The following is a 42251-nucleotide window of genomic DNA, read 5'->3' on the forward strand; positions in this document are numbered from 1 at the left end:
CCACCGACGCGAACCTGGAACTGTCCAGGCGCCGCGGCGAGGCGGTGAAGGCCGTACTGGTAGAGGACGGCATCGACGGCTCGGTCCTTCAGGTTGTCCCGAAGGGTGAAGAGGGCGCGCAGGATGGCGCGCCGGACTCCACCCGCCGCAAGGTGGAGATCGTCCTCAAGTGAACACCGAGAACGCCCGACCCCTCCGCCGCCTTGCGCTGGCCGTCGTCGGCCTGCTGGTTCTGATCCCGGCGCTGTCCGGCTGTGATCTCAACAGCCTCCTCGGCAAAAAGCCCGGCGACTGCGCCAGCTACCAGGAGAAGAAGAAGTCCGACAAGGCGATGCCGCTCCTGCTCATCCTGCTCGACCTGTCGAAGAACTCGGCGGCCACAGGCCAGCAGGTCGCGACGGCGCTGCGGCCATATGTCGACACCGCGCTCGCCAAGGGCTCGTACGTCAAGATGATCTCGAGTGGCGGGGCCAGCGCCGGGACCATGACATTCTCCTGTTTCTCCGCGGACAAGCCGTACCTGGTCAAGCGGGCGAACTCGAATCGGCAGACCAAGGACCGGGACGCGGGCAGCACCGCGCTGCAGAAGCAGATCAGCGAGGCCGTGCAGGAGACCCCGGTCAGCACGACCGGCAGCGTCACAAGCCTTCTCGGTGCCGTGAACGACGACATCCAGTCCCTGCGCAACACCCCGGACGTGAAGATCAGCGACATCACCGTCCTGGTCTGGAGCGACCTCATGGGCACGGGTGAGCAGGGCGACTGCATGAACCTCGACAACAAGCAGGCGACCGTGGKCGTGGCGGAGGGCATCGTCGAACGGTGCTTCGCCACGTCACAGATCACCGCCGTCAAGGACACCAAGATCAGATTCATCGGCGGTAACCAGGGCGACCTGACGCCACCCCAGCAGGATCTCGCKCGCTATCTCAGGGGCGAGCTATGTCGGCGGTTGAGCAATGACTGCAGCTAGCCGCCCGGCGGCCACCGTGAGCCGCGTGGTTTCACCCGCTTGGGTGATGCCACGCGGCCTTGCCGTCGGCGGGACCAAACCGGCCGCCACGGGCTACGCACGCACCAGGGCCACCCAGCCAGCAGCAGGCGCGCTGCCACGCCGCCTGTACGCCGCCGGAGGCCTCATCCCTGAGGGTCATGGACCGGAGGCACCGGTATGAGCATTTACGATCATCAGACCAGGCCCGTGAATGAATCGGCCACCAATCCGGACGGGTCGTTCATCGCGTCCACGCAGACGATGGCGCGCGGGAAAAAGGCCCGCGGCAGCGCCTTCAGCGAGGCCCGAGACCAGCACTACGCGCCGGCACTCATGCGGTCCACCGTCGTCATCTTCATCTGTGGCCTCTCGATGGTGCTGGTCGTCGGCTTCCTGTGGCTCACGATGCCGTCCTCGTCGTCCATCCGGGTCTCCGTCAGTGGTTCGATCTTCGTAACGGCGATCGGCTTCTTCCTGTCCGGCAACACCTTCCGGCTTCGTGACGTCCGTCGGCGCATCGGCAACCGCGCCCGGGCGGGCCTCATCGCGCCGATCGACGCGCTCTCCGAGCTCCCGCCGCGCGACACCATCCAGCGCCGCTTCATGATCGGCGCGGTCGCGGCGTTCGTGGGCCTGTCCGCGCTGGTCTTCATCGCGGTCTTCGCGAACGGCGATGAGGGTTCCGGCAGCGAGACGGCCATCGCCCCGATCATCGGGGCCATCTTCGCGATGCTGTGCTTCCTCGCCGGCAGCTACTCCCGACCGATCGACTGACGGCGGCGACGCCCGGCTGATGCGCATGCCCGCTCGACGACCGACTCAGGTAGTTCCCGTCCAGGCCGAGGTCCCCCGCCGGCCCCGCACACCGGCCAGGACAGACGCCCCGGCCCTGAACCACATCGACACAGGCACGAAGAGATACGGAAAGCGAGACCCAGGTGCTGCGCAGGGGTAACCAGCCGGGGAAACTGGCTAAGCAGCTGATCCGCCGGGTCGGGGACGCCGACATCGCGCTGGCCGGCGCCGAGACCCGTCCCAAGGTCCTCAAGACCCTTGAGGACGCGGAGGTTCAGGAGATCCGGGCCGCGACCCGGGCCGACGCGCGCTCCCTCGAAGAGGAGATCGCCGAGCTGCGCACCGAGATCGACGCTCGGGCGGAGCGGCGCGAACGGCAGTCCGAGCTCATGCGCCACAAGATCGAACAGGGCCGCCTGTGGCGTAGCGTCGGTATCCAGGAACGCATTCCCCAGCTGCACCTGAGCAGCGGCGCCCGCGCCGTCGTGCTGACCGTGCTCGCCATCCTCGACTTCTACGTGTTCGCGCTCGCCATGGCGACGGTCACCAACGTCGCGAACTACTCGGTCGAGTGGTTCGTCGGCGGCGTCCTCGGTCTCGCCATCTTCGCCATCGGGTTCGTGCTCGCGCACGCCATCAAGGCCCGGATCCTCTCCAAAGCGCAGCGCCAGTTCCTGGCCGCGGCGGACAAGGGCACTTTGATCATCGACCCCGAGATCCGGCCGCAGCTGGTCGACTCGCGGTCCTCCGCGATGGCGCTCACCCTGACCGGGATGATCTTCATCGTCATGCTGATCGTCAGCATCGGGGTGCGGATGAGCGGCGGCAGCGACGACCAGTACGGGTCGCTCATGGCGGTGTTCCAGGGCCTGATCCCGCTCATCAGCGTCGGCGTCGAGCTCTACCTGCACGACCCGACCGAGCGCGACGACCCGATGCCGAACTGGCGGGACCGGCGCCTCGAGCGTCACCTCGCCAAGGCGGAGCGGCGGCTGCGCGTGGTGGCCGCGCAGGTCGAGGCGCGGGTCGCCCAGGTCGAGAAGCTCTACCGCGTCGAGGAGGCGATCCTCGACGTCGAGCAGAAGGACATGGGCCTGCGGCACACCACCGACCTGGTCCTCAACGGCGGCCACATCCCGACGGTCTCCAGCAACGGCCGGGTGGCCGAGGTCGACCGCGACCAGCTCGAGAAGACCATCAAGATGGCCCGCAGCAGCCGCTCCTGACGTCTCGACCGCCACACCGCCACGACCGGCACAGCGGCTGGCACTGACCTTGCACGGCCAGCACGACGGCACCGGAGCACTCGGCCTGGGTGCCGGGACGCGGACGACGGTTCGCGCCCCGGCACCCAGGCTTTTTGACGCCCGGCGGGCGAGGCCCACCGCGCAGGTCGGGACATCGCGTCCCGTGACACCTCCCCCGGGCTCGGCCACGATCGTCCTGTGAGAGGTGGACGGATCGTGCTGGCGCTCGCTGGGGCCGGGACCGCGACCACGGTCACGGTCGTCGCGCTCGGCGTCTGGCTGCGGCTCGCCGCCTGGGACGCGCCAGGCGCCGACGAGGTGATGGCCTGGTGGCTGGCCAGCGCGGTCGCCGCGCTCGGATACGGGCTGCTCGGCGGGTGGCTCGCCGCCCGGCGGCCACGGCTGCCGGTCGGCTGGCTGCTGCTCACGTTCGGGCTGGCGCACGCGCTCGCGCTCGCCGGGCCTGGCTGGCTGGTGTACGAGCTGGCGGTCACGCCGGCCAGCACGTCGACGCCGGCCAGGGCCGCGATGTGGGTGGGCAACGCCACCTGGATGGTCGCCGTGATCGGCACGGTCAGCGTGCTGCCGCTGCTGCTTCCCGGCGGGAGCCTGCCGTCGCGGCGATGGCGGCCCGTGCTCGCCGCGGGGCTGGCGGCCCTGTGGTCCCTCTGGCGCCGCGGCCGCGGGCGCCCCGCCAGCGCCGACCACCCCAGCGATGCCGACCGCCCAGCCTCCACCGCCAGCACCTCCGCCAGCGGTGCCGCGGCCGAGCGGCAGCGGCGGCAGGTTCGCTGGGTGCTGCTCGGGCTCGCCGCGTCGGTGGTGCTCTTCGTCGCCGGATTCTGGCTGGGCCCGGTCCTCACGGCGCTCGCGATGCTGCCGCTGCCGGTCGCCTGCCTGGTCGCCGTCCTGCGCTACCAGATGTGGGACGTCGACCTGGTGGTGAGCCGCGCGCTCGCCTACGGCACGCTCACCGCCGCCATCGGCGCCTGCTACGCGGCCTGCGTCGGTGTCGGCGGCATCCTGCTCGGCCGGACCACCGGGGCGCCGCTGGTGGCGACGGCGCTGGTCGCGGTGTTCACCGAGCCGCTCGCACGCCGGCTGCGCGCCCAGGCGAACAGGCTGGTGTTCGGCGGCGAGCACGACCCGCACACGGTGCTGAGCCTCGTCGGTGCCCGGCTTCGAGCCGCCGAGGACGCCGACGCGGTGAGCCGTGGGGTGCTCCCCGAGCTCGCCGCCGCCGTGGCGAGGGCGTTGCGGCTGCCGTACATAGCCCGCGCGCTGCGCGCCGTCGCCGCCGGCGAGGTCGTCTTCAGCGCCGCGATCGCGAGCCGGGTGCTCGCCTGGTTCGCCAACGGCGGGCGGGCACCGCTCGCTCCGTTCCCCGAGCTCACCGACCGGGAGCGGGAGATCCTGGACCTGGTCGCCCGCGGCCTGACGAACCCCGCCATCGCACGCCGGCTACACCTTTCCGACAAGACGATCCGCAACCACGTCTCGAACGTCTTCACCAAGCTCCAGGTCGCCGATCGCGCGGAGGCGGTCGCCAGGGCGCGCGACGCCGGCCTCGGCACCGGACCGCTGTGGTCGGGGCGGGGCACTGGACGCGCTTGCCCCGTGTCGGGCGCTGAGCGCCCTCCCGGCGTGGTGCCGGGCCCTGGCATAGGAACGGTGGTGGGGCTTGGACCGGGCTGACGACGTGGCTGGGCTGGCACTGCGTCGATGCGCTGTCGCCAGCTGTGGTTAAGTCGCGCCTACTGGTCGCTCAGGCGGCGTCGCGGGGCGCCGCGTGGCTGGGCATCCGAGGCCGTGGATGTCTGTCGGCGTGGCCCGCGAGACGCGAGACTGGGAACCGACGGAGCCCGGCGCGGCTGGTTCCGGCCAGGCCCGCGGGTGGCAAGTGTGGCACCAAAGCGGCACCGGGTGCAGCATGTCGAATACGGGCATGTGGCGCAAGTCACCCACCGCCCAAGGGCGCCCGGAGGCGTCGGCGCGGCGACGGCTGTCAAAGGGGTGCACATGGTGGCGACGAGAGTGGCCGCGGCGACCGGTAGCAACCTGGCGGTGCTGGCCGAGCTCGCCCGCGAGCGGGTGGGCGACAGCACGTTGCTCGTGTTCGAGGACCAGCGCTGGACGGGCTCGGTGCTGGCGAGCCGGTCCAACCGGTTCGCCAGCGGGCTGATCACCGCGGGTCTGCGGCCCGGCGACCGGGTGGTCGTGTGCATGGCGAACTGCCCCGAGGTGGGGATCTCCTACAACGCGGTCTGGCGCGCGAGCGGCGTCGTAGCCCCGGTGCTGTTCCTGATCGGCGAACCGGAGCTGCGCCATGTKCTCGAGGACAGCGGCGCCCGGCTCGTCATCACGACACCGGAGTTCCTGGCGAAGGTGCTCGGCGCCGYCACGGGCGTCCCCACGGTGACGGCGGTCGTGCTCGCCAATGGCACCGCCGGCACCGCCGCGGAGACGAGTGGCCAAGGGGGCGGGGAGCCCGGCCGGGTGCCGCCGGTGCTCGACCTCGCCGAGCTCGAGAAGGGCGACGAGGCACCGCTGGTGGACACCTCGTCCGCCGAGATGGCCGCGCTGCTGTACACCGGCGGCACGACCGGTCGCTCCAAGGGCGTCGTGCTCAGCCACGACGCGCTGTCGGCCGCCGCCTGGGCCGCCCATCTTTCCCGGCAGCGGGACTCCGCTGACGACGGCCTGCCACCGGTGGGCCTGTCGCCGCTCCCGCTCTCGCACGTCTACGGGCTCACCATCAGCGTCATGGGACTGCACGCGGCCGGGCCGTCCACGGCGGTGCTGATGCGCTGGTTCGACCCGGTCGGCTGGCTGACGCTCGTCGCCCGGCACGGCGTCCAGTCGAGCGCGCTGGTGCCGTCGATGGTCCGGATGCTGCTCGAGACGCCGGTCGAGGAGTACGACACCAGCAGCCTGCGCAGGGTCGTCAGCGGCAGCGCCCCGCTGCCTCGCGAGATCTCGCTGGAATGGGCGCGAAGGCTGCCGCACGCCACGCTGTCCGAGGGCTACGGCTGCACGGAGGTGGCGGCGATCGCCACGTCGACGCCGGGCGGCGCCGTGCGGCTGGGCAGCGTCGGGCGGCCGGCGGCCGGCGTCGAGGTGCGCATCGAGCTGGCCGACGGGGCGGAGGCGGCGACGGGCGAGACCGGCGAGATCTGCCTGCGCGGGCCGTCGCTGATGACCGGCTACTGGAACGCGCCGGAGGAGACCGCGCGCGCCMTGCGCGGCGGCTGGCTGCACACCGGCGACGTCGGCCGGCTCGACGAGGACGGCTACCTCTACGTCGTCGACCGGATCAAGGATGTGATCATCCGCAACGGCTTCAACATCTACCCGCGCGACATCGAGGACGCGCTGCTCACGCACCCGGACGTGGTCGCCTGCGGCGTCGTCGGCCGGCCGGACCCGGCGCACGGCGAGGAGGCCGTGGCGTTCGTCCAGCTCGCCCCCGGCGCGACGGTGACGCCGGCGGACCTGGTGGCGTTCGCGCGCGAGCGGATCTCCGCGGTGAAGTACCCGCGCGAGATCAGGATCGTCGACTCGCTGCCGCTCACCGGCGTCCTCAAGACCGACCGCAAGGCGCTGCGCGAGCTGCTCGACAACTGACGTCGAAGCGCGCCGGGCCAATTCGGCCCGGCCCACACCAGGCACTTCCGTCAGGGTCCACGCGGACCCGACCAGGCACTTCCGTCAGGGTTCACGCTGGCCCTGACCAGGCAGTTCCGTCAGGTTTCGCGCGGGGCAAAATCGCCGGCCCTCCGCTGTCGACTAACCGACTGGCCGCTTTCGGCGAGCAATCCAGTAAGCCTACGATCCAATGTGAATTGTCGGATCGGCGCGGCGGCTGGTGATCTTATGGATGATTTTCGGGGTCAGACGGCTCTGGTCACGGGCGCCTCTTCGGGGATCGGGCTCGCGCTCGCGGCCGGGTTCGCCCACCGCGGGGCGGACATCGTGATCGCCGCGCTGCCGAACGAGAAGCTGGCCACGGCGGCGGCCTGGCTGCGCGCGCGCCACCCGGTCACCGTCCACGAGATCGGGATCGATCTCGCGTTCGAGGAGGGGCCGGACAAGCTGGCCGCGCGGGTCGCCGAGCTCGATCTCACGATCGACGTACTGGTCAACAACGCCGGCTTCGGTGTCCACGGCAACTACCACACGCTCGACATGGAGCAGAACCACCGCGAGGTCATGCTGCTGTGCTCCGCCGTCGAGCGGATGACCCACCTGTTCCTGCCCGGCATGCTCGAGCGCGGGCGCGGCACGCTGATCAACCTGAGCTCGGTGCAGGGGTTCCAGGCCGTGCCGCACATGGCCGTCTACGGGGCGGCGAAGGCGTTCGTGCTGTCGTTCACCACCGCGCTGTGGGCGGAGTACCGCGCCAGCGGCGTACGGATCCTGGCGCTGTGCCCGGCGCAGACCGAGACGGACTTCTTCGACGACCTCGGCTACCAGGTGGCCACCGGCGGGCGGATGCGCACACCGGAGGAGGTCGTCGCCACCGCCTTCCGCGGCCTGCGGCGCGGCAGGCCCCATGTGATCGACGGCTGGCAGTACCGGCTGTCGGCCAACGCCCCGCGCTTCCTGCCCCGGGGCCTCGTCGCCCGGATCACCGAGCGCGTCCTGCACCCGTCGAAGATGACCCGCCCCGCGCGCCCGCCCCGCCCGCTCCTCGTCGACGACGCCGAAGCGGGCGCCAACACCAGCGCCGCCTGACGGCCGGGCCTCAGCCCGTCCGCTGGCCGCCGCCGTGGCCGGCGGCGGTGGCCGTGGCGGCGGTGGCAGTGGCAGTGGTGGCGGCGGCGGGTCGGCGTGACCGGGGGGTCAGGTCCCTGGCGAGCTCGGCGAGCAGCTCGTAGGAACGGACGCGGTCGGCGTGACCGTGGACGTTCGTCGTGACCATCAGCTCGTCGGCGCCGGTCGCGTCGAGCAGTCGCTGGAGCCCGGCGCGGACGGTCTCCGGCGAGCCGACGACATGCGACGAGGTCGCCTGCCGGGCCGCGGCCCGCTCCGGGTCCGTCCACGGGTAGGCGGCGGCCTCCTCCGGCGTCGGGTAGGCCGCCGGGCGGCCGCTGCGCAGACGCATCATCGTCAGGCGGATCGGCCCGGCGAGCCAGTCGGCCCGTTCGTCGGTGTCGGCGACCAGCACGGCGGCGGCGACCATCGCGTACGGCCGCTCCCGCCCCGGCGAGGGGCGGAACGACGAGCGGTAGAGGTCGAGCGCCGGGATCGTGTTCTGCGAGCTGAAATGGTGCGCGAACGAGAACGGCAGCGACAGGATCCCGGCGACCTGGGCGCTGTAGCCGCTCGAGCCGAGCAGCCAGATCGGCGGCACCTCGGCGCGCGGGAAGGCACTCACTCCGTGCAGCCGGTGGCCCGCGGGGAACTCGGCGCCCGCGAGGAAGGTCGTCAGCTCGGCGAGCTGGTCGGGGAACTCGTCCTCGGTGAGCGCGCGCCCCCCGAGGCGGCGCAGCGCCCGCGCCGTCGCCGGGTCGGTGCCGGGGGCGCGGCCGAGGCCGAGGTCGATGCGGCCGGGGAACATCGCGCCGAGCGTGCCGAACTGCTCGGCGACGACCAGCGGCGAGTGGTTCGGCAGCATGACCCCGCCGGAGCCCACCCGGATGGTCGACGTCGCCGCGGCGACCTGGCCGATGAGCAGCGCGGTCGCCGAGCTGGYGATCCCCGGCATGCCGTGGTGCTCGGCCAGCCAGTAGCGGCCGAAGCCCAGATCCTCGGTACGCCGGGCCAGGTCGAGCGAGTTGTGAATGGCCTGGCCGGCCGTCACCCCACTACCTACGGGGACAAGGTCGAGCACGGACAGTGGCACCGGGAACGGCCCGGAAGACTGCGACGTCACGTCCCTGTGCAACCGCCGACCCGTCCCGGCCTCTTCCCGTGCCGGTCAGGTTCCCGCCCGGTCAGGTCGACAGGGCGCGGYCAGGTCGACAGGGCGCGGCCGAGAAAGGCCAGCTGGGCGGGGAGCTGGYGGCGCCAGAAGCCGAAGTCGTGGCAGCCGGTGGGGAAGCCGCGCTCGTCGGCGGCCAGCTCGTCGGCGAGCTTGTGGTCGACGCGGCTGAACGGGTCCGCGTTGCCGCAGTCGATCCGGTAGGCGACGCCACGCGCGGGGCCGGCGCCGAGCACGCGATGATCGTCGAAGTCGGCCGCCGAGTCGAACGCGCCCGAAGCGGCGTCACCATAGGAGCGCCACACCGCCGGGCTGCTCGCGGCGACGGCCACCACCCGGGTCGGATGGCGCCGGGCGAGCAACAACGCGCCGTACCCACCCATCGACCAGCCGTACGCGGCGAACCGGTCCGTGCTCAGCCCCTGGGCGGCGAGCCTGGGCAGCACCTCGCCGAGCAGCATCGCCTCCGGGTCGTCGCCGTCCGCCCGCCGGTGCCAGTAGGTCTCGTCGCCGTCGACCGCGGCGAGCGCGAACGGCGCCACGCCGGTGGCGGCCGCGGCCGCGAGAAAGGCCTGCGCCGAGAGCGGCCCGACGAGAGAGCGCGCCGCGTCGCCCCGCCCGTGCAGCACCAGGCACACCGGCAGCGTCAGGCCGGTGTCCTCGCCCGCCGCGTCACCGCCGCCCGGCGTCGCGCCGCCGCCAGCCACGCCGCCGCCACCTGTGGCGCGCGGCTCGTACCCGGGCGGGTAGGCGACGACCAGGTCGACCTCGCGGCGACGGGCGGCGCTCCTGAACGACGTGACGCTGACCGGGCCCGGCTCGACCGCCGGCACGGCACCCGGCTCGCCACAGCCCTCGACCGCCCGGACCAGCCGTTCCCGCCCAGGCAGCCAGCCCGCGTACACCGCGCCGCCGGCGGCCGCGGCCACCCCGGCCACGCCGGCGACCGCCCCGATCCCCGCGAGCACCACCCGCCGCCGGCTCGGCCGCCCGGCGGCCAACCCGCGCCGCCGCTGCTCCAGACTCGGCCGCGCCCGCGGCTCGTCCGCCACACTCGACCCCGCCCCAGGGCCTTCCTCAGGACCCGGTCGCTCTTCCGGTTCGTCCTCAGGACCCGGTCGCTCCTCCGGTTCGTCCTCAGGACCCGGTCGCTCCTCCGGTTCGTCCTCAGGACCCGGTCGCTCCTCCAGATCCGGCCGCGTCCCGGCCTCGTCCTCCAGACCTGGCCGCGTCCCACGCGCGTCCGCCGGATCCGTCCGTGCCTCCGGCTCGTCCTCCAGACCCGGCCGCGCCCCAGACCCGGCCGCCTCGCCCTCCACTTCCCTGGAAGCCATGTCCCAAATGTTCTCAGGCGCGCGCCCCGAAATCGCGGTTCTGGGCCGATCATCCGTTCTGGATCGCCTCGCCGGGTCTGGCGGGCTACCGTKCCGACGTGGAGATCGGCGATGTTCAGCTGGTCTGGCTGGCGATCGGGGTCGCGGTCGGGGTCGCGGCGGCGTTCGGCGTCCTGCTCCTGCTGCGGACGGTCCGCACCCCCGCGGGGCTCGGGACCACCGCCGAGCGGGCCACGTTCGCCACCCTGCACACGGCGTCGCTCGCCGCGCCGCACCTGCGGGAGGGGCTCGGCCCGGCCGGCGCGGCACGCGCCGTCCGCCACCTGCGCGCGCTGCTTGGCGCGTCGGCCGTCGCGATCACGGACTCGACCAGGACGCTGGCCTGGGACGGCCCGGGCGAGTCGCGCCACCGCGCGGACGCCGTCCGTCATGCCGCGCAGGCTCTCACCGCCGGCCGCGTCGCCGTCCTCACCGCGGATCACATCCAGGCCGCCGCGGCTGCCGCGGACGCCGCGGACGCCTACGAGAGCGGGCCGGCCTGCGAGAGCGGGGCGGTTGGTCAGGGCGGGGCGGTTGGCGAGAGCGAGGCGGCCGGCGCGGCCCGTGGGAGCGGGCGCTGCGACGATCCCGAGTGCCCGATCGGAGCGGCCGTCGTCGCGCCGATCACGAGCGGCGACGAGGTGGTCGGGGCGCTGCTCGCCTACGCGCCGGCGGTCGGCGCCGGGCTCGCGCGGGCGGTCGAGGAGCTCGCCCGCTGGGTCTCCACCCAGGTCGAGCTCGCCGAGCTGGAGGCGTCACGCACCCGGGCGGTGGAGGCGGAGCTGCGCGCGCTGCGGGCGCAGATCAGCCCGCACTTCATCTACAACTCGCTGGCCGCGATCGCGTCGTTCGTGCGCACCGACCCGGAGCGGGCGCGCGAGCTGGTGCTCGAGTTCGCCGACTTCACCCGCTACGCGTTCCGGCGCAGCGGCGAGTTCACGACGCTCGCCGACGAGCTGCGCAACGTCGAGCGCTACCTGGCGCTGGAGAAGGCCCGGTTCGGCGACCGGCTGGCCGTGCAGATCCTGGTCGCGCCCGAGGTGCTGCCGGTCGTCATCCCGTTCCTGGCGGTGCAGCCGCTGGTGGAGAACGCCGTCCGGCACGGTATCGAGGGGCGCCCCGGGGTCGGGCACGTCTCCCTCGGCGCGACGGACGACGGCGCGGCGGCGCACATCTGGGTCGAGGACGACGGCGCGGGCAGCGACCCGGAGGTCGTGCGCCGCATACTCGCCGGCGCGCACGTGGGCGAGTCGGTGGGCCTCGGCAACGTCGACGCCCGGCTGCGCTCGGTCTTCGGCGACGAGTGCGGCCTGGTCGTCGAGACGGCCCTCGGCGCCGGCACCAAGGTCAGCTTCCGCGTCCCCAAGTTCGCGCCCGGAGTCCAGCTCCCCTAGCCCGGCCCCCGGCGTGCGCCCACCAGCACGCAACCGGTAGATCACTGGTTCCGTGTCGTCGCGGTTGTGGATTCATCCAGATCACGACTGTGATGACACGCCTGCGGCGATCATGAATGATCGTGGACGTGGGCGGGCCTCTGCCGGCGCGGCGTTGACCGCGAGGAAGATCCGGCTGGCGAAGATCGGGCTATGGCTAGCGGGCGCCCCGGCGGCTACCATCCGTGATCATGGGTGCGGGTGCTGCCTCGGCCCGGCCGGCGTCGCCGGACCCGGCCGCCGACTTACTGGCCGCCGGGCCGCCGGCCGCGTCGGCGGCGGCTCCGGCGTCGGGTCCGCTCGCGGTGCTGGTGGTGGACGACGAGGCGCCGGCCCGTGACGAGCTCGCCTGGCTGCTGACCGCCGACCCACGGGTCCGGCTGGTGCGCACGGTCGACGACGGCGCCGAGGCGTTGCGGGCCCTGGACGCCGAGGCGTTCGACGCGGTGTTCTGCGATGTCCGGATGCCCGGGCTCGACGGCCTGGACCTCGCCCGGGTACTCGGCCGGTTCGCCGCGCCGCCGCAGGTCGTCTTCGTCACCGCCCACGAGGGGCACGCCGTCGACGCGTTCGACCTGCGCGCGACCGACTACCTGCTCAAGCCCGTGCGCCCCGACCGGCTCGCCGAGGCCGTGCGCCGGGTCGTCGAGACGATTCGCGCCGCCCGCCAGGCGCCTGGCGGGGCCGCCACCACGACCGCCCGGCGCGGCTCGGCCGGTGTCGCCGGCTCCGCCGGTGTCAACGGCCCCGCCGGTGTCAACGGCCCCGCCGGCCTCGGCGGGCCGGTCGGCGGGCCCGTCACCGGCCCGGTCAGCGGGCCGGCGCACGCCGTCGCCGCCGGCGGGCGAGCCGACGACGGGACGGCCACCGCCGAGGACGAGACCTTCCCGGTCGAGCTGGGCGGCGTCACCCGGTTCGTCCACCGGTCCGAGGTGCGCTACGCCGTCGCCCAGGGCGACTACGTCCGGCTGCACACCGCGGGCGGTGGGCACCTCGTCCGTGTCTCGCTGTCCACGCTGGAGGAACGCTGGGCAGCGGCGGGCTTCGTCCGGATCCACCGCAGCACCCTGGTCGCGCTCGCCCACGTGGACGAGCTGCGGATGGACGACGGCCACTGCACCATCCGGCTCGGCGACCGGGTGCTGCCCGTGAGCCGCCGGCACACCCGCGCGCTGCGCGACCGGCTGATCCGAGCGGCGAGCCTCACCCGTGCCCCCGGACGCTCCACCTGACCCGCCGCCGCCGAAGGCGGCGACGCCACCGCGCCGGGTACGGGTGACGGGGCCGCGGACCGCGTCCGCGCCGGGATCCCCATCTGATCCGGGGTCCCTCCTCGATCGGCGAAGCCGATCGAGGAGGTCTGGGGGCCCGGCGGAGAGATCCGGGGCGGCCGTGCGGCCGGTCCGGGGCTCGGCCAGCCGCGACCTTGACGAGCAGACGGTGCTCGGCGACGTCTACCTGCGTGGCCTGCTGCGCGACCAGCGCCGGCTCGCGATCGGTGTGCTCGTGGCGCTCGGGGTGGCGTTGGGCCTGCTGCCGGCGMTGTTCGCGTTCGTGCCCGACCTCGCCGCGACGCGCGTCCCGAGGCTCGGCGTGGGCCTGCCATGGCTGGTGCTCGGCGTCGCCGTGTACCCGGCGCTCGTCGTYGTCGCCAGGGCCTACGTACGCGGCGCCGAACGCACGGAGAGCGACTTCACCGACCTGCTCGCCGGACGGCCGGTAGGCCACGACCGCAGGCGCCGGCCGGCGCGCGCGGGCCGGGAGGAACCTGTCAGCGGGGAGGCACGCGAGGGCGAGGAGGAGGGCGGGGACGAGGAAGCGCGCCCGGACGAGGAAGGGCCTGGGGACGAGGCCGGCGGGCGGCCGTGACGGCGCCCGCCTGGCCGGCGGCGCTCGCCGTCGCGATGGTCTGCGCCGCGACCCTCGCCGTCGGCGCGCTCGGCCTGCGGCTGTCCCGGACGACGAGCGACTTCTACGTGGCCAGCCGGGTGGTCAGCCCACGCTGGAACGCGTCGGCGATCGGCGGCGAGTACCTGTCGGCCGCGAGCTTCCTCGGCGTGGCCGGGCTGGTGCTCGCGGCCGGCGCCGACATGCTCTGGTACCCGATCGGCTACACCGCCGGCTACGTGGTGCTGCTGGTGCTGGTCGCGGCGCCGCTGCGCCGTTCCGGCGCTTTCACGCTGCCCGACTTCGCGGAGATCCGGATGGGCTCGGCGCGGCTGCGCCGGGTCGCCTCGGTGCTGGTTGTCGGGATCGGCTGGCTCTACCTGCTCCCGCAGTTCCAGGGYGCCGGCCTCGCGCTGCGCGCGGCCACCGGTGCCCCGGTCTGGCTCGGCGCGGTGATCGTCGCCRGGGTCGTCGTGCTCAACGTGCTGGCCGGCGGGATGCGCTCGATCACCATCGTGCAGGCCTTCCAGTACTGGCTGAAGCTCACCGCGATCGCGGTCCCGGTGTTCTTCCTGCTGGCGATGTGGTGGAGCGACGGCGCCCCGGCGGCGCCCGCCGACGGCCACCCGGTGACGGTCCGGCCGGTCACGGTCCGCCTCGTCGACACGGTCCGGATCCGCGTCGACATCCCCACCGCGTTCACGATGTACGGCGTTCTGGACGGAGAGCCGGTCGCCGGCCCCGTCCGGCTCGACCCCGTCCAGCTCAGGCCGGCGGGGACCGCGGGGACGGCGGGGACGGCTGTGCTCTCGGCCGGCAGCACGGTGACCCTGCCGGCCGGGACGCCGGTGCCGCGCGCCGAGGCCATTCTCGGCCGCGGCGGCACCGGCGCGGTGCCGGCCGGCACCACCCACCGCGACCATGCCCTCTACCGGACGTACTCGCTGCTGGTGGCGCTGCTGCTCGGCACGATGGGCCTGCCGCACGTGATCGTCCGCTTCTACACGAACCCCGACGGGGGCGGTGCCCGCCGCACCGCCGCGGCCGTCATCGGGCTGCTCGGCGCCTTCTACCTGTTCCCGCCGGTGTACGCCGCGCTCGGCCGGGTCTACGCCCCGGACCTGCTGCTGACGGGGCGCACCGACACGGTGGTGCTCGCGCTGCCGGCGCGGGTGCTGCCGGGGGCCGCGGGCGAGGCGCTGGCCGCGCTGGTGATGGGCGGCGCGTTCGCGGCGTTCCTCTCGACCTCCAGCGGGCTGACGGTCTCGGTGGCCGGGGTGCTGAGCCAGGACCTGCTGCGCCACCGGACCCGCACCGGCGTCGCCGGATTCCGGGCCGGCGCGGTGCTCGCCGTCGCCGTGCCGGCGGCCGGCACGCTGCTGGCGACCCGGGTCGGCCTCGCCGACACGGTCGGCCTCGCGTTCGCCGTCGCCGCCTCCACGTTCTGCCCGCTGCTGGTGCTGGGCATCTGGTGGCGCCGGCTGAGTGTGATCGGGGCGCTGTGCGGCCTCGGGGTCGGCGGGCTGACGGCGACCTCCGCGGCGATGGTGACGATGCTCGGCTGGGCGCCCGCGGGGCTCGCGGGCGCACTGCTGGCCCAGCCGGCCGCGTGGACGGTGCCGCTGTCGTTCGCCGTGATGCTGCTGGTCTCGCTGCGCACGCCCGCCACCGTGCCTCCGGGCGTCGGGCGGGTGCTGACCCGCCTGCACGTCCCCGAGGCGGTCCGCGCCGCCCGCGCCGCGCCCGCCGCCGTCACGCCGGCCTTCGGCCTGCCGAGCCCGGCCGCCCGGCACGACCAGTCGGGCGCCGCCCGTCCCCCGTGACGGGCGGCCGTCCCTGGAGGGTCACTCGTCGGGGCACCGCTCGTCGGAGCGGCGTCCGTCGGAGCCTCGCTCGCCACGGCACCGCTCGCCACGCCACCGCTCGCCGCGCCGAACCGACCGCTCGCCGCCCAGCCTGGCTGGCCGACCGCTCGTCGCGCCACGCCGGCCCGCCGGGCGCCGGGTTCGCGCCGCCGACAGCAAGGTCCGCGTGGCGGGCTCCCATCGGCCCACGCCCGCCCCTACGGTGACGGCCGTCACACCGTTTGCCCGACGTACCCCCGACGTCCGGGCCGACAGGGCCAGGGGCCGCGAGCCGCGAGGCGGAGCGCGGCCCCTGGCTTCCAGCGGAGTGGAGGCAGCCGCGTGAGCACCGTCCAGTCATCCCCCGGCGAGGCCGCCCCTGGCGCGTCCGCCAGTGGGCCGGAGAGTTATCTCGATCTTCAACGCAGTCCCGAGTTCGGCGAGCTGCGCCGCGGCTTCCGGCGGTTCGTGTTCCCGATGACCGCGCTCTTCCTCGCCTGGTACTTCCTCTACGTACTGCTGGCCGCCTTCGCGTCCGGCTTCATGTCGCACAAGGTGGGCGGGAACATCAACGTCGGCCTGCTGTTCGGGCTCGGCCAGTTCCTGTCGACGTTCGTGATCACGGCGGTCTACGTCCGTTGGGCGGACCGCCGGCTTGACCCGGCGGCGGCCGCGCTGCGCGCCCGCTTCGAAGGGACGCAGGGCGAGGGCACGCAGGCCGGGAGTGAGGCGCGATGAACGCGACAAGCACGGTAAGCACGGTGAACCTCGCGGCCGACACCGTCGGCCGGCCGGCCGTCAACATCTCGATCTTCGCTCTGTTCGTCGTCGTCACCCTCGCGATCGTCATCCGCTTCTCGCGGGCCAACCGCACCGCCACCGACTTCTACGCGGGCGGACGCGCGTTCTCCGGCCGGCAGAACGGCATCGCGATCTCCGGYGACTACCTCTCGGCGGCGTCCTTCCTGGGTATCGCCGGCGCCATCGCCCTGCAGGGCTACGACGGGTTCCTCTACTCCATCGGGTTCCTCGTCGCCTGGCTGGTGGCGCTGCTGCTGGTCGCCGAGCTGCTGCGCAACACCGGCCGCTACACGATGGCGGACGTGCTGAGCTTCCGGCTGCGCCAGGGCCCGGTGCGCACCGCCGCCGCCATCTCGACGCTCACCGTCAGCCTGTTCTACCTGCTCGCCCAGATGACCGGCGCCGGCGGACTGGTGAACCTGCTGCTCGGCGTGAAGGGCACGGCCTGGCAGAACCTGACGATCGCCATCGTCGGCGTCCTGATGATCGTCTACGTGCTCGTCGGCGGCATGAAGGGCACCACCTGGGTTCAGATCATCAAGGCCGTCCTGCTGGTGCTCGGCGCCGCGCTGATGACCTTCTGGGTGCTCGGCAAGGCCGGCTTCAACCTGTCATCAGTACTCGGCGACGCGGCCGCGGCCAGTCCCAAGAAGGACGCCGTGCTCAATCCCGGCGTCAAGTACGGCCTCACCACCACCACGAAGATCGACTTCATCTCGCTCGCGATGGCGCTGGTGCTCGGCACGGCCGGGCTGCCGCACGTCCTGATGCGGTTCTACACCGTGCCGAACGCGCTCCAGGCCCGCCGCAGCGTCGCCTGGGCGATCGGGATCATCGGGGTCTTCTACCTGTTCACCCTGGTGCTCGGCTACGGCGCGATGTACCTGGTCGGCGCGGACAAGATCAACGCGGCGCCGGGGAAGGCGAACTCGGCGGCGCCGCTGCTCGCCTTCGAGCTCGGCGGGACGCTGCTGCTCGGCATCATCGCCGCGGTGGCGTTCGCGACGATCCTCGCCGTCGTCGCCGGGCTCACCATCACGGCGAGCGCGTCGTTCGCGCACGACGTCTACAACAGCGTCCTGAAGAAGGGCACGGCCGCGCCCGCGCAGGAGGTACGGGTCGCCAGGATCACCGCGGTCGTCATCGGCCTGGTGGCGATCGTCGGCGGCATTCTCGCGAAGGACCAGAACGTCGCCTTCCTGGTCGCGCTGGCGTTCGCGGTCGCCGCGTCGGCGAACCTGCCGACGATCCTCTACTCGCTGTTCTGGAAGCGCTTCAACACCCGCGGCGCGCTGTGGAGCATCTACGGCGGCCTGATCTCCGCCATCGTCCTGATCGTCTTCTCCCCGGTGGTCTCCGRGAAGGCCGGCAGCGCCTCCATGATCAAGGACTCGTCGATCGACTTCCATTGGTTCCCGCTGGACAACCCGGGGATCGTCTCGATCCCGCTCGCGTTCTTCCTCGGCTGGCTCGGCACGATCACCAGCCGGGAGCGCGTCGACGAGGCGAAGTACGCCGAGATGCAGGTCCGCTCCCTGACCGGCGCGGGCGCCGAACGCCCGACCGTCCCACCTCCCCGCACCGAGGAGGAGTCCCTCCCCGAACCGGTCTAGACCTCCCGCAAACCCGCCCAGCAGACGTGAATTGGGTGACGTACAGCGGCGGTGACCGTGCCGGTCGCGAAGGCCCGCCTCGCCGAGGCCCGCCACCGCAGTCGACGTGCGACGTGCATTGGCGACGTACAGCGGCGGGTGACCGTGCTGGGCGCGAAGGCGCACCTCGCGGAGGCCCGGCCCACAAGCGAAGCGAAGTGGGCCGGGCCGCAGCGAGGTCGCCGTAGCGCCCGTGAGCGCAGGAGGACGCGGCGCGGAGGTGTCGTCCGAGCCGCCAGGCGAGGACGGCGCCGGAGCGCCGCGCCCGCACGGAGCGAACCAATGTCACTGTCGCGATCCGGATGATGCGCCGGAAGGTCCAGCCGTGCGAACGTGACGGGCACCACGGATCTCCGCGTGGCGCCGGTCGCGGCGAGCGGGCCGGACAGACCCGGGCTGGTGGCCGGCGAGGCGGCTCGGACTCAAGGAGGAGCGCGGGATGGGCGACTACCAGCGGGTCTACGAGCAGAGCATCGCCCGGCCCGAGGAGTTCTGGGCCGAGGCCGCGCGCGCGATCGACTGGGCCCGCCGGCCGGAGCAGGTCCTCGACGCCAGCCGCCCGCCGTTCTACCGCTGGTTCCCCGACGCCGAGCTGAACACCTGCTTCAACGCCGTCGACCGGCACGTGGCGAACGGCCGGGGCGACGCGGTGGCCGTCGTCTACGACTCGCCCATGACCGGCACTCTGCGCCGCTACACCTACCGCGAGCTGCTCGACGAGGTCGCGCGCGCCGCCGGCGCCTTCGCCGCTCTTGGCGTCGGCCGCGGCGACCGGGTCATCGTCTACCTGCCGATGATCCCCGAGGCGGTCATCACGATGCTGGCCTGTGCCCGGCTCGGCGCGGTCCACTCGGTCGTCTTCGGCGGCTTCGCGCCCGCCGAGCTCGCCGCCCGGATCGACGACGCCCGCCCGAAACTCGTCGTCAGCGCCTCCTGCGGCATCGAACCGACCCGGCTGGTCCCCTACAAGCCGATGCTCGACGAGGCGCTGCGCCTGGCCGCCCACCCGCCGGCGCGGTGCGTGATCGTCCAGCGGGAGCAGCGGCGGTGCGAGCTGGTCGCCGGCCGCGACCACGACTGGGCGGACGTCGTCCCCGGCGCCACCCCGGCGGACCCGGTCACCGTCGCCGCCACCGACCCGCTCTACATCCTCTACACGTCCGGGACGACCGGCCGCCCGAAGGGCATCGTCCGCGACAACGGCGGGCACGCCGTCGCGATGGCCTGGTCGATGGCGAACATCTACGACGTCGGCCCCGGCGAGACCATGTTCACCGCCTCCGACATCGGCTGGGCCGTCGGCCACTCATACACCGTCTACGGCCCGCTGCTCGTCGGCGCGACGTCGATCCTCTACGAGGGGAAGCCGGTCGGCACGCCGGACGCCGGCGCGTTCTGGCGGGTGGTCACCGAGCACGGGGCGAAGGTCGTCTTCACCGCCCCGACCGCGATCCGGGCGATCAAGAAGGAGGACTCGGCCGGCACGCACCTCGCCAAGTACGACGTGGGCGCGTCGCTGCGGGCGCTCTACCTGGCCGGCGAGCGGCTCGACCCGGCCACCTACGAGTGGGCGACGAGCATGCTCGGCGTGCCGGTCGTCGACAACTGGTGGCAGACCGAGACCGGCTGGCCGATCGCCGCCAACCCGCTCGGCCTCGAACGGCTCCCGGCGAAGGCCGGCTCACCGTCGGTCCCGATGCCGGGCTACGACGTCCGCGTCCTCGACCCGGCCCACGCCCCCGCCGACCCGGGGGCGGAGAGCCCCGCGGCCGGCGTGGAGCTACCGGCCCGCACCGAGGGCGCGATCGCCATCCGCCTGCCGCTGCCGCCGGGCACCCTGCCGACGCTGTGGGGCGACGACGACCGCTACGTGTCGTCGTACCTGTCGACGTTCGACGGCTACTACCTGACCGGCGACGGCGGCTACGTCGACGAGGACGGCTACCTGTACGTCCTCGGCCGCACGGACGACGTCATCAACGTCGCCGGGCACCGGCTCTCGGCCGGGCAGCTGGAGGCGGTGCTCGCGGCGCACCCGGCGGTCGCCGAGTGCGCGGTCGTCGGGGTCGCCGACTCGTTCAAGGGCCAGGTCCCGCGCGGGCTGGTGGTCGTGAAGACCGGCGCGAGCATCGACCCGGCGGTCCTCGCCGGCGATCTCGTCGCCCGGGTGCGCGCCGAGATCGGCCCGGTCGCGTCCTTCAAGCGGGTCGATGTCGTAGCCGCGCTGCCGAAGACCCGCTCCGGCAAGATCCTGCGCCGCACCATGCGCGAGATCGCCGACGGCCGCTCCCCCGCCGTCCCGTCGACCATCGAGGACCCAACGATCCTCGACGCACTGCGCCCCATCCTGGCCCCCGCCCCAACCGCCTGACCCCAACCACGGTTCCGTGTCGGATAGGCCTGCCTATAGCCGTGCCCATCCAACACACATCGATGGCGGTGCCGCGGAGCGTGTCGGGTCAGCCTGTCTATAGGCGTGCTTGTCCAACACGCTTCGCGGGTGGAGGGTGTCTCGCCTGTGGGGGCTCCGGGGCGGGGCCTGGGCCGTCTACCTCGGTCGGTCGCGTTCGCCCGCCAGCGGCCGGCTCAACCGTGGCGACGCGGCTACCAGGTGTGACCTCGGCGGGGCGTGCGCCCGGGTCAGTCGCCGACGGCGGCCAGGTAGTCGTCGGCCAGCTCGTCGAGGTCGTCCGTCGGGTAGTCGAGCTCGACGCGGATCCGGCGGCGGCCGACGAGCAGAAGGTCGAGCATGAACTCGGGGACGTCGGCGTTCTCGCAGCGGTGGTAGCCCATGGTGAACCAGGTGTGCGCGTCGACGAGCAGCCCGCCCACCTCCAGCGACTCGGCGACCGCGGCGTAAAGGTCCGGGTCCTTGCTGCGGCTGGCCTTCAGCTCCCGCAGCAGCGCCGAGGCGTCATCCCGCCGGCCCACGCGCAGGAACGCGTCGTGCAGCCACACCCGAGGGTCCATCGCRTCGCTACCGCCGTCGGCGATGGCCTCCTGGTAGCACCTGATCGCCGCGTCCCAGTCCTCGGCGAGCCCGTGCTGGCTGCCAGCCTCGACGAGCAGCAAGGCTCGGTTGATCTCCTCAGTGTGCCGCTCCGGCTGGCCGGCCAGTTCCTCGAACCGCGCGGCCGCGGCCCCGTGCCGCCCATCCCGCGCCGCTCTGGTCGTGATCTCGTCAACATCGTCGTGACTGAGCATGCCCCATTCTCGCGACCGCCCCGCCACCGTCAGCCGCCACCCAGGCCCGCGCGTCTTCCCGGCGGGGCAGGACACCGGCTCGTCGATGGCGGGCCGTCACTCGGCGCCGGGATCCCAGGCCGAGATGATGTTCTCGGGGCCCCAGGCGAGTGTGAGGTCTGGAGCCGCGTCGGGGGTGACACCGGACAGTGAGACAGCGGCCAAGGCCGTCGTGCCTGGGGCGAAGCCGGGGATCTGGACGGCTGCGCGGTGGAGGGAGGCCAGGTCGTGGCGGTCGAAGGGGGTGCCTACTAGCCACTTGATGGAACCGGCGACGAAGATCTCACGGGCGACTGGTGCGCGGTCGGCGCCGACGAGGTCGACCTCGGGGTCGAACTGACGGTTCCACCAGCCTCCGACGGCCTCGACCTCGGGCCAGGGAGTCTCGCCAGTCGCGCAGGCAAGAGCGAAGGCCTCGCGGATCAGCGGCTCCACAGTCCTGCCCCGCCAGGAGGGCCAACGGCGCGCGACCAGCTGCGCCGCGGCGGCCGGGCGGCCTCGGCCGGCAAGTTCCTGAGCCGGCCGGAGCGCGGCCAGATACAGCCGTAGGTTGCTGTCGGCGACCCGGTAGAGCGCCGGACGGCCAGACTTGGTGGAAAGCGGCTCGTCGACCGCCAGAACCTGCTTGTCCTCGACCAGCCTGTGTAGCAGGGGCGAAAGCGTGCCGGACGGTACCGCCCCGATACGGCCGCCAGCCGCGGCCGCGATGTTCGCATGCGTGCGGTCGCCGCTGCCAACCGCTTCCAGTACCCGTCTTGCCTGGTCGGGTGCCGGAAACTCGGCGAGCAGCGCCAGTTCTGGCACGCTCACCAAGGGGGACGCCGGGTCGGCTACCTCGGCCTTGAGGAAGGCCTCTGGCGATGTTCCCGGCGGCCAAGTGCGCAGGATGCCTGGAAGGCCGCCGGTGATGAGATKGGCGTCGATGGCGTCCGCCGCGCCCAGTCCGAGCGCCTGGCCGGTCTCCGCCGGGTTCAGCGGGCCGAGTCGGAGATTGTCGGCGCGACCGTAGAACGGCCGGTCGTATGCCGTCAGCCGTTCCATCATGTGCAGATCGCTGCCTAGGAGCAGCAACAGAACCGGGCGGCTCGACAACAGCCGGTCCCAGGCGGTCTGCAGCGCACCGTCGAACACGTCGTCCTGTTCGGCGAGCCAGGGCAGTTCGTCTAGGACCACAATCGTGGGCTGGTTCGGCAGCGCGGCGGTCAGCGCACGCCACGCCTCGGACCAGCCGCCGGCGATCTGGTCCGGGATCAGCTCCCGGGCGCTTTCCGAGGGCAGCGATGACTCGCGAAGCCCAGTAAGGAGCGCACCGATCGCCTCGACCGGGGACGCCCCCTTGGTCGCGGCGAAGTAGAGATAGGGGACACCCGTCGCGTCGCAGAACTCCTGCACCAGCCGCGACTTGCCCACCTGCCGCCGGCCTCGGATCRCCAGGGCGTAGCCCGTGCCCGACGCTTCGACCCGGGCGAGACGCTTGCCCAGCAGCGCCAGTTCGACCGTCCGCCCGACGAAGCCCGAAGTTGCCGGCATCTATGTAGCCTCCATCTATGTAGATGCCATCTACATAGATGGACGCTACTCGCCTGGCGCCTTCAGCGGGTGATGCGTCGCCACGATCCAGCCGTGGCGCGGTGCTGGTCGGCGGTGGTCAGTGGGACAGGCGAGCAGGAGCCAGACGACGGCGTTGCCGAGGGCGCCGCTGTAGCTGCCGACGTCCTCCAGGAGGGAGCCCGAGCGGAGCACTCAGCCAAGTCCCTCACGAGTCACAAGGCGTGACTCAGAAGGCGCGGCCTTCCCCGCGGTAGGTCGGGACGGCTCGGACGGAGCCGTCGGCGCCGACGAGGTGCAGCGCGTTGACGTGCTCGCACAGCTCGCCAGCCTTGGCGTGGCGGAACCAGACCCGATCGCCGATCCGCAGGGTGTCGGCGGCCGGGCCGCGCAGCGGGGTCTGCACCTCGCCCGCCCCCTCCGTCCCGATCATCCGCAGGCCGGCCGGGTGGACCGGGCTGGGCACGCGGTTCAGGCCTGGTGGGCCGGAGGCGATCCAGCCGCCACCGGCGACCGTGACGATGCCGGGCGCCGGGCGCCGCACCACCGGCAGCGCGAAGAACGCCGCCGGGGTGGGCGTGAACGCCTGGTAGATGTCGAACAGCGTCGGCCCGTACAGGCCGGAGCCGGCGGCGATCTCGGTGACGGCCGCCTCGGTCGTCGTCAGGTGCACGCTTCCGGTGCCGCCGCCGTTGACGAACTCCAGCCCGGGCGCGATCTCGCGCACCGCCGCCACGGCCGCCGCGCGCCGCTCGGCGAGCTCGGTCATCGACCGTGCCTGCATCCGCCGGACCGCCTCGGCCCGCGCCGACGCCGCCACCCGCCGCGCGGACTCCAGGCGGGGAGCCGAACCGGAGCCGGAGCCGGAACCGTCGGCTGGCTCGGCCGGCGGCTGGGCCGGTGGCGGCGCGTCGCCCATGCCGGCGATCTGCGCCTCGTACGCCATCAGGCCGACGAGCGTGAACCCGCGCCGGGCGACGATGGTCTTCGCGAGTTCGCCCGCCTGCTCGGCGGTGTGCACCGGCGAGCGGCGTACGCCGAGGTGCACCCGGCCGGCCGCCAGCCGCAGCGAGGCGTCCAGGTCCACGCAGACCCGCAGCGGCGGACGGTCCGCGCCGAGGACCGCGTCGATCAGGTCGAGCTGTTCCACGGAGTCGATCATCAACGTCACCCGGCTCGTCGCGAGTGGGTGATCGGCGAGTGTGCGCAGCGCGGCCCGGTCGGCCGTCGGGTAGCCGACGACGACGTCGTCGAACTCCTCCGCGAGCCAGATCGCCTCGGGGAGGGTGTACGCGAGGATGCCGGCGAATCCATCGGTCGCCAGCACGGCCCGCAGCACCGCCCGTGACCGTACCGACTTGCTGGCCACCCGGATCGGCTTGCCGGCCGCCCGCCGGACCAGGTCGGCCGCGTTCGACCACAGCGCCGGCAGGTCGACGACGGCGAACGGCGGGTCGAGCGCGGCGGTCGCCGTCGCGAGCCGGTCCCAGTCGGGCTGAGGCGGCTGTGCGGGCTGAGGCGGCTGTGCCGGATGTGCCGGCCCCGGCTGGCCGGCTCGCGAAGAGGCGGCCGGTCGCGTAAAGATCCCCATCAGGTTCTCCAGCGCTACCACATCCCCATCGTGTCACTGTCGGACCCGTTCGCCATATCTGTACGACGGGAGCCGGATCACCCCACATTCGGCCAAGGGCGGCCAGTTGGTCGCGCACACCCACCCCCGCGTCGCGCCGCACGCGGGGTACAGGGAAGCTGGGTGCGGACATTCGGAGGTGGTCCGTGGGCTCTTCCGCCGGCTGGCGGCGTATGCGGTCCGACGCGTCGGCGTCGTGGTCGAACTGGGCTGGTAACCAGGTGGCGACACCGAGCGCGGTGGCGCACCCGACCGATGCCGACGAGGTCGCCGCGCTGGTGCGCAAGGCGCTCGACGACGGCACCAGGGTGCGCCCGATCGGCAGCGGGCATTCGTTCACTCCGATCGGGAGGCCGGACGAGCGAACGACCCAGCTGATCATGGACCGCTGCGCCGATCTGCTCGCGTTGGACGCGGGCAGCGGGCTGGTGACGGTCGGCGCCGGTATGACGTTGCGCCGCCTCAACCGGCTGCTCGCCGAGGCGGGGCTGGCGCTGACCAACCTGGGCGACATCGACCAGCAGACGATCTCCGGCGCGCTCGCGACCGGCACACACGGCACAGGCGCCAGGTTCGGAGGCCTGGCCACCCAGGTGCGCGCGTTCGAGCTGGTGCGTGGGGATGGCACGATCGTGCTCTGCTCGGCGCACGAGCATGCCGACCTGTTCACCGCCGCGCGGGTGGGCCTCGGGGCGGTCGGCGTCGTGACGTCGGTGACGCTGCAGGCGGTGCCGCTGTTCGCGCTGCGCGCAGAGGAGGGCTCGGCCCGCCTGGACGACCTGCTCGACGGCTTCGACGAGTTCGTCGGCGGCGCCGACCACGCCGAGTTCTACTGGTTCCCGCACACCGACCGGACGCTGACCAAGCGCAACACCCGCGTGCCGCTGGCCGACGGGCTCGATCCGCTGCCCCGGCTGCGAGGCTGGTTCGACGACGAGTTCCTGTCCAACCGGGTGTTCGGCATGGTCGTCGCCACCGGCCGACGCCTGCCGCGCACGATCCAGCCCGCGGCGAAGGTCAGCTCCCGCGCGCTCAGCTCCCGCACCTTTACCGACGTGTCGTACAAGGTTTTCACCTCGGAGCGGCGAGTGCGGTTCAAAGAGATGGAATACGCCGTTCCGAGAGAGGAACTGGTCGGTGTCGTCCGTGGGCTGACGAGTGCGTTGGGGGCATCTGGCCTGAACATCTCGTTCCCGGTGGAGGTCAGGGTCGCGGCGGCGGACGAGATCTGGCTGTCGACGGCGAACGGGCGTGAGACCGGATATGTCGCGGTCCATRTCGACCACCGCACGCCGCACGAGGAGTACTTCGCGCTCGTCGAGAAGATCATGATGGATGTGGGTGGCCGGCCGCACTGGGGGAAGCTGCACACCCAGGACGCCGAGACGCTACGTCCCCRCTATCCGAAGTTCGACGAGTTCCTCGCCGTCCGAGCCGCGGCGGACCCGAACGGCGTCCTCACCAACGACTACCTGGACAAGGTTCTCGGCCCGGTTCAGCCCTAGGACCCGGTTCAGCCCTAGGGCGGGGCTCAGCCCCAGGACGGGGCGTCATGCGCTCCAGTCGTCGGCCGACCAGTCGTCGGTCCGCCAGGCCACGTCATCGGCGAGCTCCGGCTCCGAGGCCGGGGTGTAGCTCCGGCCCCGCGTCCAGCCGGTCGGGAAATGCCTGCCACCGCGGGCCTGTGCCGCGCCGCCCGGCGCCCGGTCGGTGGTCATTCGAAGATTTTCCCGGCCCACTCGCATTGCGCACTCACCGGCCTCGGACAATCGGGATCAGCGGTCTGCGGCAGACTATCGTGACTATCGTCACGCGGCCGGGTCCTGTCCGGCGGTCGACACCGCCGTCCGGCCGTCGCRTGGGCCGGCACGTCCAGGTCAGCGGCCGGTCAGCGGTAGGGAGCCTCCGCCGCCAGCGAGACGAAGACGACCACCAGGATCAGGCCGACCAGCAGCAGCGCCGAGGCGATCTCGAACATGCGCCATCCCCTCGACGCCCGGTAAAGCCGCATGAATCGCCCACCATCCCCGGTCACACCGGACCACGGCTCAAGAACGTAACGCCGCCAGACGAAAGCGTTGGAGCGCTGTCAGGCATGCGATACAAACGCACCAGCCACGGTGCTCGGGCAGCAGCCGAGACCTGGCAGATCGGTGGGGTGGCTCCTCTAGAACTCGTGGCGAATGTCGGCCCATTCGCCGTGGGTGATGGCGATGAGCTCGTCCGGATTGGTCGGGAAGACGGCGTTGGGGGTGCCGGCGGCGGCCCACAGTTCGGCGTGGGCGAGCAGGTCACGGTCGACGAGAATGCGCATCTCGGTGGCGTGCGCGACCGGTGGCACCCCGCCGATCGCGTAGCCGGTGGCCTCGCGGACGGTCCTCGCGCCGGCGCGCCCGACCGGCTCGCCTAACAGCTGGGCGACCTTCTCCGTGTCGACCTGGTTGTCACCCGACGCCAGCACCATGATCGGCCTTTCGCCGGCCAGGAAGACCAGGCTCTTCACGATCTGCGCGACGGACACGTCGAGCGCCTCCGCGGCCTCGGCGGCGGTGTGCGAACTGTTCGGCAGCTCCTTGGCCTCACCGGTGGCGCCCAGCTCCCGCAGGCGCCCCTGAAAACGCTCCACCGTCGGATGCATGACTGTCCCTGCTTCTTGATCCGAATATTCGTCCGTGCTACAGCGCTGGTGTACCAGGACCTGGGCCCACGCGGGCCGGCACCGACGCAAAGACTCTGTGCGCTGACCATCCGTCAGCCTTCCGTTGGCCAGCGATGGTCGCGCGGGGTGACAGCGTCGACCAGTGGGCCATGGGAAGACGTTCGCCGACGGCCCGCGCGGCCCCGGCTGACCTGGTCACACGCGTACGCACACCGGGTACCGGAATGATGACAGCCGGACGATCAACTACTCCTAGTAGTCCGCCAGTCGCCGCCGGCCGCTGATCAACCGGCCTCGGCCGCCACCGCCGAGAGGACGGGCGCCGGCTGGACGCCGCGCACGGGCACCACCGGCGGCGCGGTCAGGGCGGAGCTCGCGGCGGTCGTCAGCGCGCACAGCACGGCCGCGAGATGGGGCGCRCTCGCGGAGCCGCGCCGCAGCGACACCGCGAGCCGGCGCACCGGGGCGTCGACCAGCGGCCGCAGCACGACCTGGTCCGTCGAGGCGAGGCCGGCGAGCCGCGGGATCAGCCCGATCCCGCAGCCCGCCCCGATCAGGCCGAGGACCGCGAAGAACTCGTCCGTGCGATGCCGGATCCGCGGCACGAACCCGGCCGCCGCGCACGCGGCCCGCATGATCTCCAGGCAGGCTGTCCCGGGCCGGCTCGCGATGAAGTCGTCGTCGGCCAGCTGGGTCAGGCACACCTCGTCGAGCCCGGCGAGCGGATGATCCCAGGGCAGCGCGACGTCGAACGGGTCGTCGACCATCCTGACCATCTCGAAGCGGTCGTCGTCCGGCCTGGTCGACACGAAGTCGAAGGCCAGGTCCAGCTCGCCGCTGATCAGCATGTCGTAGCAGTCCGGCGGTCCCACGTCGACGATGGTGATCTGCAGGCCGGGATGAGTTACCCGCAGCTCCTGGAGCGCGGGCGCGACGATGCCGATGATCGCCGTCGAGAACGCCGCGATGGTCACCTCGCCGAGCCGGCCCTCGTCGAACGCGGCGAGGTCCGCCTCGGCCCGCTCCAGCTGGGCGAAGATCTCGTCGGCGTGCCGCAGGAGCACCTTGGCGGCCGGGGTGAGCCGCACCCGCCGGCCGACGGGATCCAGCAGCGTGACACCGGCCTCGCGCGAGAGTGCGGCGAGCTGCTGGCTGATGGCGGACGGGGTCAGGTGCAGCGCCGCGGCGGTCGCCGCCACCGTTCCCCGGTTGTCGAGCTCGCGGAGCAGCCGGAGCCGGCGGACATCGATCACGTAGAACAGCTTAACGGTCTCGGCCACAAAAATTAGATGGACCGCGATAACCGACCGGCCGCACTCTCTTCACATGGTCATCGCAGCCCTCATCGCCCTGGCGGTCCTGCTGCTCGTGGCCGGGGTCTCGCGCTTCGGCGCCGACTCCCGCGACGGCAGAGACTGGACGCCCACCGACGACATCGACCGAAGTCATCCCTGGGTCGCCGGATTCCACTCCGGCGACCACCGAGCCCCCGACCTCGCCACCCTCAGGCTGCCCACCGAGCTGGGCGGCTGCCGCCCGATGGAAGACCCCTGGTCACGGTCCTGAGGGAGGAAAGGGCTCCCACTCTCTTCCACGTCGGCCTCTCCCGCGGGTCCCCGGTTTGCTCCCGGATCAGCCCAAGCCCGGTTCCTCCCGGCCAGGCGGACCTGATCCGGGAGGCCCACCGGGAGATCCGGGATACCCGTCCATTGGCCGCCCCGCCCGGCCGTCGAGTTCCTGACAGCGCCGGCATTTTCTTTCTGTGCCAACCCGGCCGCGGGGTCCCCGCCACCTGGCTGCCAGCCCCGGATGGGCCGGACATGCCGATGTGCGCTACGCCGCTACTTAGCCAATTGGTGGGGAAGGGGCTGTTCGGGCACGGCCACGTCCTCGCCCAGGTACGCCTGGCGGACCCGGTCGTCGGCGAGCAGGTCGCCCGACGGCCCCTCCAGCACCACCTGACCGGTTTCCAGCACGTAGCCACGGTTGGCGATCTTCAGCGCCTGAGCCGCGTTCTGTTCGACCAGCAGCACCGCGACACCGTCGGCGTTGATCTGCGCGATCACGTCGAAGATGGTCTGCACCACCAGCGGCGCGAGACCCATCGACGGCTCGTCGAGCAGCAGCAGCCGTGGCCGGCTCATCAGCGCCCGGCCGATGGCGAGCATCTGCTGCTCGCCGCCGGACAGCGTGCCGCCGGCCTGCGAAATCCGCTCCTTCAGCCGCGGGAACAGCGCGAAGACACGCTCCAGGTCGGGCGCGACGTGCTTGCGGTCGTGGAACGCGCCCATGAGCAGGTTCTCGCGCACGGACATCGACGGGAAGATCCGGCGGCCCTCCGGCGAGTGCGCGACTCCGCGCCGGACCAGCTGGTGGGCGGGGATCTTCGAGAGCGGTTCCCCGTCGAGCAGCACCTGCCCGGCCCGGGGCCGCAGCAGGCCGGAGATCGTGCGCAGCGTCGTCGTCTTGCCGGCACCGTTCGCCCCGAGCAGGGTGACGATCTCCCCGGCGTCGACCGTCAGCCGGATGCCGCGCAGCGCCGTGACGGCGCCGTACGCGACCTCGACCTCGGCGAGCTCCAACAACATCAGTGCCGGTCCCTTCCGGTGCCGCCGTTGCGCGTCAGACGTTCCGTCGGCGCGTCGTCCGGCGCGTCGTCCCCGCCCGCGGAGTCGGCGGCGGAATCGTCGTCCTGACTACCGAGGTACGCCTCGACGACGGCCGGGTCACGCTGGACCTCCGCTGGCGTGCCGTGCGCGATGACCCGCCCGAAGTTCAGCACGGTGACGTTCGCCGCGACCGACATGACCAGGCGCATGTCGTGCTCGATCAGCAGCACCGAGACGCCGGTACCGGCGATCGTACGGATCAGCTCCGCGAGCTCCAGCTTCTCCGACGGGTTGGTGCCGGCCGCGGGCTCGTCGAGCAGCAGCAGCTTCGGGCTGGTGCCGAGCGCCCGGGCGATCTCCAGGCGGCGCTGCTCGCCGTACGGCAGCGACGCGGAGAGCTCGTGAACCCGGTGGCGCAGCCCGACCAGCTCGAGCAGCTCGAGCGACTTCGCGACCCCGGAACGCTCCTCGCGCCGCATTCGGGGCGTTCCGAAGATCGCGCCGATCGAGCCGTAGCGCTGGCGCATCTCGACGCCGATCTGGACGTTCTCCAGCGCGGAAAGCGCGGGGAACAGCCGGATGTTCTGGAACGTGCGCGCGACGCCGAGCTTGGTGATCGAGTGCGGCGTCTTCCCGAGGATCGAGTACGGGCTGCCCGGTTCCGGCGAGAACGCCACCGAACCCTGCTGCGGCTTGTAGGCACCGGTCAGGCAGTTGAACAGCGACGTCTTGCCGGCGCCGTTCGGGCCGATGACCGCGAGGATCTCGCCACGGCGATGCCGCAGCGTCACCCCGTCAAGGCTGGTCACGCCGCCGAAGCGCAGCGTCAGGTCGCGCGCGTCGACGACCAGGTCCGCGCCGGCCTCCCCGGTCGGATCCACGACGCCGCCGGGGCCACCGGGAACGAGGACGGTGGCCTCGGCGCCCGTCGCGCGGTGCTTGCTCATCGGGCACCCTCCGCCGCGGTCGGCGAGCTGCCCAGCGAGTCGGCATGACCGACGCCGTGCTCGGCGAGGCTGATCTCACGCTTGCGGCGCCGCGAGGGGATGACGCCCTGCGGACGGAAGATCATCATGACGACCACCACCGCGCCGAAGTAGATGAACCGGTCCGTCGCCGGCACCTTGTCACGCAGGTAGAAGGCGAGCCCCTGCAGAATGACCGAGCCGACGACGACGCCCAGCCGGTTCCCCATCCCGCCGAAGATCACGATCGTGACCACCAGGAACGACGCCTGCAGGCTGAAGATCTGCGGGTTGAAGAACTGCTTGCTCGCGAACAGCACCCCGGCGAACCCGGACACCGACGCGCCGATCGCGAACGCGAGCAGCTTGAGGCGCAGGGTCGGCACGCCCGTCGCCTCGGCGGCGATCTCGTCCTCCCGGATCGCCGCCCACGCCCGGCCGATCCGCGACCGTTCCAGCCGGCCGAAAGCGATCATCACCAGCACGATGATCGCCAGCAGCAGGTAGTAGTACGGTCTCGGATCGAGTTTCCAGGAGTAGTTGATCCCGAGAAGGTGGATCGACAGGTGCGGGACGCCGAACGCGCCGCGCGGCCCGTTGGTCCAGTGCGCGTTGTTCGCGATCAGCTGGATGATCTCGCCGAAGCCCAGCGTGACGATCGCCAGGTAGTCACCGCGCAGCCGCAGCGTCGGGGCGCCGAGCAGGACGCCGGCGACCGCCGCGAGGACGAACGCGATGGGGAAGATGAAGAACGGGTTGAGCGAGTGCGGGAAGTGCGCGGGGATCGCGGTCTTGGAACCGAAGTACGCGGTCGCGTAGGCGCCGATCGCGAAGAAGGCGATGTAGCCCAGGTCGAGCATGCCGGCGTAGCCGATGACGACGTTGAGGCCGAGCGCGAGCAGCGCGTAGATCCCGACGCCGTCGACCATCCACGTGACCGCCGCGGTCGAGAAGAACATCGGCAGGATGATCGCCACGATCAGCAGCGCGAGGTTCAGGCCGAGCGCGCCGAAGCGCTGCTCGGACACGGACGTCACCGGCCCGCGGATCGCGTCCGCGGCGGTCAGCCACAGGGGGCGGCCGAGCGGCCCGAACGAGATCGCCAGCCACAGCGCGACGGCGATGATCAGGAAGGTGACGATCCGCGGCGCGAGGATCGCGTGCCGGACGGCGCCCAGCGGCTGCGCCGCCTTCCCGTTGGGGCCGGTCATGAGCGCGAGGGTGAGYCCGATCAGGACGCACATGCCCAGCCGGCGCAGCCCCGCCCAGCTGACCAGCGCCGCGACGGCCGCGCCGCCCGGCGACGCCGGGCCACCCGGCTGTGACGCCGTCGGGGTCGGCGCCGCCGGCGGGGTGGCGGGAGTCGTCGAGGTCGTGCTCATGCCGCCCTCCCCAGCCGCTCGCCCAGCAGGCCGGTCGGCCTGACCATGAGGATCAGCACCAGGACCAGGAAGGCGATGACGTCCTTGTAAGAGGCCTGGAAGAGGTAGCCGCCGTAGCTCTCGACCAGGCCGAGCACGATGCCGCCGAGCATGGCCCCGCGCACGTTGCCGATGCCGCCGAGCACGGCGGCGGTGAACGCCTTGACGCCGGGGATGAAGCCCATGTTGTTCGAGGCGCTGAAGGTCATCGCGTACAGGAACCCGCCGGCGCCGGCGAGCAGCCCGCCGATGATGAACGTCAGCAGGATCACCCGCTCGACGTTGACGCCCATGAGGGTCGCGGTGTCGGCGTCCTGCGCGACGGCGCGGATGCTCTGGCCGAGCCGGGTACGGGCGACGAGCGTGTCGAGCAGGACCAGCATCACCGCCGCCACCAGGATGATTACGAGAGTCTTGGTGTTGACCACGGCGCCGAAGACGTGGAAGACGGTGCCGTTGGTGAACGGAAGCTCCATGGTCACGTTCTGGCGCTCCCACAGTTTGCCGGCCATGTTCACGGCGAACAGCGAGGCGCCGATGGCGCTGATCAGGTATGCCAGCCGCGGCGCGTTCCGCTTCCGCAGCGGCCGGTAGGCGACCCGCTCGAGGGTGAACGCCGCGGCGGCGCCGCACAGCGCGCCGACAGCCAGGCCCACGAGAACGATCCCCACCGACGCCATGCCCGACGGGGTATCGCTGAAGCCGTTGACCAGCCCTCTGGCCGCGAACAGGCCGCCGAACGCGCCCAGCATGAACACTTCACTGTGCGCGAAGTTGATCAACTGCAGAACGCCGTACACCAGCGTGTAGCCAAGCGCGATCACGGCGTACAGCGAGCCGGACATCAGCCCGTCGATGGTCAGCTGCCAGAACTGGTGGACGAAGCCCATGCATCCGCCTTGTCAATATCATTTGCCGCCACGGCGCGGCGGACCAGGGCCGCACAGCCCGAGGCAAGGTCGTTCCAACCCGCGCGCCTGACCAGACCGGAATACCTGACCAGCACATGGCCGCGCACCAGGCAGGCAACATCATTACTCAGGATTTGGGGCCCGCGGCCGGGGCCGGCCCCGGCCACACGGTCACTCGTTCCGCAAGGGACCGGCGGGCCCATCATGACCGGTCACGGTGCCCGACCGCCACGGCGGCCCCGGTCAGCGGCGGGTCCCCCAACCAGGAGGGCCACGCTGCTCACCGGCCTGCCGCGAACACCGGAACGGGCGGCGGACGCATGCGCCCGCCGCCCGACCGCCGCGAACCCGCCGAGTGAGAGCCCCGCCGCGGGCTCGAGGCACGCGGCGGGGGCTCTCATCGGTCGATCGGATGGGTCAGCTGGTCGGGACCAGCTTCGACACCGGGCCGACCAGGGCGATCTCACCGTTCTTCACGGTGTAGATGAAGACAGCCTGGTCGTTGACCTCGCCCTTGTCGGTGAACTTGATCTGCTTGGTCAGACCCTTGTAGTCCGTGGTCTTGAAGGCGTTGGCCACGGCGGCGCGGTCGGCGCCGGGGCCGAGCTTCTTGAGGGTCTCGATGATCGCGTTGGCCGCGTCGTACGCCTCGGCCGAGTAGGTGCCCGGGTCCTGCTTGTTCAGGGCCTTGTAGGCGCTGACGAAGCCAGCCGCGTTCGGGTCCGCCTGCGCCCAGAGGCACGGGCAGCTGATCAGGGCGCCCTCGGCGGCGGCGGAACCGGCCTGCTCGACGAACTGCGGGTCGAGCGAACCGTCACCGGAGAGGATCTTGCCGGCGTAGCCCTTGTCCTTCAGCGCCTTGGTCAACAGCGCGAACTCGGCGTAGTAGCCGGAGTAGTAGATCACGTCCGGCTTCTCGGCTACGAGCTTGGTGGCCTCGGACGTGTAGTCCTTGGTCGGGTTCACGCTCTCGTGGACCAGCGCGGTGCCGTTCGCCTTCAGTTCCGCTTCGATGACCTTGGAGAGGCCGGTGCCGTACTCGCTGGCGTCATCGACCGAGTACACCTTGGCCGGCTTGAGGGCCTTGGAGATGTAGTCGGCGGCGGCCTTGCCCTGGACGTCGTCGGTCGGGATGACCCGGAAGAACGTCGTGAAGCCGTTCGAGGGATTGGTCAGATCCGGGTTGGTCGCCGACGGGCTCACCGACAGCAGGTTCGCCGCGGCGAAGGCCTGCTCGCTGGCCTTGGTCGCGCCGGAGAACATCGGGCCGACGATCGCGATGACGTCATCGTTGCCGACGAGCTTCGCCGCCGCGGCCGGAGCCTGGTCGGGGCTGCCGACGTCGTCGGAGCTGACGGTCTTCAGGGTGAACGGAAGGTCACCCTTCTTGTTCGCCTCGTCAATGGCGAGCTTGAAGCCGTCCTCGCCGTTGATGCCCAGCTGCTGGTTGTCGCCGGACAGCGGGCCCTGGAAGCCGATGGTGTAGCTCGGCTTGCCGTCGCCCGAGCCACCGTTCGAGTCTCCGTCATCGCTGCCACAGGCGGCGGCGGTGAGCGATACCGCCGTCGCGAGCGCCAGCGCGCCCAGGAGCCTGCGTCTTACCATCAACTTCCTCCTACGTGTGCCGGACGACCCCGCCGGCGTGACGCCCCCGAACCGCGAGCCCCGACCATCCGCCAAACGATTCCGGCGGGCCGTCGACGACCGCGGAGGATGCGGGCACCGGTCATGGTGATCGGAACCGCTTCAATCTCCCTGTCTCGGCGCGCACCACCAGGGCACCGAAGGTACTTCCGGCGCCCCCGGGTACGACCCCGCCGAGTTGGCGGAAACCTAGCCCTCCGGCGACCGAACGGGTAGGTCCGTTGAGGTGTTGTTACATGGAGGACACAAACCAGGCGCTTTGGCAACGCGTCCGTTCATCAAGCGCGCCCGGCAGTCCCGCCCCGCAACACCCACCACACCAGCCCTTCTCACTCGTTTGAGCCACCCCAGGCCCATCCCGCGGACCGCCACGTGGCCCGGCCGCCTCCGCGCGGCAAGGGCCCGGCTACCGCCCTGGACCTCAACTACCGCCCAGAACAGCGGGCCGCCCAGCGCGGCCGATCCTGGCCGGACCCCCGCCCAACCGTCGGTCGAGGGCACCCACAGCCTCGTTGGCAGTACTGACGGTCAGCCACGAGGAACGGGGCGGCGGCGCACCCCCGTCCGTGACGGCGTACTCACGCCTCCGTCAGCCGCAGCCGCAGCCACCGCCGCAGCAGCCCCCACCGCCGCCGGCGGGAACGCTCGCCCCCAGCGGAGCGGCGGCGCCCCGGGAGACCGCCACGGCGGAGAAGACCCTGGAGGTCTCCGAGTGGCCGGCGGGACAGGACACGGATGAGGCTGGCGTGTCCTCATGGATGCCGCGGCGCACCTCGAAGGACGCGTCGCAGACCCGGCAGCGGTAGTCGTATCTCGGCATAACCAGAGGATAGGAAGACCGCGCCCCACCACGTCGAGAACTCAGCGCCCGGTCTGGCCCTCGGTGGCGTCGTCGTCGGTCGCGCGCGCCCCTGGACGGTCCATCGGGTGGGCTCGGGGGCGGTTCGCGACGATGGCCGCGACCGGGGGGATCACCATCGCGACCAGGGCCATGGCGATGGCCGCCGGTACCGAGACGGGGCGCACGACCGTGCCGGCCAGGATGAACAGGGTGAGAGCGACGCTCATCATCGCCAGGTAGCCGCGCCGCGCGGCCCGGCTCACTCCGGGAAAGTTCTCCGGTGAGCCAGGACGATCGCCCGGCGGACGGTGCCGGCCGGCGGCGTCTCTCCTGGCCCCCGTGCCGCCGGGCCCGCCATGCCCGGCTGGCCCACCTGGCGCGGCGGCCGGGCCCGGCGGGGAGCCCCGCCGCGGCGCCCCGGCCCTCCCCCCGGGGACGGTGCCGCCACCGCCGGCGAGGTAGCTGTCGTAGTCGGTGCGGTACGTGGGGTCGATGAGGATGTGGTAGGCGATGGTGAGCCGCTCGAAGTCCGCCGCCGAACCGCCGGCGTCCGGGTGCACCACCCGGGCGGCTCGACGGTAGGCGGATCTGATCTCGTCGGGAGTCGCGGACGGGGACACGCCGAGCAGGTCATACAGCGAGGTCCGCCTGGCCATGCGCCCTCCCTCTCGCGCGCATCGCGTCGCCGCCCGCCGGGGCGCCGAGCCTCCTCGACCGGCCTCCCTGGTCCCGCCCTTCCAAGTTCCTCCAGGCCCAACGCGCGGGCCGGCTTTTCGCCGAATTGGGGCCCCACGGTCTCCCCGGGCACCACGAAAGCGCTTCCCCTCGTCATGATGGTCCTGGTTGGGCCGTTGTGCCGGATAGTGTCGCAACTGATGCGATGCTGTGCGTGGCGAACCGCCCACTGTCGGACATCAGGTGCGGGGTAGACGGCGGTGATCCGGACGGGCGCTGAGGTGGGTGGGGAGATGGCGGACCAGCTGGATGAGCTGCCGCGGCCGGGCGACGGGGCTCGCCCGGACTCAGCGGCCGTCGCGACGGCGACCGACGAGACCGCCGCGGACGGCGCCACCACGGCGGACAACCACGTCTCGGACGGCACCCTCACAACCGACCGCCCCCTCGAGGCCGATGACGGCCCCCTGCCGGAGGACGCCGAGGCCGGCGCCGGCCTGGCCGAGGCCGCGACTGAGGACGCGGGCAACGGCGAGCCCGTGGACACCGGCCAGGCGGCGGCCGAGGCGGGCGCCGCGAATCAGGCACTCGCGACGGCCGTCGGGGGCGAATCCGGCGAACCGGACGCGGATGCCGACGCGGATGCCGATGCCGAGGCCGAGGCCGAGGCCGAGACGCTGCCTCCGACCGCGGAGACCGCCGCGGTCACGGCGGAGGATCGCGACACCGCGGAGGATCACGACACGGAGGAAGATCCCGAGACGATCAGGGAGACCGCCGGGATCCTCACCGAGTTCGCTCACGTCGTCGGCGACCCACGCGCGGCCGCGCGCCTCACGGTCACCGGGCCTGTCGACGTCCTGCCGAGCATCTACCGGGTGACCGCCGCGGCCACGATCTCCGTCGCCGCGGCCGCGCACGGCGCCGCCGAGCTGTGGGCCGCCAGGTCGGGCGAGGACGTCCTGCCGGTGAGCGTCGACACGCGGCACGCCGCGGCCGCGTTCCGCAGCGAGCGGTTGCTGCGGATCGCCGGCCGGCCAGCGCCGAGCCCGTGGGACGCGCTCTCCGGGTACTACCGCGCCGGCGATGGCCGCTGGGTCCAGATGCACTGCAACCTGCCGCATCACCGGGCCGGAGTGCTGGACCTGCTGCGCACGCGCGCCGACCCGGTCGCGGTCGCCCGGGCGGTGGCCCGGTACAACGCGGCCGACCTGGAGGCCGAACTTCAGTCGATGGGCATGTGCGCCTCGATGGCCCGCGAGGAGCGGGAGTGGTGGGCACACCCCGCCGGGCAGGCCGTGGCCGGGTTGCCGCTGGCGGAGACCTCGCGGCTCGGCGACGGCGGCGACGCGCGCGGCGGGCCGTCCGCCGTGGGCCGGACGCGGGGGACGCGGGCACCGGCGATGCCCGCGCAGGCGCTGTCCGCGCAGGCGCAGGCCCGTCCGTCGCCGTCCCGCCCGGCGGCCGGCCTGCGCGTCCTGGACATGACAAGGGTGATCGCCGGGCCGGTGTGCGGGCGGGTGCTGGCCTCGTTCGGGGCGGACGTGCTGCGGGTCGGCGCCGCCCACCTGGGGGATGCGCGCGCCCTGGTGATCGACACCGGCTTCGGCAAGCGGAGCACGTTCCTGAACCTGCGCGTCGCCTCGGACGCGCGCCGGCTGCGGGAGCTGGTCGCGCAGGCGGACGTCGTGGTGCAGGCCTACCGGCCCAAGGCACTCGACCGTCTCGGGTTCGGGCCGGAGGCGTTGGCCAGGATCCGGCCGGGCATAGTCTGCGCGACGATCAGCGCCTACGGCCGGGTCGGCCCGTGGAGCGGGCTGCGTGGCTTCGACAGCCTGGTACAGACGGCGTCGGGAATCGCCCTGGCCGGGGCTCGCGCGAGCGACTCGGACCGGCCGGTGCCGCTGCCCGCGCAGGCGCTGGATCACGCCACGGGCTATCTGGCCGCCCACGGCGTGCTGGCCGCGCTCGCGCGCCGCGAACGCGAGGGCGGCAGCTGGCACGTGCGGCTCTCGCTCGCGCAGACCGGCCGCTGGCTCGTGTCCCTGGGCGAACGTGACACGTTCGACCTGCCCGAGCCCAAGGACAACGAGATCGGCCCGTACCGGCGCACGATGCGCAGCGAGTTCGGCGAACTCTCCTACATCGCGCCCGCTGGCTCCGTCGGTGGCGCGACTCATGGCTACGACCGTCCGCCGAGCTCTCTCGGCGCTCATCAGGCCGGCTGGGCGCCCATCCGCTGAATGCCGATACGTGTGGCGCGTCAGGTGGGGCCCGCCAGGCGACATATTGGCAATCGACGTGAACCGTATCAGCCGACCGTTTTCTTTGCTCGATTGCCCGACGCGGGTCAGCGACCGCGCCTGGACGGCGTCACACGTCCCATTKGGCCTGTCGGCATACCGACATCTCGGTAAGCGCTGTATTTGGTCTGTGAACAGCGCCCCCCGGTGCGGCCTCTCCTTGCGTCCTGCGCTGGCCGGCGCGGGTTCAACGCTTGGGTTCGTCGGGGTTGTCCCGGCGGCGGCGCGCGCGTGTGCGTGTGCCGACATCGACCTGGCGCTCGCGCTGCCCGGCCRCCGCGGCGGCCCTGTCGGCATAAAGACGCTGYCTGATCAGCTTGAGGGTCTGCTCTCGCTCCGCCTGATCCAGCCCCGCAGCGAGAGTTTGGAACAAACCACCAGAACCCGGTCGCCGGCCGTATTCACTCGTCGCACCCATGCCCACTGACCTACCCGGCCATTCGATGGCTATTCACCGAGCCGCAGCCGGTGTCATGGCCGTGACCGTGAGTTTTGATCGGACGCGGTCCGGGTGGCCGCGCCCGATACGGCACCCACGGCGGCCTCGGACCTGGGGGCTTCCGGCCTGGAAGCCTCAGACCTGGAAGCCTCGGACCTTGCGGCTTCGGACCTTGCGGCTTCGGACCTTGCGGCTTCGGACCTTGCGGCTTCGGACCTTGCGGCCCCGGCGCGCGCGGGGGCGCCGGGTCGGGAGGCACCAGGCCGGGAGACGTCCGCTCGGACCGCTCCCGGGCCCATGGCCGCCGGCGGAGACGCGGGTGAGGGCAGCGGGCCGCGCGCCGCCGCGCGCCGGCCACGCCGGGCTTCGAGGTACCGGCGAGCCCCGCTCCAGGGCCGGCGACCGTCAGCACCGGAGCTGGCCGATGACGTGGGCGTCCGGCGCCGCACGCCGGATCGAACCCGGGGCCACAGGTCGGCGACATGCCAGTCGGCGGGGAGCGCCCAGTCCTCGCCGTACCGTCCAAGGACCATCCTGGCCGCCACGCACAGCGTCCAGGCGCCGATGATCGCACCCACCGCGAGTATGTCCAGCGCCCCGGCCAGCCCGGACAGCACCAGGATGACCGCTCCGAGGACCAGGCACATGACCACCAGCCCGCCGACGTCCCCACGCCCCGCCACGGCACGGCCTCGCACACCCGCGTGTCGCTTCATGGCACCGCTCATGCCCAACGGCGCGCCCGCTATGTCGACACCGGGACCTTCGGCCCTTGTTGCCGCCCGCCAGGAGCTGGACTAGCTCACGCTCCCACCGATTGGCCAGGACCGGCTCGTTGGTCAGGGAACGGCGGGCGCGCCCGCCGGCGCCTCCGGCCGGCGCTCCGGCAGCGAGGCGGCCGACCGCGCGACCGCCCGCGGGGCCGCCGGACCTCCTGGAATCCCAGGAATCCCAGGAATCCCAGGAACCGCCGACGAGTCTGCGCGCGAGGATCGAGCGCGCCGAGCGAGGACAGGATCGATGGTCGCGACTCTCCGAGACGGCTGGTCAGTAACGCCTGGCCTCGACGTGCGCTCCGTCGTGCAACGCCCGCCAGAGTTCGCCAAGCGACCCGAACAGCGCATCCGCTGGTGCGGCTCGGATCTCCTCGACGATGTGGTCCGGGGCGTTCTGGCCGCGCAGGTGGTCCAGTACCTCGTCGCGGCGCGCGGGGAAGACCGCCCGACCGAGCAGGCGGGCCAGCTCCGAGCGCTCCTCCACGTCGGTCAGGGACATGCCGGGCGGTGCGCTCCCCCGGCCGATCCCGTCCCGGCGGTCAATGGCCTCCGGCACGTCGTCCGTGGGCGGCTCGGGTGACTTCCACTCGACCGCGCGCGGGTCCCGGCGCGCCCGGACATATCCGCGCACCTCTCCGGCCATCGCCTCGTCGAGCTGCGGGCCGTGCTTGGCGCTGCCTCGGTCCATCGGCTGCTCCCGTCACCTACGGCTGGTGCCGACTGCCTCGGCCCGGCCGGCGGCCAGGCCACGGATCGGACCTACCCGGACGGCTATCGGCAAAGCACGGAAGAGCCATCGAGGACGCTACCGGGCGGTAGATCCGGCATGCCCGCCGAAGTTCCCACCGAAGTTCGCGTGGTCAGGACGGTCAGGCATCGCAGGTCGTTGTCCGCACGCCTCAAGGGCGGCACCCGGTGTCAAATTGAGAGCATCCACTCCACTTGGGGCCCTGAAAGGGGAATGTTCGTACATTTTCGGCCGACATGCCACCTTCTCCAGGGTCGAGGACCCCTTCTCCGGCGATTCCGCCACAGCACGACCTGATGCGGACGATTATGATCTCAACCCATCATGACCGCGCGCCGCCGACCGCCGCCTCCGGCTCCGACCGCTTCCGTAAGCACCTGTCCAACCACATCGCCGACCCGGAGCGAGTCCCGCCCGCCATATGCCCCGACTAGGGACCAGCGGGCCTAAGGACCGCACCACAGACCAGCCACCTCGCGGACCCGAACCGGTACCAACCACCCGTCATATGCATCAACCCAAGACCGCGCTGTCGGGCGCGAAGCGCCCGACGACGGGATGCTCCCGCGTCCCGTCCCAGGTGCCCGAAGTGAACGGACGCAGACCCTGAACACGCAGATGCTTCCCGACCATTCGGCAGGGAATGGTGGACGGACCACCGTGTCGGTACCGTCCGGATCCGCCGACGACGGCGCGGCGGACCTGTCGGCCAACCCAGGGCACCTCGCCCGCCGCCTCCAGCAGGTGATCCACCAGCTGTGGACGGCCTCGGTCTCCACCGAGATCACCCCACCGCAGTTCGTCGTGCTCAACAGCCTGCGGGCGTCGCCCGACATCGATCAGCGCACCCTCGGCGAGCGTGCCTGCCTGGACCGGTCCACGGTCGCCGACGTGGTGGCCAGGCTCGTCCAGCGCGGGCTGATCCGCCGCGTGCGCGACCCGCACGACGGCCGGCGCAACGTGCTTCGGCTGACGGTGCGAGGAGAGAACACCCACTCCGAGGTGGCCGAGCGCGCCGAGGCGATGAACGAGCAGTTACTGGCGCCACTGGCCAGCGAGGAGCGCATCGCCCTCGTGTCCCTGCTGGGCCGCGTCGTCGAGGCGTTCCCGATGAGCCGCACCGGCTCCCAGCCGGCGGAGCCCGCCGGCGAGACGTAGAAGGGAGCCGTACCCACCGGTCTGGCGGGTACGGCTCCCTTCACGCTCTCCTCGACAAGGCCGTGGAGCGAAGGCCATGGAGCGAAGCCGTTGCGCGCTCCCTGGCCGCCGTAGGCCGTACCGCGCGCGTACCGCGCGTGCGTCCTCAGGCGTGCGCTACGCGTCCTGCTTGGCCTGCGCGTCCTGGGTGGGCGTGGTGGCTGGCTTCGGCGGGTCCGGGCGCCAGGCGGTGACCAGCAGGCCGGCGGAGCCGACCACACCCAGCACGAGGGCGATCAGGCCGCCAAGCCAGCCGTCGAGGTTGTCATCGATCGTGAACGCGTGATCCAGCGAGGCGTACCCCGGGCCGAACGTCGCGATGGCCAGGCAGACCACCGCGATCATCAGGACGTACTCGTAGCCCTGGCCCGGCTTGAAGATGAAGAAACCGTTCCTGCGGTGCGCCGTCATCCCGGCGACGACCATGATGCCGATGATCGCGCCCGCGCTGAACGGCGTGAACAACCCGACAGCCAGACCCGCGCCCGCGGCCAGCTCGATCAGGCCGCTCGCCCAGGCGTGCACGATGCCGGGTCGCAGCCCCATGCTCGCGAACCAACCCGCGGTGCCCTGGATGCCTCCCGGCCCGAAGATGTGGTTATAGCCGTGCGCGACGATCGTCAGCCCAACGACGACCCGTAGCACGAGGTCCGCGGTGTCCGCTGCGGTCACGGGGATCTCTCCTTCCCTATG

36 protein-coding genes (1 of these 36 only partly in view) are annotated in these 42251 nt (G+C 72.3%); 18 read left to right on the forward strand and 18 right to left on the reverse strand.

The annotated features are described in order from the left end of the window. The 7 genes from BL253_RS25955 to BL253_RS25985 all read left to right on the forward strand — a co-directional run. Nucleotides 1-173: the end of an OmpA family protein gene (locus tag BL253_RS25955; protein ID WP_076819930.1), read on the forward strand. The gene continues 352 nt to the left of window position 1, outside the view; the window shows 173 of its 525 coding nt (coding positions 353-525); its start codon lies beyond the left edge, outside the window; the stop codon is at nt 171-173. Continuing rightward, the gene (locus BL253_RS25960; RefSeq protein WP_076819931.1) at nt 170-973 is read left to right on the forward strand and encodes a hypothetical protein; all 804 of its coding nucleotides are present in this window, start codon (nt 170-172) and stop codon (nt 971-973) included. Before BL253_RS25955 ends, BL253_RS25960 begins: the two co-directional genes overlap by 4 nt. 198 nt (nt 974-1171) lie before the next feature. Beyond that, entirely contained in the window at nt 1172-1768 is a 597-nt protein-coding gene (locus BL253_RS25965) for a hypothetical protein (RefSeq protein WP_198946399.1), read from the forward strand. A 164-nt stretch (nt 1769-1932) separates the two neighbouring features. After that, entirely contained in the window at nt 1933-3015 is a 1083-nt protein-coding gene (locus tag BL253_RS25970; RefSeq protein WP_076819932.1) for a hypothetical protein, read from the forward strand. 219 nt (nt 3016-3234) lie between these two features. Beyond that, the gene (locus tag BL253_RS25975) at nt 3235-4731 is read left to right on the forward strand and encodes a helix-turn-helix transcriptional regulator (protein ID WP_241835131.1); all 1497 of its coding nucleotides are present in this window, start codon (nt 3235-3237) and stop codon (nt 4729-4731) included. A 324-nt stretch (nt 4732-5055) separates the two neighbouring features. Then, nucleotides 5056-6660 (forward strand): class I adenylate-forming enzyme family protein, encoded by a 1605-nt coding sequence (locus tag BL253_RS25980; RefSeq protein ID WP_076819933.1) that lies wholly within the window; start codon nt 5056-5058, stop codon nt 6658-6660. 249 nt (nt 6661-6909) lie between these two features. Beyond that, nucleotides 6910-7770, forward strand: coding sequence for an SDR family NAD(P)-dependent oxidoreductase (locus BL253_RS25985; protein WP_076819934.1), 861 nt, complete (start codon nt 6910-6912; stop codon nt 7768-7770). A 10-nt stretch (nt 7771-7780) separates the two neighbouring features. Here the strand turns inward: BL253_RS25985 and BL253_RS25990 are convergent, their stop codons facing one another. Both BL253_RS25990 and BL253_RS25995 read right to left on the reverse strand, forming a co-directional pair. After that, a complete protein-coding gene (locus BL253_RS25990; RefSeq protein ID WP_241835132.1) occupies nt 7781-8911 on the reverse strand; it encodes an LLM class flavin-dependent oxidoreductase in 1131 nt (376 codons plus the stop codon). After that, nucleotides 8908-10011: an alpha/beta hydrolase gene (locus tag BL253_RS25995; RefSeq protein ID WP_420801720.1), complete on the reverse strand. Its 1104-nt coding sequence runs from the start codon at nt 10009-10011 to the stop codon at nt 8908-8910. The genes BL253_RS25990 and BL253_RS25995 overlap by 4 nt, the downstream gene beginning before the upstream one ends. Nucleotides 10012-10391: 380 nt before the next feature. Between BL253_RS25995 and BL253_RS26000 the strand changes: the two genes are divergently transcribed. The 7 genes from BL253_RS26000 (at nt 10392) to BL253_RS26030 (ending at nt 20320) form a co-directional block, all read left to right on the forward strand. Continuing rightward, nucleotides 10392-11726 carry a sensor histidine kinase gene (locus tag BL253_RS26000; protein ID WP_076819936.1) on the forward strand — a complete coding sequence of 445 codons (1335 nt, stop codon included), beginning with the start codon at nt 10392-10394 and terminating at the stop codon, nt 11724-11726. A 230-nt stretch (nt 11727-11956) separates the two neighbouring features. Then, the gene (locus tag BL253_RS26005; RefSeq protein WP_241835134.1) at nt 11957-12997 is read left to right on the forward strand and encodes a LytR/AlgR family response regulator transcription factor; all 1041 of its coding nucleotides are present in this window, start codon (nt 11957-11959) and stop codon (nt 12995-12997) included. 160 nt (nt 12998-13157) lie between these two features. Beyond that, nucleotides 13158-13634 carry a DUF485 domain-containing protein gene (locus tag BL253_RS26010; RefSeq protein WP_241835135.1) on the forward strand — a complete coding sequence of 159 codons (477 nt, stop codon included), beginning with the start codon at nt 13158-13160 and terminating at the stop codon, nt 13632-13634. Then, entirely contained in the window at nt 13631-15475 is a 1845-nt protein-coding gene (locus BL253_RS26015) for a sodium/solute symporter (RefSeq protein WP_076819937.1), read from the forward strand. The genes BL253_RS26010 and BL253_RS26015 overlap by 4 nt, the downstream gene beginning before the upstream one ends. Before the next feature lie 363 nt (nt 15476-15838). Next, the gene (locus tag BL253_RS26020; RefSeq protein ID WP_076819938.1) at nt 15839-16234 is read left to right on the forward strand and encodes a DUF485 domain-containing protein; all 396 of its coding nucleotides are present in this window, start codon (nt 15839-15841) and stop codon (nt 16232-16234) included. Next, a complete protein-coding gene (locus BL253_RS26025; protein WP_076819939.1) occupies nt 16231-17910 on the forward strand; it encodes a solute symporter family protein in 1680 nt (559 codons plus the stop codon). The genes BL253_RS26020 and BL253_RS26025 overlap by 4 nt, the downstream gene beginning before the upstream one ends. Before the next feature lie 478 nt (nt 17911-18388). Continuing rightward, complete coding sequence (locus tag BL253_RS26030; protein ID WP_076819940.1) at nt 18389-20320, forward strand: AMP-binding protein; 1932 nt, start codon at nt 18389-18391, stop codon at nt 20318-20320. Nucleotides 20321-20589: 269 nt separating this feature from the next. Here the strand turns inward: BL253_RS26030 and BL253_RS26035 are convergent, their stop codons facing one another. The 4 genes from BL253_RS26035 to BL253_RS26045 all read right to left on the reverse strand — a co-directional run bounded on the left by BL253_RS26035 (nt 20590) and on the right by BL253_RS26045 (nt 24331). Beyond that, the gene (locus tag BL253_RS26035) at nt 20590-21153 is read right to left on the reverse strand and encodes a hypothetical protein (RefSeq protein WP_076819941.1); all 564 of its coding nucleotides are present in this window, start codon (nt 21151-21153) and stop codon (nt 20590-20592) included. 96 nt (nt 21154-21249) lie between these two features. Then, on the reverse strand, nt 21250-22722 hold the full coding sequence (locus BL253_RS44020; RefSeq protein WP_076819942.1) for an AAA family ATPase: 1473 nt from the start codon (nt 22720-22722) through the stop codon (nt 21250-21252). 45 nt (nt 22723-22767) lie between these two features. Then, nucleotides 22768-22935, reverse strand: a complete 168-nt coding sequence (locus tag BL253_RS42470) for a hypothetical protein (RefSeq protein WP_158230420.1) — start codon at nt 22933-22935, stop codon at nt 22768-22770. A 34-nt stretch (nt 22936-22969) separates the two neighbouring features. Next, a complete protein-coding gene (locus BL253_RS26045) occupies nt 22970-24331 on the reverse strand; it encodes an amino acid deaminase/aldolase (RefSeq protein ID WP_081438703.1) in 1362 nt (453 codons plus the stop codon). A gap of 212 nt (nt 24332-24543) precedes the next feature. Between BL253_RS26045 and BL253_RS26050 the strand changes: the two genes are divergently transcribed. Further along, nucleotides 24544-25875, forward strand: coding sequence for a D-arabinono-1,4-lactone oxidase (locus BL253_RS26050; protein ID WP_076819943.1), 1332 nt, complete (start codon nt 24544-24546; stop codon nt 25873-25875). Nucleotides 25876-25920: 45 nt separating this feature from the next. On the opposite strand, the gene BL253_RS42475 is transcribed toward BL253_RS26050, so the two are convergent. The 3 genes from BL253_RS42475 to BL253_RS26060 form a co-directional block, all read right to left on the reverse strand. After that, nucleotides 25921-26088: a hypothetical protein gene (locus BL253_RS42475; RefSeq protein WP_158230421.1), complete on the reverse strand. Its 168-nt coding sequence runs from the start codon at nt 26086-26088 to the stop codon at nt 25921-25923. Nucleotides 26089-26537: 449 nt separating this feature from the next. Then, nucleotides 26538-27008, reverse strand: a complete 471-nt coding sequence (locus BL253_RS26055; RefSeq protein WP_076819944.1) for a YbaK/EbsC family protein — start codon at nt 27006-27008, stop codon at nt 26538-26540. Nucleotides 27009-27313: 305 nt separating this feature from the next. Further along, nucleotides 27314-28309 (reverse strand): LysR family transcriptional regulator, encoded by a 996-nt coding sequence (locus BL253_RS26060; RefSeq protein ID WP_076819945.1) that lies wholly within the window; start codon nt 28307-28309, stop codon nt 27314-27316. 46 nt (nt 28310-28355) lie between these two features. On the opposite strand from BL253_RS26060, the gene BL253_RS26065 reads away from it, so the two are divergent. Continuing rightward, a complete protein-coding gene (locus BL253_RS26065; RefSeq protein WP_076819946.1) occupies nt 28356-28595 on the forward strand; it encodes a hypothetical protein in 240 nt (79 codons plus the stop codon). 275 nt (nt 28596-28870) lie between these two features. Here BL253_RS26065 and BL253_RS26070 read toward each other — a convergent pair whose 3' ends face one another. From BL253_RS26070 to BL253_RS26100, 7 genes are all read right to left on the reverse strand, one after another. Beyond that, a complete protein-coding gene (locus BL253_RS26070; protein ID WP_076819947.1) occupies nt 28871-29617 on the reverse strand; it encodes an ABC transporter ATP-binding protein in 747 nt (248 codons plus the stop codon). Beyond that, the gene (locus tag BL253_RS26075; protein WP_076819948.1) at nt 29617-30585 is read right to left on the reverse strand and encodes an ABC transporter ATP-binding protein; all 969 of its coding nucleotides are present in this window, start codon (nt 30583-30585) and stop codon (nt 29617-29619) included. Before BL253_RS26075 ends, BL253_RS26070 begins: the two co-directional genes overlap by 1 nt. Beyond that, the gene (locus BL253_RS26080; RefSeq protein WP_076819949.1) at nt 30582-31985 is read right to left on the reverse strand and encodes a branched-chain amino acid ABC transporter permease; all 1404 of its coding nucleotides are present in this window, start codon (nt 31983-31985) and stop codon (nt 30582-30584) included. The genes BL253_RS26075 and BL253_RS26080 overlap by 4 nt, the downstream gene beginning before the upstream one ends. Next, the gene (locus BL253_RS26085) at nt 31982-32914 is read right to left on the reverse strand and encodes a branched-chain amino acid ABC transporter permease (protein WP_076819950.1); all 933 of its coding nucleotides are present in this window, start codon (nt 32912-32914) and stop codon (nt 31982-31984) included. Before BL253_RS26085 ends, BL253_RS26080 begins: the two co-directional genes overlap by 4 nt. A 438-nt stretch (nt 32915-33352) precedes the next feature. Further along, on the reverse strand, nt 33353-34540 hold the full coding sequence (locus BL253_RS26090) for a branched-chain amino acid ABC transporter substrate-binding protein (RefSeq protein WP_076819951.1): 1188 nt from the start codon (nt 34538-34540) through the stop codon (nt 33353-33355). A gap of 628 nt (nt 34541-35168) precedes the next feature. After that, nucleotides 35169-35399, reverse strand: a complete 231-nt coding sequence (locus tag BL253_RS26095) for an FmdB family zinc ribbon protein (protein WP_076819952.1) — start codon at nt 35397-35399, stop codon at nt 35169-35171. A gap of 41 nt (nt 35400-35440) precedes the next feature. Then, nucleotides 35441-36076, reverse strand: coding sequence for a J domain-containing protein (locus BL253_RS26100; protein WP_076819953.1), 636 nt, complete (start codon nt 36074-36076; stop codon nt 35441-35443). A 312-nt stretch (nt 36077-36388) separates the two neighbouring features. On the opposite strand from BL253_RS26100, the gene BL253_RS26110 reads away from it, so the two are divergent. Then, on the forward strand, nt 36389-38338 hold the full coding sequence (locus BL253_RS26110; RefSeq protein ID WP_081438696.1) for a CoA transferase: 1950 nt from the start codon (nt 36389-36391) through the stop codon (nt 38336-38338). Nucleotides 38339-39884: 1546 nt separating this feature from the next. Here the strand turns inward: BL253_RS26110 and BL253_RS26120 are convergent. Then, a complete protein-coding gene (locus BL253_RS26120) occupies nt 39885-40301 on the reverse strand; it encodes a DUF2795 domain-containing protein (protein ID WP_076819954.1) in 417 nt (138 codons plus the stop codon). 720 nt (nt 40302-41021) lie between these two features. Here BL253_RS26120 and BL253_RS26125 point away from each other — a divergent pair. Further along, a complete protein-coding gene (locus tag BL253_RS26125; protein ID WP_076819955.1) occupies nt 41022-41519 on the forward strand; it encodes a MarR family winged helix-turn-helix transcriptional regulator in 498 nt (165 codons plus the stop codon). A 156-nt stretch (nt 41520-41675) separates the two neighbouring features. Here BL253_RS26125 and BL253_RS26130 read toward each other — a convergent pair whose 3' ends face one another. Continuing rightward, nucleotides 41676-42230: a DoxX family protein gene (locus BL253_RS26130; protein WP_076819956.1), complete on the reverse strand. Its 555-nt coding sequence runs from the start codon at nt 42228-42230 to the stop codon at nt 41676-41678. Nucleotides 42231-42251 lie beyond the last annotated feature (21 nt).

This window comes from Pseudofrankia asymbiotica, from assembly GCF_001983105.1.
GTDB lineage: Bacteria > Actinomycetota > Actinomycetes > Frankiales > Frankiaceae > Pseudofrankia > Pseudofrankia asymbiotica.

Bases quoted from the DNA above. Each gene is read 5' to 3' on its own strand.
- BL253_RS25965 (WP_198946399.1), top strand. From the start codon at position 1,172: ATGAGCATTTACGATCATCAGACCAGGCCCGTGAATGAATCGGCCACC.
- BL253_RS25985 (WP_076819934.1), top strand. From the start codon at position 6,910: ATGGATGATTTTCGGGGTCAGACGGCTCTGGTCACGGGCGCCTCTTCG.
- BL253_RS26005 (WP_241835134.1), top strand. From the start codon at position 11,957: ATGGGTGCGGGTGCTGCCTCGGCCCGGCCGGCGTCGCCGGACCCGGCC.
- BL253_RS26030 (WP_076819940.1), top strand. From the start codon at position 18,389: ATGGGCGACTACCAGCGGGTCTACGAGCAGAGCATCGCCCGGCCCGAG.
- BL253_RS26045 (WP_081438703.1), bottom strand. From the start codon at position 24,331: ATGGGGATCTTTACGCGACCGGCCGCCTCTTCGCGAGCCGGCCAGCCG.
- BL253_RS42475 (WP_158230421.1), bottom strand. From the start codon at position 26,088: ATGACCACCGACCGGGCGCCGGGCGGCGCGGCACAGGCCCGCGGTGGC.
- BL253_RS26055 (WP_076819944.1), bottom strand. From the start codon at position 27,008: ATGCATCCGACGGTGGAGCGTTTTCAGGGGCGCCTGCGGGAGCTGGGC.
- BL253_RS26065 (WP_076819946.1), top strand. From the start codon at position 28,356: ATGGTCATCGCAGCCCTCATCGCCCTGGCGGTCCTGCTGCTCGTGGCC.
- BL253_RS26070 (WP_076819947.1), bottom strand. From the start codon at position 29,617: ATGTTGTTGGAGCTCGCCGAGGTCGAGGTCGCGTACGGCGCCGTCACG.
- BL253_RS26075 (WP_076819948.1), bottom strand. From the start codon at position 30,585: ATGAGCAAGCACCGCGCGACGGGCGCCGAGGCCACCGTCCTCGTTCCC.
- BL253_RS26085 (WP_076819950.1), bottom strand. From the start codon at position 32,914: ATGGGCTTCGTCCACCAGTTCTGGCAGCTGACCATCGACGGGCTGATG.
- BL253_RS26090 (WP_076819951.1), bottom strand. From the start codon at position 34,540: ATGGTAAGACGCAGGCTCCTGGGCGCGCTGGCGCTCGCGACGGCGGTA.
- BL253_RS26095 (WP_076819952.1), bottom strand. From the start codon at position 35,399: ATGCCGAGATACGACTACCGCTGCCGGGTCTGCGACGCGTCCTTCGAG.
- BL253_RS26100 (WP_076819953.1), bottom strand. From the start codon at position 36,076: ATGGCCAGGCGGACCTCGCTGTATGACCTGCTCGGCGTGTCCCCGTCC.
- BL253_RS26110 (WP_081438696.1), top strand. From the start codon at position 36,389: ATGGCGGACCAGCTGGATGAGCTGCCGCGGCCGGGCGACGGGGCTCGC.
- BL253_RS26120 (WP_076819954.1), bottom strand. From the start codon at position 40,301: ATGGACCGAGGCAGCGCCAAGCACGGCCCGCAGCTCGACGAGGCGATG.